Source organism: Kitasatospora sp. NBC_00240 (genome assembly GCF_026342405.1).
Lineage (GTDB): Bacteria > Actinomycetota > Actinomycetes > Streptomycetales > Streptomycetaceae > Kitasatospora.
Genome location: NZ_JAPEMU010000001.1, coordinates 5,330,068 through 5,387,738, shown reverse-complemented (window position 1 = coordinate 5,387,738; position 57,671 = coordinate 5,330,068). Strand labels below are relative to the sequence as shown.

The following is a 57,671-nucleotide window of genomic DNA, read 5'->3' as shown; positions in this document are numbered from 1 at the left end:
CGGCTCAGTAGGCCTGCCCCGAGCCGAAGGCCGTCGTCACCAGGGCCCACACGTGCGGGAACTCCTCGCCGCCCAGGCCGGTCGGGTTGAACGAGTACACGACGTGGCGGCTCAGGTCGCGGGTGGCGAACAGGCCGCTGGTGAAGCCGGGGCGGCTGCCGGTCTTGCCCCAGACGACCGTGCCGTTGGGCAGCGTGACGCTCATCAGGCCCATGCTGAAGCACGCCCGGCCGGCGGTCGGGCCGATCTCGCAGTTCTTGTTCCGCGCGTTGGGCACGTCGGGCACGGTGAACAGCTTGGCCTGCTGGGCGGGCGGCAGCAGCCGGCCGCGGAACAGCGCGGTCATGAACCGCTCCAGGTCCGGGGCGGAGGAGATCATGCCGCCCTCGGCCCACGGCCAGGGGCTCTGCTCGGTGACGTCCACCCGGACCCCCGGGCCGGCGGCGCCGTCGGGGCCGGCGGGGCCCGGCACGGTCAGGTAGCCGTGCGCCGAGGGGCCGGGCAGCGAGGTGTCGCCGGCGGCGGGTACGTAGGTGTCGCGCAGGCCCAGCGGGCGGGCGATCCGGGTCTGCACCTCCTGGGCGAAGCTGCGTCCGGTCACCTTCTCGACGACCATCCCGGCGACGAAGGTGTTGATCCCGTTGTACTGCTGGGCGGTGCCCGGCGCGAAGCTCATCGGGCCGGCGAGGGCGGCGGTGACCACCTCCGCCGGCGTCCAGGAGTCGGTGCGGTGGTCGGCGAACCAGCGGGCGCTGCCGTCGCCGGAGGTGAGACCGGAGCCGCCGGGCAGTCCACTGGTGTGGTCGAGCAACTGGCCGACGGTGACGACCGGACGGTCGGCGGGCAGCAGGCCGGGGAGGTAGCGCTGGACGGGCGCGTCCAGGTCCAGCCGGCGCTCGGCCGCGAGTTGCAGGACGACGGTGGCGGTGAAGACCTTCGAGATGCTGCCGATCCGGAACCGGCCGTCCGGGTCGACCCCGTCGCCCGCCGTGCCCGACCACTGCCCGCCGCGGCCGCCGGCCCGGGCCAGCGCACCGGTGATCCCCTCGTCGGGCAGGTCGGCGAGGGTCCGGGCGAGCGCGGCCCGGTCCAGCCGGTCGAGCGGCGCGGTGGCGGCGGAGGGCGCGCCCGCGGCGGCCGGTCCGGCGGCGAGTGCGGGCGTCCCGGCGCCGGCCGCGACGGCGGCGACCAGGCCGGCGGCGGCGGCCAGGGTGGTCCAACGGGTGCGGTGCGCGGACGTGTTCACGGGAGTCGCTCCAGGCGGTCTGCGGACGGGTGGTGCTTCCGTCGAGCAGCCTGCCGGAACTTCGCGGCCGGGCCATCCGGGACGGTCCCCGAGCCGCCCCTGATCCCGCTGGGGGATCCCCCCGAGACGCGGCTGAGCAGATGTCAGGGGCGGGAGCGCGGCCGGCGGACGGCCGGCGGCTCCCGCCCCCTGACCGGAGTCAGTGCGCGGAGTGCTTCTCCGCGCCGCGGTGGCGGTGGCCCTTCAGCTCGGCGTGCATGGCGGGGGCGGAGTGCATGGCCGTCGCCGTGCCCTCCCGGCCGCCGTGGCGGAACGTGCTGTCCCCGAAGTGCATGCCGGGCGCCCCGGTCGGCGGCGCGTTGGTGAGCGACGGCGGCCCGAGCGGCCGTGGCGTCGCCGCCATCCCTCGGCGTTCCAGCAGTTCCTGGGTGCCGCGCTGGAGCTTGCTCATCCCGGCCGACGATTGCTTGGTCATCGTTGATCTCCCTTCGGCGGCACTCGCGCCGCACCTGCGGGGCGAGGGAGCCGCACGGGGTGTTATGTCCTGATTTCATGCGATGTACACATTTTCCCCGGTCGGCTGGCCGGCCAGGGCCCGGCGGGCACGGGTGCGCGCCGACCGGCACCCGCCCGTGCGGCACCGAACGACCGACCGACCCGCCGGCCCACCCGCCGGGAGCCCGGCCGCGCACCGGGCACCACGGGGCGCGGCCGGGCGCTCAGCCCATCGCCTCGTGGACGTAGCACCAGCGCCACTCCTCGCCCGGCTCGTACGAGCGGATCACCGGGTGGGAGGTGTTGTGGAAGTGCGCGCTGGCATGCCGCTGCGGCGAGTTGTCGCAGCAGCCGATGTGCCCGCAGTCCAGGCAGAGCCGCAGGTGCACCCAGTCCCGGCTGCCCGCGGCGAGGCAGTCGGCGCATCCGTCGGTCGGGGGCGACGGCACGATGTCCGCAGGGGCCGCCGCAAGGTCTTCGCACGCGCTCATGTACGCAGGGTAGTGAGCCCGGGCTCAGGCGGCCGGGCACCGCGCCGGGCCGCCGTGAACCGTGCCGTACGACCCCGCCGCACCGGCCGGCCGGCCGGACCCGCACCGGGCGTCAGCCGAGCGGCGCAGCGCCCTCCCCCGCCGCCGCGCCCTGCCCGCGGGGTGCGGAGGCCGCCGGGCCGCCCGCCGTCCAGCTCGCCAGGACGGCCAGCTTCTGCGCCGTCGGCGAGCCCGCCGGGGTGGTGAAGGTGATCAGCAGCTGGTCGGCGGCGCCCGAGACGGCGAGCGTCTCGTACCCGAAGCTGAGCGTCCCCATCAGCGGATGCCGGATCAGCTTGCTGCCGTGGGTCTTCTCCTTGACCTGGTGGTCGGCCCAGAGTCGGCGGAACTCCTCGCTCCGGACGGAGAGTTCACCGACCAGCGCGCCGAGCCGGCGGTCCTCGGGGTATCGGCCGGCGTCCAGCCGCAGGTAGGCGACGGTCTCGGCGGCGACCGCCTCCCACTGCGGGTAGCAGTCCCGCGCGCCCGGGTCGAGGAAGACGTGCCGGGCCGCGTTGCACTCCTCCGGGGGCTGCCCGGAGAAGCCCAGCAGCGCGTCGGCGAGCCCGTTCCAGGCCAGCACGTCCATCCGGCGGCCGAGGACGAAGGCGGGCACCGCGTCCATCATCTCCAGCAGCAGCCGGACGCCCTCCCTGACCTGCTGCCGCCCCCGGACGGCCCTGCGCTCCGCCCGGGCCGGGCGCAGCAGGTCGCGCAGGTGCGCCTGCTCGACGTCGTCCAGGCGCAGCACCCGGCCCACCGCGTCCAGCACCGCGTCGGAGGCCGAGGCGCCACGGCCCTGCTCCAGCCGGATGTAGTAGTCGACGCTCACCCCGGCCAGCTGCGCGACCTCCTCGCGCCGCAGGCCCTGGACCCGCCGGCGCCCGTACGAGGGGAGACCGACCTCCTCGGGCTGGATCCGGCCACGCCGGGACCGCAGGAACTCCCCCACCGTGTTCTCCATCCGTCCAGGCTAGCCCCGGGGGCGCCGGCCCAGCCTGGTACTGGCTTTCCCAGGAACAGCGAGGCCTGGGCCGCCGGCCGGCGGGCGCGCAGAGTGGGATCCACCGGACCGGCCTGCCGCCGGACCGCACGGCCCCGGACCGCACGGCCCGGCCGGCCGCCCCGCACCCCTCGCACGACCCACCTGAGCACGACCCGCCTGAGCAGCACCGACCTGAGCACCACCGACCTGAGCCAGGAGAACCTCATGAGCTACCCCACCCTCGCCGGACGCACCGCCGTCGTCACCGGAGCCGCCAGCGGCATGGGCGAGGCCACCGCCCGCCTGCTCGCCGCGAACGGCGCCCGGGTCGCCCTGCTCGCCCGCCGGGCCGGGCGGCTGGACGAACTCGCCGCGAAGATCGGCGCGGACGGCGGCCAGGCCCTCGCGGTGGCCGTCGACATCACCGACCAGGCCTCGGTGGACGCCGCCGCCGACCGCGTACGGGCGGCGTACGGCCAGGTCGACCTGGTGGTCAACAACGCCGGCGTGATGCTGCCCAACCCGATCGGTGCGGGCCGGCTCGACGAGTGGAGCCGGATGATCGACACCAACCTGACCGGCGCCCTGCGGGTGATCCGGGCCTTCGTCCCCGACCTGACCGGCGCCGCCGGGGCCGGCCGCACCGCCGACCTGGTGAACGTCTCCTCGATCGCCTCGCACGTGATGTTCCCGGACTACGCCGTGTACGCGGCCACCAAGGCCGGCCTGACCCAGCTCTCCGCCGCCCTGCGCACCGAACTGGGCCCCCGCGACGTCCGGGTCACCACCGTCGAGCCCGGTCTGACCAGCACCGAGCTGGGCGGGCACATCGACAACCCGGAGCTCGCCGAGCAGCTGGGCGGGATGTTCGCGGCCATTCCCGCGCTCACCTCCGAGGACATCGCCGACCTGATCGGCTACACCGTCAGCCGCCGCCGGGAGGTCAACCTGAGCCGGCTGGTCGTGGTGCCCACCCGGCAGGCCTGACCGGCACCGACCGGTCCTGCCCCTCCCCCGCCGCCCCCGACCGGGGCCGCCACTCCCCCCGGGCGGCCAGGCGTGGGAGCATGCCGCGTGGCCACGGTGACAGATCGACAAAGCAGCGGCACGGACCCGGACCGTCCCGCCGGACCGCCCCCGACCGCGCCCGCCGGAGCACCCGTCCGCCGGCCGGTCGGCGGCCCCGACCGGGTACGGCAGCCCGCCGCGCTGATCCGGCTGCTGCTCGGGCTGGCCGCGATCTGCCTGACCCTGCTGCTCGCCGACTACGCCCAGGCCACCGCCGGCGGCATGGACGCCGACATCGCCCAGGGCATCGACCTGATCCCGCGCGCGGTCTCCCGGATCGCCGGGGCGCTGTCGACCGCAGCCCTGCTGCTCGTCCCCGCCGTCGCCGGCGCCCGGCTGCTGCTCGGCCACGACCGCCGGCGCGGACGCCAGCAGGTGGCGGACGGCCTGCTGGCCGCCACCATGGCGTACGGGCTCTGCGTCGCCCTCGACCTCTGGGTCGACGGCGCGGCCCCCGCCTCCCTGCTGGACGCCCTCACCCACCCGCTGCCCGACGGCCCCGGCCACACCGAGCCGGTCTACGGCTACCTGGCGCCGGTACTGGCCTTCCTGATCGCCGCCGGCGCCCGCGACCGCCACCGGCCCCGGGTCGCCTTCGCCCTCTCCGGCGTGGCCGGCCTGCTCAGCGGGTACGCCGGCCCGCTGGCGCTGTTGCTCGGACTGCTGATCGGCGCCACCGTGGCGCACGGCACGCTGTACGCCGTCGGGGTCCCCGACCCGCGGCCCCGCCCGGCCGCACTGGCGCTGAGCCTGCGCCAGGTCGGGCTGCGCCCGCGGACCATCACACCGTCCGGCCCGGACCGCTACCTGGTCGGGCAGGACGACGGCCGCCCCGACCTGGACGTGCTGCTGCTGGACCGGCAGGCCCTGGTCGCCGCGCTGTTCCAGCGGGTCTGGCGCCGGCTGCGGCTGCGTACCGCCCCGCACCCCCGGGTGCTGCGCTCGCTGCGCACCGGCCTGGAGCACGAGGCGCTGGTCTCGTACGCCGCCGTGGCCGCCGGGGTCCGCACCCGCCGGGTCGTCGCCAGCTCCGAACTCGGCCCGGACGCCGCCCTGGTCGCGTACGAGCACGTACCCGGCCGGACCCTCGACCTGCTCGCCGACGAGGAGCTCACCGACGCGCTGCTCGCCGACGCCTGGGCCCAGTTCCAGCTGCTGCAGACCCGGCGGATCTCGCACCGGGCGCTCGTCCCGGCGGCCGTCCTGGTCGCCGAGTGCGGGGCCGTCCACCTGGTCGACCTGGCGGACGGCGACATCGCGGCCAGCGAGCTCGTGCTGCGGGCCGACATCGCGCAGCTGCTGACCACCCTCGCCCTGCGGACCGGCGCGGAGCGGTCCGTGCGCTCCGCCGTCGCGGTGCTGGGCCCGGCCGCCGTCGGCGCGGCCCTGCCGCTGCTGCAGCCGATCGCGCTGGCCCGGCAGACCAGGGCCGCCCTCAAGCAGCAGCCCGAACTGCTGGAGGCGATCCGGGCCGAGGTGCTGCGCACCCGGCCGCAGGCGGCCGTCCGGGCCGTCCGGCTGGAGCGGCTGCGGCCGCGCACACTGCTGGCCGTGGTCGGCGGGGTGGTGGCGGGCTGCCTGCTGCTGCCGCAGTTCTTCACCTCCGACCACAACCCGATCGCCACCCTGGCCGGCGCCGACCCGGGCTGGATGACCCTGGCCGTGCTCGCCGCCACCGCCAGCCACGTCGCCGCCACCGTGGGCTTCGTCGGCTTCGTGCCCGAGCGGGTGAACCTCTGGCACGCCCTGCTGGCCCAGGTGGCCGGCTGCTTCGTCAAGATCGTCTCGCCCGGCGGGGTCGGCGGGATCGCCCTGAACACCCGCTTCCTGCAGCGCTCGGGCGTCCCGACCCCGCAGGCGCTGTCCAGCGTGGGCGTCGGCCAACTGCTCGGCCTGATCCTGCACCTGCTCCAGCTCGGCGCCTTCGTCTACCTGCTGGGCAACGACCCCGGCTCCGAACTGGACGCGCTGCCGACCCTGGTCGGCGGGCTGGCCGGCGCCGCCGTGCTGCTCAGCCTGGTCGCGGCCGTCCCGCCGGCCCGGCGCTGGCTCGCCGCCCGGCTCCGCCCGCTCACCTCCGAGGTGCTGCCCCGGCTGCTCGACCTGCTGCGCAGCCCCGCCCGGCTGAGTGCCGGGATCGCCGGTCAGCTGCTCGTCTCGCTGCTGCTCGTGGCCTGCCTGTACTGCTGCGCGCAGGCCGTCGACAGCCGCCCCAGTTTCGCCTCGGTCGCGGTGGTCCTGCTGGTCGGCAACGCCGTGGGCAGCGCCGCGCCGACCCCCGGCGGCGCCGGCTGGATCGAGCTGACCCTGCCCCGGATGCTGGTGGCGACCGCCGCCATGGACAGCGGCTCCGCGGTGGCCGCGGTGGTGCTGTACCGCCTGCTGACCTTCCTGCTGCCGGTCCTGCCCGGCTGGGCGGCCTTCGCCTGGCTGCAACGGCGCAAGGCGCTCTGAACGGCCGCGTGGCCCCGGACGGGTGTCCGGGGCCACGCGCGTTCGGCCGGGGCGGGCGGCCGCCCTACTCGTGCTTGAGGCCGTCCAGGAGGTCCTTGATCGAGATCACGTCGTTCGCCGGCGGGGGCGCGATCTTGAGGTCGGCGCCGTGCCCGCTGTACTCCTCGGTCACGCTGTACGCCCCCTGGGACCCGCTGCCGGACTCCCTGGTCCGCAGGACCAGCCCGTCCCGCCCGATCCACACGTCGATGTCGGCCTTGTCCAGCCCGTGCGCCCTGGCCTCCTTGACGAAGGTGTCGCGATCGAACCGCGTGATGACCGGGCCCTCGTACCCGGCCAGCGCGGAGAGCACCACGGTGCCCCGGTAGTGCTCGGCCGGGCGGCCGCCGACCTCCTCGGTCGCCACCCACGCCGCCTCGTCGGTCGCCGCGAGCGCCCCGACGAAGGCCGCCAGGTACCCCTCGGCCCGCGGGTCGCCGGTGCCGAGGTCCATGCTGAGCCAGTTCTTGCCCACGCTGAGCTCGTCGAGCGAGTAGCGGACACCGCCCGTGACGATCACGTGCTGGTGCCCGTCCTTGTCGATGGCGGTCTTCGGGTTGCCCCAGGTCTCGATGTCCGAGTCGGTGACCGAGAAGGCGGAGGCCGCGGTCTTCCCGGTCTTCCGGAACGCCAGCACCGCCCGCTCGCCGGAGCCCTCCGGCCCGGTCCGCTCGGTCCGGTACGAGGTCAGCTCCGGGATCGCGACCGCCGCGTCCTCCAGCGACCCGGCCGCGTCGTGCGTCGGGGCCTGCGGCCCGGGCGGGCCCGCCTTGGGGTCCCGCACGATGTCCCTCTTGGCGGGTGCCTCGATCTTGGGCGCGGCGCCCAACTCCGACCAGTGCAGGACGATCGGGACGTTCCCCTTGGCCAGCGCCGTCCGGCCGGCCTCGTTGAAGTACAGCTTGAGGCTGACGAGCTCCTGCTTGTCGTTGAGCGCGAACGCCGCCGTCAGCGTCCGGGCCTTCTCCGCCGGCTCCTCCGACAGGTCCTTCGGCCGCAGCGCGAAGGTGCGGTCCGGCTCGACACCGGCCGCGCCCAGGGCCGCCATCACCGTGCGCGCGTCCAGCACGCTGACGTAGTGCCGCGTCCCCTTGCCCTCGCCCGAACCGGCGCGGACCGTACTGAGCGTCCCGCTCGCGGTGGCCAGCCGCAGCTGCACGACCGGGTCGAGCAGGTGCGCCAGCACGGTGTTGCGGGTGTCCGTGCTGCCGGTCGCCTCGTCCGCGGAGGGCGGCCTGGACGCCGTCCAGTGCTTGCCGCCGGACAGTTTCACCATCGGCGCGGGCACCGCCACGAAGCTGGTGTCGCCCACCACCCGGACCCGGTAGCCGGACCCGGTGCCGGAGCCGCCGGACTTGCTGGTGACGTCCAGCGCCGACCCGTTCTTCCAGTCGGCCCAGCCCTTCACGTCCCCGGTGGGGAGATCGCCGGGCGAGTCCATCTCCACGGTGCCGTTCCCGGCCTTCAGCATCACCTCGGCCGAGGCGGCCAGCGCGGCCCGCGCCTCGGCCTCGTCCGAGGTCCCGGCCCCGGTCACGCCGTCACAGGCCGTCAGGGCGCCCACCAGCGCGGCACCCATGACAGCAGCGGAAAAAAGGCGCAGCGCGCGCATGACCCAACCCCCCACGTTCCGCGGGCCCCAGGCCCGGTCGGCCCGATCCTGCCAGAGCGTTTGAACGGGTTCAAACCGATTCGGCCCGGGCCGGTGGAGGAGAAGCGGGCAGGTCGGAGGGCAATCGGGACGAATCGGCGGCCGGCGGCCGCCCGGCGTCAGCGGTACTCGTCCTCGTCCAGCGTGACCACCCGCGCCTGCTCCGCCGCGTCGGCGACGTCGGTCGCCGGGTCCGCCCCCAGCGCGCGCCGCTCCACCAGCTCGTCGTACTCGTCGGCCTCCGGGTCCTCCTCGGCCGGCTCGTCGACCTCGGCGGCGACCTCGTCCACGTAGTCCTCGGGATTCTGCGGCATGGTGTCGTCCTCGCTGCTGGGAGCCTCACCCGGACCCTGCTGGGCCCTGCCTGACGGGGCCCTTGAAGTATCCGTCCGCAGCGCCCCGGACGCGACGCCTCGACCGGGCGTGGGCGTGTTGCGGGGCCTCCTTCCGGTGCCCGTGCCGGGGTGCCCGGAGGCGGCGGGAAAGTTTTTCGAACCCACCTGCAACCCCTCGGGGGGATGCACGTCTATCAGGGTGAGGGCCAGCGAGGCGGACCGGCGAGAAGCCGGGGAGCAGGGCCGGCCGCCTCGTCGAGTCAAAACTTCCGTGACCACGTCCCAGGGGGATCTGCATCATGAACGCGTCCGTTATCAACCGCTTTGCGAAGATCGTCACCGCCGGCTCCGCCAAGGGCCGCTCCCGCCGCCTGGCCCTCACCCTGCCGCTCGCCGCCGTCATCGCCACCGGCGCCGTCGGCTGCACCCCCGACACCACCAACAACGCCGCCCCCAGCACCGCACCCACCCTCAGCGCCCCCGCCGCCGCACCGAGCACCCCCGCACCCACCGCCACCACCCCGGCCCCCGCGCCGTCGGCGACCGCCACCCCCACCGCCACCCTCACCGAGACCCCCGCCCCCGCTCCGAGCACCGCCGCCCCCGCCGCCGCCAAGACCCCCGCCGCCGCCAAGACCCCGGCGAGCGTGGTCAAGCCCGGCGGCGGCATCGAGATCCGCTTCGACGGCCTGAACACCGGCCAGAAGATCGAGGCCGGCGGCGCCACCGTCTCCTTCACCGTCACCTGGACCAACACCGGCACCAGGCGCTACGACAGCGTCGTCCCGGTCGTCGCCGCCCAGCAGTACGAAGGCGCGGCGTGCAGCATCATCGCCCAGATGGCCAGCGGCACCATCGAGCGCAAGGACGGCAACACCTGGAAGGAGTTCCCGATCAGCCAGGGCACCGGCATGGACTACGTCATGGGCGGAAAGAGCGCCACCTTCCCGCTCGCCTCCGGCGCCAGCCGCACCATCCAGTACCGCATCCACCTCGGCGCCGACAACCGCCCCGGCACCCTGGCCGTCGAGGCCGCCGGCTACGACAGCGTCAACGCCATCCACGAGATCGCCAAGAAGAAGATCGTCGACACCAAGGTCGTCGACACCCACATGCCCAAGGTCACCGTCACCGGCGCCCCCGGCGCCCTCGTGGTCGGCAAGCAGGCCGCCCAGTACACCGTGAAGGTCACCAACCCCACCAAGGCCGCCTTCCGCCAGGTCGCCCCGACGATCTCCCTGCCCACCGTGGTCGACCCCGCCTCCGGCGACTACACGAAGCACTTCATCGAGCCCGCCGACCTCGTCGTCGAGGTCCAGGACCACGGCCAGTGGCGCCCGCTCGCCGTCGACTACGACTGCGACGGCAACCTCGCCATCGACGCCGCCTCCCTCAACCGCGCCCTGCCCGCCGGCGCCACCACCGAATACACCTTCCGCGTCGGCGTCGACAAGGGCTGGACCACCGGCAACAAGTTCAACCTCTCCTTCGGCGCCACCGCCGACCAGCACCGCGCCGCCACCGTCAAGATCACCCCCACCGTCACCGGCTGAACCCACCCCGGCACAACAACGCGGGCCGCCCCCCAACTTCGGGGAGCCGGCCCGCGCCGATGCGTGTATCCGGGTTCAGGGCGCGCCGAACTCGCCGTCGGTGACGGCGCGCACGAAGGCGGTCCAGGCGTCGCGCGAGAAGCGCAGCCGGGGACCTTCGGGGTCCTTGGAGTCACGGACGGCTCCAGGGTGCGCGTCGTCCACCTCGATGCAGGTGCCACCGTCGTTGTTGCTGTAACTGCTCTTCCGCCACTGCTCGTTCTCGTCGGATCGCATGGCGTCAGCACTCCTCCATCACGGTTCTGATCATCGCCGAGGAGTCCCGGGGCGAGAGAGCCTGAGCCCTGAGCAGATCGTAGGACTCCCGACGCGCGGCGACACCTTCCGAGTCATCGATGATCACCCCGGAGTGGCTCCCCTCCACCCAGGCGATCAGCGGATTCCCGGGCACCGTGTAGAGCGTGAGCGAGCCACCCATCTCCGCGTGCTCACCAGCCCCGAACGGCAACACCTGCACGGTGACATGCGACCGCCGATCATCCACCAGTGCCGCCAACTGCGCACGCATCACTGCCGACCCGCCCACCGGGCGACGCAGGACCGCCTCGTCGAGGATGAACCAGCAGCGCGGAGCAGGAGTCGAATTGAGCCGCTTCTGCCGGTCGAGCCGAGCACTGAGCATGCTGTCGATCTCCTGCGCGGACGCATGCGGATGACCGGTCTCAAGGGATCTCCGGGCCAGTCCGGGGGTCTGGAGAAGCCCTGGGATCGTGGCGCTGGTGTACTCCTCGATGATGCTGGCCCGACCCTCAAGATCCATGGCCCGCCGATACTTGCCGGGAAACTTCTCCTTCTTCGCCAGCTCGTACAGCCGCCCGAACGTGCCGTCCGTGCCGAATGCCGCGTCCAGGGCCTGGGACAGCCGGGCGCACGGCATGGACGCCGCACGCTCCACCCGGGCCAGATGGCTCTTCGAGAATCCGTCCAGCACATTGGTCAGCTGATCGAGCGACATGTCACCGGCGCGCTTGCGGTGTGCGCGCATCTCCCACCCGTACAGATCGCGATTCGAACGGGTGGGGTGCAACTCATTGGGCCGGAACACCATCGGCGCACTCCTTCGTGTGCCAGCTTCCAACGTGAGACATGACGTGCCTACCCAGCGTAGCGCCGGAGCGCGACGCTTGGACTACGGAAAGTAAGGGCTGCCGAGCCCAAGACCGCCATGGAGAAACGATCATGACGATCCCTCAGTCCGAAGATCAGCAGGCCTGGGCACCCGCCGTCGTCGGCGACCGGAGTCTGCCCGCCTGCTGCTGCCCCGCGAACTGCGGCGGACGGCCGGAGGCGGGGCTCAGGCTGGTGAGCCCGTACCCGGCCGGGCCGGCCGGGGGTGGCCGGGTCGATCCGCCGGCCTACCCGCACCGCCCTTCCAGGCCCGGGGAGTTGGTTCTGGACACGCTGAACCGGCGGACCGGCGTGTTCATGGACCGGGTCGGCACCGTGGTCTTCCTCCGGCCGGCCGGCGGCGGGGTGGAGTGGGACGTGGACGGCCGTTGGCTGGACCGGGTGCCGCGGTTCGCGACGCCGGCCGGCAGCGATGTGCGCGCCGCCGGCGATGACGGCCGTTGAACGGGCGCACGCCATCGCCGCCCGGCTGGCCACCAGCGTCGGCACCGACGTACGGCTCACCAGGACGCCGGCCGGCTACCTGCTGACCGCGCCGGTGCCCGACGATCCCGGGCGGCAGCTGGCGGCGCTGCCCGCGCTCGGACTGGCCGACAGGTTCGGGCACTCCAGCCGGGACGGCCTGGTCTGGTGTGCGGTGGACACCTGAGCCGCTGCGCCGCGGACAGCCGGTCGCCATGTGAATTGACCCATGAATCAGGCTGTGGAATGCACCATGAACGCGGTGCATTCCACTCCTAGAGTTGTCCACATGACGATCACCGAGAACACCGCGACCGCCACCGCCGCGACCACCGTCGCCCTCACCCCCGCCACCCGCGTCAACTACGCCAAGGCCGCCCCGAAGGCCTTCCGGGCGCTGCTCGCCCTGGACGCCGCCGCCCGGGAGGGCCTGGACCCGGCGCTGGTGGAGCTGGTGCAGATCCGCTCCTCGCTGCTCAACAACTGCGCGTACTGCCTGGACATGCACATCAAGGACGCCCGCAAGGCCGGCGAGCGCGAGGAGCGGCTCTACCTGCTGTCGGTCTGGCGGGAGGCGCCGGCCGGTGTGTACAGCGCGAAGGAGCGGGCGGCGCTGGCCCTCACCGAGGCGGTCACCCGGATCGGCGACGGCGTGCCGGACGAGGTGTACGGCCGGGCGGCCGAGCAGTTCGAGGAGGCGGAACTGGCCCAGCTGCTCTCGTTGATCTTCACCATCAACACCTGGAACCGGATCGCGATCACCACCCGGAAGGTGCCCGGCATCGGCTGATCGGCACCAGCTCACCGGCATGCGTCGGCCTGGGGCCCTGACCTGCACGGATCCGGGTGGCGGCGGGTAACGGGTTACGATCAGGGCCGAACAAGCAGGGCCGGCCCGCGCCCACCCGGTGGCCCCAGGCCCTCACGACCCGACGGGGAAATCATGTCCGGCTCGCACTACTTCACCAGTGCACCCGACGTTGTCAGCGAGCGACGTCCGATCACTGTGACCCTGCCTGACATCACCCTGGAGCTCACCACCGACACCGGGGTCTTCTCCCGGAGCCGGCTGGACCCGGGCACCCGGATCCTGCTGGAGCACGCGCCGCCGCCCCGGGTGAAGGGGCCGATCCTGGACATGGGCTGCGGGTACGGGCCGATCGCGCTGACCTGGGCCTCGCGCCGCAAGCGGTCCGCCGTCTGGGCCGTCGACATCAACACCCGGGCGCTCGACCTGGTCACCGACAACGCGAAGGCGCTGGGGCTGAACAACGTCCAGGCGGTGCTGCCGGACGACGTGCCGCAGGACCTGCGGTTCACGGCGATCTACTCCAACCCGCCGATCCGGATCGGCAAGGGCGCGCTGCACCGCCTGCTGCACCGATGGCTGCCGCGCCTGACGCCGGACGGCTCGGCCTTCCTCGTCGTGCAGCGCAACCTGGGTTCGGACTCGCTGCAGAAGTGGCTGAACACCGAGGGCTACCCGACCACGCGGGTCACCTCGGTCAACGGATTCCGGATTCTTGAAGCGCGGCCCCGCCCCGAGGCGGCCGGCACCGACACTGGACGAGGTACGACGTCGTGAAGCAGCTCCGCGGGACCGACCTGAAGCGCCTGCACCGCCAGTGGCGGCGCAGCAACGAGTTCAGGCTGGCGATCATCCTGGAGAACCTCCAGTCGCCCTTCAACGTGGGCTCGATCGTCCGTACGGCGTCCGCGATGGGCGCCGAGAAGCTGTACCTGACCGGCGACACCCCCTCGGTGCGCTCCGCCGGCGCGCAGAAGGCCGCGATGGGCACCGACCGGTACCTCAAGGCCGAGCACTTCGAGACGGTCGCCGAGGCGGTCGCCGCCGCGAAGGCCGACGGGTTCCTGGTGGTCGGCCTCGAACTGGCCGACGAGGCCGTGCCGTTGTTCGCGGCCAAGCTCACCCCGGCGACCGCGTTCGTGGTCGGCCACGAGGACCGCGGCGTCACCGCCGAGGCCCTGGCGCTCTGCGACACCGTCGTCTTCGTCCCGCAGCTGGGCCGGGTCGGCTCGCTCAACGTCTCCTCGGCGACCTCGGTCGCCTGCTACGAGGCCCGCCGGCAGGGCTACGCGATCAGCGGCACGCCGGACGGCAGCGACGCCGGCGAGTTCGACCTGGAGCTCGACGAGACCGAGTGAGGTCCGCCGGGCGGCCGGTCACGGCACCACGGTGACCGGCCAGCGTCCGGCCCTGACCAGCCGGACGGCCACCGAGCCGATGATCCGGTGCCCGGCCTGCTCGGAGGCGCCGACCACCACGGCGTCCGCCTTCAGCCGGTCGGCGGCCTTCACCAGCCCCTGGTAGGGGTCGCCCCGGAAGGTGTGGAACTGCCAGCGGACCTCGAAGACCCCGCGCAGCCGCTCCGCCGACGCCCGGATCTCCCGGACCAGTTCGCCGGCGACCTCCTCGGTGGTCTCGTTCACCGTGGCACCCAGCGCCGCCGCCCCGGCGTACACCGGCTGCACGTAGACGATGGCCAGCAGCGCGTTCTGGCGCCGGGCCAGCCCGGCCGCGTAGGCGGCGGCCCGGGCGGCGGCCTCCGAGCCGTCCATCCCGACCATGATCACCTTGGGTCCGTCGGTGCCCCGTTCGAAGCCCGCGCCCGCCTGCTCCGGCTGTTCGGTCCGGCTCTCGTCGCTCACCTTCCGAGGCTAACGCCGGCCGCCGGGCGAGCCCGGCCCGGGGCTCCGGACGCAGCCCCGGCCGGAGACTCCCGATCGGGCACCCCGGCGGTACGGGCGCTCGTCCGACGGCTCGCCCGGGCGGCGCTCAGTCGACCAGCCAGGACGCGGTCGGGCGGGCGGTCAGGGTGCCGGCTGCGCCGCTCAGGGCGGCGACCTGGCCCGGGTCCAGCGCCTGGTCCCACAGCACGATCCGGCCGATCGCGCCCGACCACGGGCCTCCCCAGCCGTCGTGCTGCCGGCTGCGGCCGAGCTGCAGCGGGCCCGGGGCGGGCCAGATCCCCGGAACGGGCGCCGAGGCGACGGGCCGACCGTCCAGGTAGAGCGCGACGGTGTGCGGGCCCACATCGTAGGTGGCGGTGAGCAGGGCCCAGACGCCGACCGTACCGGCCCCTTCGGCGACCACCTGGGCGGTGGCGCCCTCCTCGGCGGCCCCCGGGACGGGCTCGGCGGTGCGGACCCGGAAGGACCAGGCCGGGCGGCCGCCGACGTCGGTGCGGCCCAGCTCGAAGGAGTACGCCGGGCCGTCGCCCTGGCTGACCACCGCCCGGGAGCCGGTGGGGGCGTCGCTGTAGACCCAGGCCGAGACGGTGAAGCTCCGCCCGACGTCGACCGGCTGGTCCGCCGCCCGGGCGAAGGACTCGGGGCCGCCGACCAGCCTGAGCACATGCCCGCCCGGCACCTCCTGCACATGGGCGGCCGGGGCGAGCACGACCGTGCGCCGCCCCGAGTGGTCGGCGAGCAGGGCGGGCAGCTCGGTGGTGGGGCCGTGGGCCCCGGTACCGCCCGGACCGCCCGTGCCGTCCCCCGGGCCCGGGCCGCCCTGACGGGCTCCGAGCAGGCCGGCGCCGGCCGCGAGCAGGCAGAGCCCGGCGGCGATCCCGCCGGCCCGCAGCCGGCGGCGGCGGCGCAGGTCGGCGGCGTTGCGCTCGGCCAGCGCCGCCCAGTCCGGCTCGGCGGGCGGCGGGGACGGAAGCGGCGGGGACTCGACCGGCCTCGACCTGCCCGGCCCCGACGGGGCCGAAGGGGGGTCATGGGGCGGTGGCGGGGACCCGACGGGACGGCCGGCGGGCGACCGCGCCGCGCCGCCGGGCCACGCCTGCGCCGGCCGCTCCTGCTCGGGCCGCGCCTGCCCGGGGACCGTCGGCCGGATCGGGCCGGCGGCGGACGGCGCCGGGGTGGTGGCCGCGTCCGGGTGTTCCGTACCGTCGGTCATGCCCGGGATGCTAGCCATCACCGCTGCTCAGCGGCCTGCCCAAAGGGCGTGACGGCCCGGCCGGTCGGCGCACGGCGAAGAGGGTGCGCCCCCACCGGACAAGCCGCCACCGCACCCCGCGCCCGGCCCGGGACCACTCACCCGGCCGACGGCCCCCGCTCCCCCGCCGCCCGCCTGCCGCCCCGCGGCGGCGCCCCCCGGCCGGAGCGCAGCAGCTCCAGGTACCAGGCCCGCGGCATCGGGCTGCCGCCCAGGCTCCGCACGGCCGGACTGTCCCACTGGGCGTCCAGCAGCTGCCCGCCCACCTCGGCGAAGCGAGCCCCCAGATCGGCGATCGCGACCCGCCCCGCCCCCGGGCATCGGTGGAACATCGAGTCCAGGCTGAGCACCGGGCCGACCCGCACCCCGAACGCGCCGCCGATCAGCTCCCCGTCCTCCCACACCTCGACGCTGTGCGCGCTGCCGGCCCGGTGCAGCTCGCACAGGCCCTCCTTCAGCGGGACGGTCAGCCAGCGCGGCACCCGGTCGGCCCGGCACTCGTCGACCACCCGGGCGAAAGCCGTGTCCACGGTCGTCGACCACCGGAGCCGGTTGCGCAGGGTGCGGCTCAGTCGGCGCCCCACCCGGGCCGCGGCCGGCGCGATCACCGGGCGCGGGTCCGGCGACCACCAGGCGACCTCGTACGGCACCTCATCGCCGCCCGTCCCGACCACCGGGATGTCGCCGGAGGCCACCAGGTCCTCGAAACGGGCCTCGCTGAGGTAGCGGGCGTACTCGTCCTCGGCGGGCATCGGGTAGGCGCCGGCCCGGTAGCCCGCCAGCAGCCCCTCCGGGCTCAGGTCGGCGCAGAACGCCGCCGGGGCGTCCACGGGCACCGCGCTGAGGTCGACCGAACTCCACGACCCGTGCCGCGCGACCATCGGCCCGCCCCCGCTCTCAGGCCGCCGCCCGCGGCGGCTCCAGGAAGCCGGCGGTCAGCAGGTCGTCGAGGTAGAGGTCCAGCAGCCCGGCGTCCACCGGCGGGAACTCGATCCCGCCGGCCCGCAGCGCCCGTTCGGCCCTGGTCCGGGCGAACAGCGGCAGCGTCGGCCGGAAGTACATCTCGCTGATCGACAGGTCGGCGCCGCTGCAGCGGTCGACGAACAGCGGGACGAACGGCGTCATCGGGTGCGTCGGATGCCCGGCCGCGAACCGCACCAGCCGGTGCACCCACGCCGGGTAGGGGAGCAGCTCGACCGGGTAGCCACGGGCCCGCAGCCGGTCGGCGAGCTCCCCCAGCACCGCATGGCGCGGGTTGGTGAGGTGGTAGACCTCGCCCGCGGCCGGCAGGTGCGCGGCGATGTGGGCGACGGCCCGGCTGAACCGGTCGGCGGGGACGAAGTCCAGCCACAGCTCGACGTCCGGGCAGACCCCGCTCTCCGCGATGAACTTGATCATCGCGCAGACCTCCGTGCCGGTGTTCATCGCACCGGTCACCAGATCGCCGGTGACGTCGTCGGCCCGGTGGACCGCGACCGGCAGGCCGGCCGCCGCCGCGTTGTGCAGCAGCGCCTCGGCCACCCACTTGCTCTCCACGTACCCGACCGACAGCAGCTCGGGATGGCCGAGCGGGGTGTCCTCGGTGACCTCCGGGACGCCGGCCGGACCGAACCCCGCCAGCACCGCCATGCTGGACACGTAGTGCACCGGGATCGCCCGGGCGTGGCCCGCCAGCCGCAGCACCTCCCGGGTGCCGCCGACGTTGGCCGCCCGGAGGTCCTGGTACGGGTAGATGAAGTTGACCTGCCCGCCGCAGTGGTGGATCACGTCCACCCGCGCGGCCAGCTCCTCGAACCGCTCCTCGGACAGGCCCAGCCTCGGCCGGGCGAGGTCCCCGACCAGCGGGACGACCCGGTCGGTGACCATCTCCCGCCGCAGGAACCGGCGCTGCGCCACCCGGATCCGCTCCAGGCCCTGCTCCTCGTCCGATGCCCGGACCAGGCAGTGGATCCTGGCGTCGGTGGTCTCCAGCAGGGTGTCCAGCAGATGCGCGCCGCAGAACCCGGTGGCACCGGTCAGCAGGATCTCGGCCGGGTCCTGCCAGCGGGGCTCGGGCCCGAGCCCCCGGCGGACCGGCACGTCCAGGGCCGCCTCGGCGACGAAGTCCACCGGCTGGGAGGCCTCGCCGGGGGTGCCCGTCCGGGCCGACCTGGTCACCTCGGCGAAGGCCCGCAGCGTCGGGTGGTGCAGCAGCGACCTGGTCAGGAAGCGGATCTGGGTGACGCCGATCCCGAACAGGATCCGGGCCCGCGCCAGCATCTCCATCGCGATCAGCGAGTTGCCGCCGAGGGCGAAGAAGTCGTCGTCCGGGCCGACCCGCTCGACGCCCAGCAGCTCGCACCAGAGGTGCGCCAGGCCGGCCTCGACCGCCGTCCCGCTGCCGCCGTGGGTCGGCTCGGGACGCGACGGGCGCACCAGGTCCTTGCCATCCGCCTCGGTCGGGATCCGGTCGACGTGCACGAACGCGGCCGGGACCATGTGCTCCGGCAGCCGCGCGGACAGGTAGGCCCGCACCCCGCGGTGGAAGGTGTCGGCCCTGGCCGGGCTGTGCAGCGTGAAGTACGCGGTCAGCACCCGGCCGCCCTCGGGCCGGCCCACCGCGACCACCCGGGCCTGGCCGACCGCCGGGTGGGAGGCGAGCGCCGATTCCACCTCGCCCGGGTCGACCCGGAAGCCGAGCACCTTCACCTGCTGGTCGTTGCGCCCGAAGAGCTCCAGCCGCCCGTCGGGCCGCCAGGCCCCGGTGTCCCCCGTGCGGTACATCCGCGCGCCGGGTTCGTCCGTGAACGGGTCCGGCAGGAACAGCTCGGCGGTCAGCTCGGGCCGCCGCCAGTAGCCGCGCGCCAGCACCCGGCCGCCGATGAAGACCTCACCCCGCTCCCCCGGCGCCACCGGGCGCAGGGTCTCGTCCAGCACGTACACCTCGGTACCCGGCAGCGGCGTCCCGATCGGGACGGGCGCGGGCTCAGGGCCGAGCAGGTCCTCGGTGATCTCGCACAGCGTGGAGGTGATCACCGTCTCGGTCAGGCCGTACGCGTTGACCAGCCGGGTGCCGGGCAGCAGCCGCAGCGAGGCCCGGCAGTCGTCGGACCGCAGGCTGTCCCCGCCGACCACCAGCAGCCGCAGACCCCCCTCCCGCGGGCCGCCGTGCTCGGCCATCCGCAGGAACTGGTGCCAGTAAGCGGGCGTCAGGTCCGCCACCGTGACGCCGAGCTCGGGCAGCCGGGCGAGCAGCTCGGTGGGGGCCCAGGTGCGACGCCCGCCGAGCACCAGGGTGGCGCCGAAGAGCAGCGGCGTGAAGATCTGCTCCACCGAGGTGTCGAACCCCAGGGCCGCCAACTGCAGCACCCGGTCGTCCGGGGTCAGGCCGTACGCGGCCCCGACCCTGGTCAGCGACTGCGCCAGCACGCCGTGCCCGACCAGGACCCCCTTGGGCGCACCGGTCGTCCCGGAGGTGTACATCAGATAGGCCAGGTCACCTGGGGCGGCGACGTCGACGGGCCCAGGGCCCGGCAGCGGTGCCCGGTGCTCCTCGGCGAGCAGCGGGGTGAGGCTGTAGTTCCGGAACCGCCAGGCCTGGTCGGCGCTGGTCACCACGAAGCGGGCCCGGGCGTCCTCGACCAGCTGGCGCAGCCTGCGGTCCGGGTGCGCGGGGTCGAGCGACAGGAACGCGCCCCCGGCCTTCAGCGCGGCCAGCAGCGCGGACACCATGTCGATGCCGCGCTCCAGGCAGACCGGGACGACCGTCCCGGCCCGCACGCCCAGCTCGCGCAGCCGCAGGGCCAACCGGTCGCTGCGGGCGTCCAGCTCGCCGTACCGGATCTCGCCGTCCTCGGCGACCACCGCGACGGCGTCCGGGTAGCGCGCGACCGCCCGCCGGAACAGCTCGGGGACCCCGGCGGCCGCAGCCCCGACGAGCGGCCGCCGAGCGGCGGCCGCGGACCCGTCCGGGCCGCCGTCCCCGTTCAGCACCCGCGGCCCGGACGACCGGGCCCCGGATCCCCGGGACCCGGGCGGCAGCGCGTCCGCCCACCGGCCGCGCACCTCGGCGCGGCAGGCGGCGAGCGGCGCGGGCCCGTACACCCTGCGCCAACCGGCCGGGACCGTTAAGTGACCCGGCCAGATCGTGTACTGGCCTCCACCGCCGAGCAGTACGGCATTGAGCCCGGAATTGTGCGGCCGGGAAAGCTTGGACGTGTCCACTGGCTCAGACCTCGACATGTATACGAGGGAATACTGACAGTGCATGGCCCGCCGTCAGCGGCGACCCACTTCCTCGACTATATCCAGCAATGGGGAGTTGTGTATCATAAGTGGGCCCGACAACCGACCGACCTTCCATGCATCGATCTTCCCGCGGATCAGCTCCGCACAGGGGGGAGAATGCGTTGACAGCTCGCCGACAGCGCCTGATGGCCTGTTACTTCGCCTGGATGATACTTCTCACCGTCATCTATTACCTGTTCCCGGAAAAGCGCATCATCTGGTGGACAGGAATCGGACTCAGCGGAGTCGCCGCCATCATCTTCGGAGCCCGGATCAACCGCCCCGCACACGCGCTCCCTTGGTATTTCCTGGCCGCCGCGAATTTCAGCTTCACGGCGGGTGAGGTCGTCCAGGTCATCCAGACCGATTACCTCCACCAGACCAATTTTCCGTCCATCGCCGACGGCGCGTACCTCGCGGAGTTCCTGCTCTACGCGGCGGGCGTCCTCGGGTTCATCCGATGGCGGACGGCGCATCAGGACCGCGGCAGCGTCATCGACGCACTGACCCTGACGGTCGGTCTGGCGCTGCTCTCCTGGATCTACCTGATCCTCCCCTACGCCCGCGACCCCGGACTGACCTGGGTGCAGAAGGCCATCTCGATCGCCTACCCGCTCGGCGACGTACTGGTGCTGGCCCTGCTGCTGCGGCTGCTCGTCCCCAGAGGCGGCAAGAGCCGCTCGCTCCAACTGCTGACCGCCGGCACCATCGGCATCCTGGTCTCCGACGTCCTCTACGGGCTCATCCAGCTGCACGGCACCTGGAGCATCGGCACCCCGGTCGACCTGGGCTGGGCCGCCTTCTACGCCCTCTGGGGCGCCGCCGCCCTGCACCCTTCGATGGTCGAACTCACCGAGCCGATCCCGGTCCAGCCGACCCACATCACCCGCGGCCGGATCGCCCTGCTCGCCTTCGCCTCGCTGATCGCCCCCGCCGTCCTGCTGGTCGAGGTGGCCCAGGGGGACTCCAGCCACGCCGGGGTGATCGCGGCCTTCTCGGCCGTCCTCTTCCTGCTCGTCCTGGCCCGCCTGTCGGGCGTGGTGCTGGTCCACCGGCAGGCGCTCGACCGCGAACGCGTCCTGCGGGCCGCCGGCGCCGAACTCACCTCGGCGGTCACGGTGGACGAGGTCACCGAAGCCGTCCGCACCGCCGTCTCCACCCTGATGCCCGACACCCCCCACCACGTCGCCACCCTCGCCGTCGGCGAGGGCGGCAGCCTGGCCGACGAAGGGCTCCCCCAGCTGCCGGCGTCGGAGGGCGCCCGAGGATCCCGGCTGGTGCCGGCCGAGTCCTTCGGCGGCGACCTGGCCAAGCTGCTCGACGGCATGCCCCGCGCCCTGGTCTGCCCGCTCGCCCTGGAGGAACGCCCCTCCGGCGACGCCCTGGTCGGCGTGCTGATCGTCGGCGGGACGGACCAGCGGCTCGCCGCGTTACGCAGCTCGCTGGAGATCCTCGCCGCCCAGGCGGCGCTCGCCGTCGAACGGGTGATCCTCAGCCAGGAGATCAACGCCCGCAACAGCGAGGCCTACTTCCGCACCCTCGTGCAGAGCGCCTCCGACGTCATCCTGATCCTCAACGAGGACGACAGCGTCCGGTACGCCAGCTCCTCGGCCGAGCGGGTGCTCGGCCACCCCGGCCTCGGCGGCGCCCGGCTGAGCGAGCTCGTCCCGCCCGAGGACAGCCACGCCGTCGTCCTGGCCCTGGCCCGGATGCGCCGCGGCGACCGCGAGCGCTCCGAGCAGCGCGAACACTGGCGGCTGCTGCGCGGCGACCACCGGAGCATCGAGGTCGAGGTGCGCTGCAACGACCTCCGGCAGGACCCGACGGTCGGTGGCCTGGTCCTCACCCTGCGCGACGTCACCGACCAGCGGCAGATGGAGCGCGAACTCACCCACCGGGCCTTCCACGACTCGCTGACCGGGCTCGCCAACCGGGTGCTCTTCCAGGACCGGGTCAGCCACGCCCTCACCCGCAGCGAGCGCCGCGGCACCGTCACCGGCGTGCTCTTCCTCGACCTCGACGACTTCAAGGTGGTCAACGACACCCAGGGCCACAGCGTCGGGGACGAACTCCTGGTCGCCGTCTCGCTCCGGGTCTCCACCGCGCTGCGGACCTCCGACACGGCGGCCCGGCTGGGCGGCGACGAGTTCGCCGTCCTGGTCGAGGACGCCCGCTCGCCCGCCGACGTCGGCGGGATCGCCGACAGCGTGCTCGCCGCGTTCTCCGAGCCGTTCCGGCTCAGCGCCGGAGCCGTCCGGGTGTCCGCGAGCGTCGGCGTGGCCACCACCGAGGACAGCGTCGACTCGACCGAACTGCTCAGCCACGCCGACCTCGCGCTCTACTCGGCCAAGGCCTCCGGCAAGCGGCAGTGGTGCCAGTACCAACCGGCTCTGCAGGCCGGGCTGGCGGAGCGGCACGAACTCAACGAAAGCCTCGACTCGGCCATCTCCGAGTCCGCCTTCACCCTCTACTACCAGCCCATCGTCGACCTCGCGGGCGGTGGGCTGGTGGCCTTCGAGGCACTGGTCCGCTGGCCGCACGCCCGCCGGGGCATGGTGCCGCCCGAGGAGTTCATCGCCCTCGCCGAGGAGAGCGGCCAGATCGTGCCGCTCGGCGCCTGGGTGCTGGAGCACGCTGCCGCCGAGACCACCCGGTGGCAGCGGACCAGCCTCGCCCCGCGCGCCGTCCGGGGCCGCGCCCCGCTGCACGTCAGCGTGAACGTCTCGGCCCGGCAGTTCCGCGACGCCGGCTTCGTGGACACCGTCCGGCAGATCATCGACACCTCCGGCATCCAGCCGGACTCGCTGATCCTCGAACTCACCGAGAGCATCCTGATGCGCCGCGACGACCGGGTCCGCGCCGACATGGCCACCCTCAGCGACCTCGGCGTCCGGATCGCCATCGACGACTTCGGGACGGGCTACTCCTCGCTCAGCTACCTGCGGGAGTTCCCGATCTCGCTGCTCAAGATCGACAAGTCCTTCATCGACGGCCTCGGCGTCTCCCAGCAGCAGTACGCCCTGGTCGAGGGCATCACCCGGATCGCCGACACCCTCGGCGTCCAGGTCATCGCCGAGGGCATCGAGACCACCGCCCAGCGGGACCTGCTCGCCGCGATGGGCTGCCCGCTCGGCCAGGGGTACCTGTTCGCCCAGCCCCTGACGGTCGAACAGGCCGGCGCGCTGGTCCGCGAGGACGCCGCCCTGGTCGGCCTGCCCGAACGCGACCGCTCCTGAGCCCGGCACCGAACGGTCGGGGCGACACGGCTCAGGCCCCGGCAGCCTGCCCGGCCCGCCGCCGCGCCGCCGGGATCACCAGCGGCGTACCGGTCTCCGGATCGTCGATCACCCGGCAGGGCAGCCCGAACACCTCGTGCACCAGCTCGGCGGTCACCACCTCCCCCGGCGCCCCCGACGCCACCACCCGGCCCTCGCGCATCGCGATCAGGTGGGTGGCGTAGCGGGCCGCGTGGTTGAGGTCGTGCAGGACGGCGACCAGCGTCCGGCCCTGCTCCTCGTGCAGCCGCGCGCACAGGTCGAGGATCTCGATCTGGTGGGCGATGTCGAGGTACGTGGTCGGCTCGTCCAGCAGCAGCAGCGGGGTCTCCTGGGCGAGCGCCATCGCGATCCACACCCGCTGGCGCTGGCCGCCGGAGAGTTCGTCAACCATCCGCTCGGCGAGGTCCCCGACGCCGGTCGCCGCCATCGACTCCTCGACCACCGTCTCGTCCCGCACGGACCACTGCCGCAGCAGGCCCTGGTGCGGGTAGCGGCCGCGGGCGACCAGTTCGGCCACGCTGATGCCGTCCGGGGCCACCGAGGACTGCGGCAGCAGGCCGAGCGTCCTGGCCACCTTCTTGGCCGGCAGGCCGGTGATGTCCTGACCGTCCAGCAGGACGGCCCCGACGGCCGGCTTCAGGGTCCGCGACAGGGCGCGCAGCAGGGTGGACTTGCCGCAGGCGTTCGGCCCGACGATGACCGTGAAGGAGCGGTCGGGGATCGCCACCGTGAGGTTCTCGGCGATGGTCCGCCGCTCGTACGCGAGGGTGAGCGCGGTGCCGCTCAGCCGTGGGGCGGCCGGTTGCGTCGTCGCCATCGTGGGGTCTCCGTTCGTCCGGCGGCCGGGGCGGTGCCCCTCACCTGCAGTGGTCGGGTACGGGGCGTCCCCCGGCAGGTCCTCGGGCTTCGGCCCGCTCACAGTCGGCCCGCCCGGCGCTCGGTGGCGAGCAGCCACACCAGGTAGCCCCCGCCGAGCACGCCCGTCACCACGCCGACCGGCAGCTGGTGACCGGCGAACAGCCGCTGGGCCGCCCGGTCCGCGGTCACCAGCAGGGCCGCACCGGTGCACATCGACGGGAGCAGGTTCGGCCCGGGCGTCCGGGTGAGCCGCCTGGTCAGCTGGGGCGCGGTGAGCGCCACGAACGAGACCGGACCGGCGGCGGCCGCCGCCAGCGAGGCCAGCAGGACGGCCGAGGCCAGCAGCGTCAGGCGCACCGGCTCGACCCGGATCCCCAGGCCGCTCGCCGCGTCGTCACCCATCTCGATCATCCGCAGCGCGCGGCCGCAGCCCAGCAGCACCATCGGGACCAGCACCACCGTCGCGGCCAGCAGGGGCCAGGTGTCCTGCCAGCCGCGCCCGTCCAGGCTGCCGGTGAGCCAGAGCACCGCCCGGGCCGCGTCCATCAGCTGAGCGCGAGTCAGCAGATAGCCGTTGACGCCGGTGAGGATGGCGGCGGTGCCGATCCCGACCAGCACCAGCCGGTGCCCGTGCACGCCGCCGCGCCAGGCCAGGGCGTAGATCAGCACCCCGGTGAGCAGGCCGCCGGCCACCGCACCGCCGGCCAGCGCCAGACTGCTGCCGCCCGCCACCACGACCACCAGCGCGCCGGTCGCCGCGCCCTGGGTGAACCCCAGGACGTCCGGGCTGCCCAGCGGGTTGCGGACCAGCGACTGGAAGAGCGCACCGGACAGCGCCAGCGCCGCGCCGACCAGCAGGGCGGTGACCACCCGGGGCAGCCGCAGCTGGTTGACGATGAAGTCCTCGGCGGGTGAGCCGCCCCCGGCGAGGGTGCGCAGCACGTCGGCCGGGGCGATCGGGTAGTCACCGGTGCCCAGCGCGAGCACGCCGACGACCAGCGCCAGCAGCGCGCAGGCCGCCCCGACCGCGACGGCCCTGGGCCGCAGAAGCACCGAACGCCCGCCGGCCGAGCGCAGCACCCTCATGCGCGAGCCACCTTTCCGCGCCGGGCGAAGTGGAGGAAGAACGGGCCGCCCAGCACCGCCGTGACGATCCCCACCTGGAGTTCGCCCGGCCGGCCCAGCACCCGGCCGAGCACGTCGGCGCCGAGCAGCAGGACGGGCGCGAGCACCGCGCAGTACGGGAACAGCCAGCGCAGGTCCGGCCCGGTCAGGGCGCGGACGAGGTGGGGCCTCGACCGACGCACCGTCACCTTCGCAGGCTACTGGCGCCGCGGCGCCTCGGAGGAGGACCTGCGCACGGAGGCGCTCACGGGGGCGGACGGGGGGTGACAGGGCGGGTCCGGGGGCGCCACGGGCGATCTACGACGCCCCGGCCCACGCCAACTCCGTTCCTCGACAAGCCATTCCGAGCGATCAGCTCGGATCGCGGTCGACCGTGAAGGCCATCACGCTGCCGGGCTGCAAGGGGAAGGGGAGTTGGATCAGGCCCGCCAGATTGCTGAACGGCGCGGGGAAGGTGGGACGGACGCTTGCGCCGTGGGTGGCACCCAGCGGACTGACCTCGGAGGCGCTGACGCTCAGCCGGGTCGGCTTGAGCGCGGGATCGATGGTCAGCCGGTACTCGGCATCGGTGACATGGCGGAAGACCTGCGCCTGGATGCGTACCCGCCGGTCGTTGCCGATGTACTTCCGCGCGGAGATGCTCAACTCCACGAAATGGCTCGCGGTGACGCTGACTTCATGCGGTACCGAGAAGTGGTCGACTCTGGCCTTGCCCCCGACCACCGTCTCGTGGACCACCGTCTTGCGCTCCAAGTCCCTGTTGTCCACACGAACCGCGCCGATCGTGAAGATCTCCGGGTCGTCGGGATCAAGATTGTCGTCAATCATCCACCGCAGCAGAAACTCCGGACCGGTGTAGGCGGTCAGGGATGCGTCGTCGTTGGAAGCCACGCAGGCGATGCTGACCGTCTTGGGAAGCGTCTCGGTCCGGTAGGAGATCCGGAAACTCTGGTACAGGTAATCAGGGTGCGCATCGCCCGGCGGCGGGACGGTGAGCAGGCAGTCGTACCGATATGCGGAGAGCGCGCCGACAAAGAGCGGACTGCGGATCGGGCCGAGGACATCCTGCAGACCGCGAAGCACCGCACTGTCGACCTGTTCAGTCGTTTCCCGTACGGTGAGCGACCCGATGGCCAGCGTCACCACGGCAGCCGAGACGAAGGCGCCGCCGATCAAGCTCAACACCGTGGCGAGCACCTGCTGGTGCGTCAGCAGTGAAGCCGCGACGACGCTCACCAGCCCGATGATCAACGCGACCACATTGGCAAGCACAAGGATCTTGCGCAGTTGCCGCTCCTGCGAAACAGGCATGCGCCACCCCCATGGGGCGCGTCAGTGCGCAACCCCCGCTGCAACGGTCCGAACGATCCGCTCGGAGACCTCCCCAATCTCCTGAGCCGTACGCACATTATCTGCCTGACCATCCGTCAGGAAAATCATGGCGATGGGAACCGCGGGGTGGAGAACGACCCCAGCATCGTTGATCACGCCCCGCAGGCTGCCGGTCTTGTGCCACACCTGGACGTCGTCGTCCAGCCGTGACGGAATCCGGTCGTTACGGAGGTAGTTGACCAGATAGTGGCGCAGTGGCTCCAAGTGGGCGGTGCGGTCGACATGCTCGATCAGACGCAGCGCGTCCTCGGCGGTGGTGACGTTCGCCCGGCCCAAGGGTCCGAGTTCCGCCTCGGAGAATCCGGCCGGGAAGGAAGTCGAATCGAGCCGCAGGTCCTTGATGACGGCATCGATCCGCTCCTGGCCGAGGAGAGCACGCACGTACTCAGCAGCCGGATTGTCACTGGTGACCAGCGAGAAGCCACACAACTCCCTTACATTCAGGGTGGTTTCTGGATCCATCGCCTGCAGGACGCTCGGGTACATCGTGCGGCCCAGATCGCCGACCCGGACACGCGCATCCAGGTCGAGATCTCCTCGCCTGGCGGCCTCGAACAGCGCGACCCCGAGGATCAGCTTCGCCAGGCTGGCCGCCGGCAGGACCCTGTCCGACAGGTGTCCGACCGTGAATTCGGGGTGTCCGAGTGTCTTCACCAGGACACTACGCTCCCCCACTCCACCGCCCGCGTCCACGAACCCGGCCACCTGGGCGGCCACTGACGCTCGGATCTCAACGACATCACCCACGTGCGTCCAGCTCCTTAGAAGGCGGCCCTACCACGCTAACAGCCACCGACCCGGCAGTCGGCTGAAATGCCGCCAGCAGCCGTGGAATCCGTCCACCCGACACCGGCTCTCTCACAAGGGTCGCGCTCGGGCGAGAATGCTCTCAGGCCTGCCTCCATCAACTCTGCCGAGAAGGCAGCTCCCACATCTCCTGCCCGGTGTCGAAGATGTCAATGCCCGCAACGCCCTCCCAGCACTGGCTGCGTGCCTCGCCTCCAAGCCGCACAGCGATCACCCACATAACGCACCGCCGACACCTGGCAGGGCGCGACGGCGAGTCCGCTCCGTCAGCGCGCGAGGATGGCGAGGTCATATGCCCGGACGCCCGTGACGACCCCGTCCACGGGTCCGACACCCAGTACCGGTGCCCCTCGCCCACGTCAGCAACCAGACACGCCGCCCCCGCGCAAACGGGCGTCCGATGGACCCTTGGCCGGCCACGAAGAGCACAAGAGGCCGACGGCAGTGACCGGCACCAGGCCCCGCGAGCAGATGACCAGCAGCTCCAGGAGCAGTCGAGCACTTCCGGGAAACACAAAACCCCAGGTCACGGCGAGTGAGTCCTGGGGTTTCGCAGAGCCGCTTTCGGGATTCGAACCCGAGACCTACGCATTACGAGTGCGTTGCTCTGGCCAACTGAGCTAAAGCGGCGCCGCCGGGCTCTGCTGCCCGGGAGGGCAATCATTGCGTCGGCAACGCGGGCAAGTCTACACAGTTTCGAGGGGTGATCCGTACCGGCCCCCGGGTCCCTGTTCGAGCGGGCCCGGGTGGGGGCGGCGGGGGGCTACGTCGGGTGTGTCAGGCCGAGGAGACGGCGAGCTTGGCGGCGAAGCCGGCGAAGAGGACGGCGACGCCGCTGGTCAGACCGGCGGAGAGGCGCTTGCGGCGGCGGAAGGCGGCGGCCAGGCTGGTGCCGGCGAAGATCAGTGCCGAGAGGTAGAGCAGGCTGAAACTCTGCAGGATCCCGCCGAGGAGGGCGAAGGAAAGCACCGGCTGTCCGTACGAGGGGTCGACGAACTGGGTGAAGAAGGACAGCAGGAAGAGGATGGCCTTCGGGTTGAGCAGGCTGATCACCAGCGCCCGGCGGAAGGGGTTCTCCTCGGCGGCCGTGACGACCGCGGGCTCCTCGTCCGGCCCGCTCAGGGCCCCGCCCCGGTGTTCGCGCCAGAGCTGGCGGGCGGCGCGCAGCATGCCGACGCCGATCCAGAGCAGGTAGGCGGCGCCGCCGAACTTCACCGCCAGGAAGACCGCCGGGTTGGCCTTCAGCAGGGAGGCCGCGCCGAGCGAGGTCAGGCTGATCAGGGTGAAGTCGCCGACGAACACGCCGAGGGCGGCGCGGTAGCCGGTGCGGACGCCCTTGCGGGCGGCGACGGACAGGACGTACAGCGAGTTCGGGCCGGGCAGCAGCACGATGACCAGGGCGCCGAGGACGTACGTCGCCAGGTCGTTGACTCCGAGCACGGGGGCTCCCTACGGCAGGCGCGGATGAGCGGACGCCATGGCGGCGGACGCGGAAAAGGCGAGTCATCGTACCTGGTCGCAGGCGGACTGTTGAAGCGCGAATTACTTCGCGCAGCTCAACCCGTTGTCCGGCGCCTGGCCGGTCAGCAGGTAGCGGTTCACGGCCCCGTCCACACAGGTGTTGTGCCGCCCGTAGGCCGTGTGGCCGTCGCCGTCGTAGGTGATCAGGCGGCCGGACTCCAGCTGGCCCGCCAGCGACTGCGCCCAGGCGTACGGGGTCGCCGGGTCGCGGACGGTGCCGACGACCACGATCGGGGCGGCCCCGGCCGCGCGCACGGTGTGCGGGGCGCCGGTGGCCGCGACCGGCCAGTAGCCGCAGGCCAGTGCCATCCAGGCCATGTCCCGGCCGAAGTGCGGGGAGGCCTGCTCGAAGTCCGGCACCGACCGCTGGACGTCCGCCGGCGCGCCGAAGGGCGCCGGCAGGTCGAGGCAGTTGACCGCCATGTTGGCGAACATCAGGTTCGGGTAGGAGCCGTCCTCGTCGCGGTTGTAGTACGAGTCGGAGAGCTTCAGCAGTCCGCTGCCGTCGCCCGCCTCGGCGTCGGTGAGGGCACTGCGCAGCTCGGGCCAGAGGAACTCGGCGTACATCGCCTCGATCACGCCGGTGGTTGCCTGCGACTCGGTCAGGCGCCGCCCAGAGCCGGTGGCCAGCGGCTGGGCGTCGATCGACTTGAACAGCGCGTCGAGCCGCTCGCCCGCCTGCTGTTCGGTGCTGCCGACCGGGCAGCCGTCCCGCTTGACGCAGTCCTTGGCGAACGCGGCCCAGGCGGTCTCGAAACCGCCGGCCTGGGTGCGGTTGCCGGCCACCGAGTCGAGCGAGGGGTCCATGGCGCCGTCCAGCACCAGCCGGCCGACCCGGGCCGGGAAGAGACCGGCGTACGTCGCGCCGAGGTAGGTGCCGTACGACTTGCCGACGTAGTGCAGCTGGTCGTCACCGAGCAGGGCCCGCAGGACGTCCATGTCGCGGGCCGCCTCGACGGTGCTGACGTGGCCCAGCAACGCTCCGGAGGTCTGCCGGCAGGCGTCGGCGAACTCCTTGTCGGCCTTCACCAGGGCGTCCGTCTCGGCCTGGTCGTCCGGCGTGATGTCGACCTCGGTGTAGGCATCCATCCGCTCGCCGCTCAGGCAGCCGACCGGGCTGCTGCGGCCGACCCCGCGCGGGTCGAGGCCGACCAGGTCGTACGCGCCGCGCACCCCCGCGTCGTAGCCGCCCGCGGCGGCCTCCAGGTACTCGATCGCCGAACCGCCGGGCCCGCCCGGGTTGAGCAGCAGCGAGCCGATCCGCTTCGAGCTGCCGTCCGACAGGCGCCGGGCCGCGGTCAGGGAGATGTCGCCGCCCGCCGGCTTCGCGTAGTCCAGCGGCACCTTGAACGTGGTGCATTCGAAGCCCGTGTCGCAGGGCTGCCAGCTGAGCTTCTGCCCGTAGTAGCCGGCCAGGGCGGCCGGAATCTCGGCCGGCAGCGCCTCCAGCGGGGTGGCCGGGGCCGCGCCCGCGACGGGACGGGCGGACGAGGAAGGCGAGGACGCCGGCCCGGAGGAGGGCGGCGAGGCGGGGTCGGGGTCGGTGCCCGGGGCGGAGCAGCCGCCCAGCAGCAGTCCGGTGGCCGCGGCCGCCACGGCGGCCGCTCGCAGCCGGGCGGCCGACCGCGATCGGGCAGGTGCTGCGGTCACTGCTCCGGCCGGCTGGACTGCGCGCATCGGCGGGGTTCCCCTCGGGTGCTCGGTGCTGGACTGTTGGAAGGCGGGAAACGGGAGCGCTGGAAGGCGGGAGTTCGGAGCGGCACGGTGCTCCGAACGCTCGGGCCCACCGCGGCGGCCGGAGGGACCGAACGCACGGCACCCGAATACTCGCGTACCCGGGTGCCGTGGTCGTTCTGCTGTGCTGCTGTCGTGGCCGCTGCCGTGTCGCCGACGGCAGCGTGGTCGCCGCGCCCGCGGGACTGCCCGGGCGCTCGGTGCCGCTGCCCACCACCGACCGCCGGGTGCCGTGGATCAAGGGTAGTCCGCCGCCGGCCGGGAGTGCTCAGGACGGCTTGGCCAGCGTCTCCGCAAGGTACTGCACCGCGACCCGGACCAGCCGCAACCGCTCCAGCGCCGGGGTGTAGTCCTGCACGATCTCCGAGGTCCGGACGTCGGCCCGGGCCGCCTGGCCGGTGCCGGCCTTCAGCGCCGCCTGGAGCTTGCGCAGGCCGTCCAGTCCGGGCGCGTCGGCCTTGGCGGCGGCGAGCAGCAGGTGCGGGGCGTCGGCCGCGGCGGCCTCCGCGCCCGTCCTGGCGAGGGCGGCCGAGTCGTACCGGCCGGAGACGGCCGCGGCGGCGCCGTACAGGTCCGGCCGGGAGAGGCCGGCCGCCGCCGCGCAGGGCGCGCCGCCCTCGACGCCGAGCACGCCCCAGCCCGCCGGGCCGGCCGGGACCGTCCGGAAGGCCGCGGTCACGGCCGTCCGCAGCGCGGCATCGTCGGAGACGGCCTGCGGCGCGGCGGCGACCAGGTCGCAGGGGCGCTCGGTGCCCGAGGGAGCCTCGGGCGCGACCACCACGAAGGGGCGGGAGCGGCCGGTCTGGACAGCCGAGGCGATGCCGTCGAAGACGTCCGGCACCTCGGCGTCCGCCGTCTTCCGGGGAGTGGCCGCGTGCAGGACGATCACCGGGAACCGGGCGTTCTGGTCCTTGGCGTACTCCGCCGGGACCCAGACCCGTACCTTGCGCGGATGTCCGTCGCGACCGGCCACCGCCGACTCCAGGAGCTCCCCGCCGGCCGGGTGCCCGATGCTCTCGAAGCTGCTGACCACGGGCGCGGGGGCGGGCGCCGCCGCTGCCGGGGCCGCCGGATCGGCGGCCTCACCGGGCGGCGGAGCCGCCTGTTTGGGCGCGGCCGCGGCCCGGGCGTCGTCCAGCGGGAGCCCGCCGCCGTGCCCGCCGAACACCCCGGCGGCCGCCGGCCCGGCCAGCGCCGTGACGCAGACCGCGCAGAGCACCGCCCCGGCGGCCCTGAACAGGACCGGCCGCCGGTCGCCGGCCAGCTCGTAGGTCTGCGCCGAGCGCAGGTCCCGCCAGCGCAGCAGGGCACCGCGGGCCAGCCAGACCCCGCAGACCGCGGCGGCGAGCAGGGGGACGACCAGGAGCGGACGGAGCATGGGACGCACCACCTCGGGAGGACCGGTAGCGAACGACCGCGGCGGCCCCGGCGACCAGCTCCGCCGGACGGCCACGGTGTACTCGGTCCACAGGGTGCAAGACGATCGGCCCGGCGCACGCGAGCGTTCCGGGCGAGTGCGGACGTTCACTCGAAGGGAGGACGCGGCACTACGGCGCCCGGACGCGAACGGCCTCGTCCCGCCCGCGGGCGACGGCGCGGGACCGGTCCCGGGGCGGGCCACGGACCAGCCCGGGCCGGGATCAGCACCGGCCCGGCAGCAGGCTCACGGCCGCCGCCCGCCCCCCGAAGGACACGGTCGGCCTGAGGGCGCGGCCACCCGACGGACGCGGCCCGCCGAAGGAAGCGCTCAGCCCGCCCGCAGGGCGACGGTCATCGCCTCGACCGCCAGCAGGGGGTCGACGTTGCGGTCCAGCGCAAGGCGGCAGGCCAGCACCGCCTCGATCCGCCGCAGCGTCCCCTCCGGCGGCCCGCCCGAGGCCACCTTGGCCAGCGCCGTCCGCTGGTCCTCGTTGGCCAGCGCGCCCGTGGCACCGAGCTGGATCGCCAGCACGTCCCGGTAGAAACCCAGCAGGTCGAGCAGCGCGACGCCCAGGGTTTCGCGCCGCGTTCTGGTCGCCCGGCTCTTCTGACGCTTCTCCAGCTCCTTCACCGCGCCGGCCATGCCGCGCGGGGCCTTCGTCCCCTCGGCGGCCCCGTACGCGGCCTTCAGGTCACCGGTCTCCCGGGCGTCCTGCGTCTCGGCCAGCGCGTCGGCGTCGGCCTTGGCGGTGTCCACCAGCCGCTGGGCGGCGCTCAGGCAGCCGCCGATGTCGGCGACCTCCAGCGGGATCCGCAGCACGTCGGCCCGCCGGGTGCGGGCCTGCTCGTCCACCGCCAGCCGGTGGGACCGCTCCACGTCACCCTGGCCGGCCAGCGCGGCCAGCCTGGCCGTCTCCGGCTCGACGCCGTCCCGGCGGACCAGCATGTCGGCGACCGCCTCGGCGGCCGGGGTCCGCAGCACCAGCAGGCGGGCGCGCGAGCGGATGGTCGGCAGCACATCCTGGACGGACGGCGCGCAGAGCAGCCAGACCGTCCGCGGGGACGGCTCCTCGACGGCCTTCAGCAGGGCGTTGGCCGCCGCCTCGGTGAGCCGGTGGGCGGCGTCGATCATGATCACCGACCAGCGGCCGCCGGTCGGGTAGCTGGAGGCGCGCAGCACCAGGTCGCGCATGTCCTTGACGCTGATCGAGAGCCCGTCGGTCCGGACGAACTTCACGTCGGCGTGGCTGCCGGCCATCACGGTGTGGCAGCCGTCGCAGAAACCGCAGCCGGGCGTGCCGCCGAGTTCGAGGTCGGGGCTGGTGCACTGGAGGGCGGCCGCGAAGGCGCGGGCCGCGGTGGTCTGGCCGGCTCCGGGCGGACCGGTGAACAGCCAGGCGTGCGTCATCAGGGAGGCGTTGGTGCCCTCCGCCCGCCCGCCGCCGCGGCCGGCGAGGACGGTCGCCCTGGCCGCCCCGGCTGCGGCGGTCAGCTGCTCGACCACCCGCTCCTGGCCCACCAGGTCGTCCCAGACGGCCACCGGCGCTCCTCAACCCTCTTGTCCGTGCGGCTTCGCCCTGCCGGGCTCCGCTCGCGGTCGAGCATACGTGGCCGCAACGACAGTGGGTGGTGCCCGGCCGGGCACCACCCACCTCATCGTCGGAATCGTCGGAGCCGCCTGCCGCGGACGCTCAGCGGCGCCGCTTGCGGCCCTTGCCGCGGCCGTCCGCGTCGCCGTCCTCGTCCGGAGCCGGCTGCTGCCACTGCGCCCACTCCTCGCGGGAGCCCAGCAGGGTGTCGGTCAGGCTCGGCAGGTCGTCCATCGGCGTCTCCTCGGCCCACGAGGGGCGCGGGCGCGCCGCGGCCGCCGGCTCCTCGGCCGGGTCGGCCTCCACCGTCGAAGCTCCCTGGGATGCCGGAACCCGCAGCTCACGGGTCTGGTCCGCGCCGGACTCGACCTTGGGCAGCACCGAGGTGCGGTCGGTGGCACCCGCTATGGCACCCTCCGCGCCCTCACCGGCGCCGGCCCCGCGGGCCCCACCGGTGTCGCCGTCCGAGGACGGCACCTTCGGCAGCACCGCCGTCCGGTCCAGCGGGGCGGACACCCGGGGCAGCAGCTCCGTCTCGTCCGCCGGGGACACCGGGGGAACCGGAGATGCCGGGGTGGCCGAGGAAAGCGGCGACGATCCGCCCGTCCTGGCGGCCTTCGCGGCGCGCTCGGCCTCGGCGGCCGCCCGGACCGCCGCCTGGCGGTCCCGCTCGGAGATCTCCTGGGTGATGTCCGCCGCCCCGACCTGCGGCAGCTCCGCCGTCACGTCCACCGGCGCCGCTGCCGCGGAGGCAGCGGCAGCCTCCGCCAGCCGCGCCTCCTCGGCGCGCTGCAGGGCCTCCTCGGCCCGGCGGCGCTGCTCGGCACGCTGCAGCTCGCGCTGGCGCTGGAGCTCCGCCTGCGCGGCCGCCTCGGCCTCCTGCCGCTCGCGCTCGACGGCCTCGGCCGCCAGCCTGGCCTCCTCCGCGACCCGCCGGCGCTCCTGCTCCTCGGCCCGCTCGCGGGCCTCCTGCTCGGCCTTGAGCCGGGCATCCTCGGCGGCCTTGCGGGCGGCCTCGGCGGCGATCCGGTCGGCCTCCTCCTTGGCGAGGCGGTCCTTCTCGGCCTGCTCGGCGCGCAGCTGCTCCAGCAGTTCCAGGCGCTTGCGCTCGGCGGCGTCGGCCTCGGCCTTCAGCCGGGCCTCCTCCGCCGCGCGGCGGGCGGCCTCCTCGCGGGCCAGTCGCTCCTGCTCGACCCGAGCGGCGCGCTCCTGGTGGGAGAGCGGCAGCTCGCGGTCGAGCCGGTGGCGGACGGCGGTGGTGACGACGCCGGGCTGCTGGCTGCCGTCGACGACCAGGTAGCGCGAGGGGTCGGCTGCGGCCAGGGCGAGGAAGCCGGAGCGGACCCGCTGGTGGAACTCGGTCGGCTCGGACTCCAGCCGGTCGAGCGCCTCGGTGAACCGCTCGCGGGCCGCGCTCGGGTCGACGTCCAGGACGACCGTCAGATCGGGGACGAGCCCGCCGGTCGCCCAGCGGGAGATCCGGGCGACCTCGGTGGCCGCCAGGTCGCGGCCGGCGCCCTGGTAGGCGATCGAGGAGTCCATGTAGCGGTCGGTGATGACCACCGCGCCGCGCTCCAGCGCGGGGCGGATCACGTTCTCGACATGCTCGGCGCGGTCGGCGGCGTAGATCAGCGCCTCCGCCCGGTGCGAGAGGCCGGTGTTGCCGACGTCCAGCACCAGGCCGCGCAACCGCTGGCCGACCGGGCTGCCACCGGGCTCGCGGGTCAGCACGACCTCGTGGCCCTTGCTGCGGATCCACTCGGCGAGGGCGTTGGCCTGGGTGGACTTGCCGGCGCCGTCGCCGCCCTCCAGGGCGATGAAGAAACCGGTGCCCGAGGTGCGGTGCGGCGCCGGGCCGCTGGTGCCGCGGACCGCGTCGAGGAGGTCCCGCACGAAGGGTGCGGTGCCGCGCCGGTCGTCCGTCTTCAGCAGCACCACGGCGGCCAGCACGAGGGTCAGCAGCCCGATCGTCCCGACCGCGAGGGCCGCGCCGCCGTGGATGAAGGTGAACCCGCCGGGCTTCACGTCCCCGACGATCACGTTGCCGTAGGCGGCGGCGATCAGCGGCACGGCGATCAGCGCCAGCGACACCACCACCCGGAGCACCGCGTACAGGTGGTCGGTGACCTTGGGCAGCCGGGCCTCCTCCACCTCCTGCGCGAGCAGCGAGCGGCCGGCCGAGACGACGATCCCGGCGGCCAGCCCGGCCAGCGTGGTCAGCAGCAGGACCAGCACGAAGTCCAGCACCAGGCCGGCCAGGATCAGCGCGACGCCCTCGACCAGCAGCGCCAGCGCGAGCAGCCGGCGGCGGGAGAAGGAGGGCAGGGTGGCCCGGGTGAGGCGGACGCCCAGCGCGGGGGCGCCGGCGGCGGCGAGCACGATCAGGCCGTAGCCGATCGGGCCGGCCCGGTGCTCGACCGCGGTCAGCAGGGCGAGCGAGGCCACACCCGCCAGCGAGGAGTAGGCGGCGGCCACCGCGAAGGTGAAGTAGGGGGCCGATCCGGTCCGGCCCTTGCGCAGCGCGGGGCCGGACGTGGCGTCGGTCGGGGCGCGCAGACCCTGCAGCGGCGAGCGCGGGGCGACGGCGACCGGCCCGGCGGGCAGGTCCTGCAGGTAGGTCAGCGCGGCGGAGGTGACGAACAGCGCGGCGGCGCCGAGGGCGGCGCAGGTGGCCTGGTGGCTCCGCAGCCAGTCCGAGCCGAGCGCCGCGAAGACGTTGTTGAGCAGGGTGAAGACGACCAGTGCGGCGGCGGCGAGCGGCAGGGTGGCCCAGCCGGTGCGCAGGTCCAGGGTGCGGACGGTGTCGAGGTTCGCGGCGGACGGACGCTGCTCGGCGAACGGGGCGTGCGGGTTCACCGGGGGCAGCAGCGCGGGCGCGGCGGCATCCTTGCCGACGGTCCAGATCCGCTCGGCGGCGCCGGTGACGAAGACGGTGGCGAGCAGCGCGTAGGTCGCGGCGCCGGTGCTGGGCTTCGCCGTCGTGGCGGGGAACCAGATCACCCACCAGGGCGCCAGGCCGACCAGCACGGCGCGCAGCACGTCGGTGGCCAGCAGCGTCCAGCGGCGGTCCAGCTTCGTACCCACCAGCTGGTGCAGCGGGCCGAGCAGGGCGGCGCCGAACAGCAGGGTGGCGGCCAGCCGGGCCACGAACACGGCGGACACCGCGAACGCCAGGCTGCGCGGCAGGTCGCCGAACTGCTGCCCGAGCGCGGCGGCGATCACGGTCAGCGCCAGCAGGACGAGCAGGCCGAGCCGGTCGGCGGTGCCGCCGATCAGCTGGGTCGTCCAGAGGCGTCGGTAGGGGCGCAGGCGAAGCAGTGCGCGGGCCCGTTCACCCGCACTCCCGGCCGGTGCGACCTCGGGGAGGTCGGGGGTGGCGGCTCCCGCGGCCACGGCGGCGCTGGGGGTGGGCTGCTCCTCGCTCGTCATACGGTCAGCGTAGCGGTCTGCGGTGCCCGCAAAAGGAAGGAGTGGGCCTCCGGATGCCGCTCATTGCACGGTTGTGACGCTTCGCGGACAGACTGCGGGCCCGCACCCCCTGGTGGGAGGGGCGGGCCCGCGGTGACTGTCGGCAGGTCAGCTCTCGTCGGAGCCGGTGCTCTTCTTCGTCGCGACCTTCTTGGCGGCCGTCTTGGTGGCGGTGACGGTCTTCTTGGCGACCGTCTTCTTCGCCGCCGTCTTCTTCGCGGTGGTGGTCTTCTTGGCCGCCGTCTTGGTGGCGGTGGCCTTCTTGGCCGGTGCCTTCTTGGCGACCTTCTTCACCGGCCCGCGGGCCCGCTTCTCGGCCAGCAGCTCGTAGCCGCGCTCCGGCGTGATCGTCTCGACCTCGTCGTCCTTGCGCAGGGTCGCGTTGGTCTCGCCGTCGGTCACGTACGGGCCGAAGCGACCGTCCTTGACCACCACCGGACGCTCGCTGACCGGGTCCGTGCCCAGTTCCTTGAGCGGCGGGGCGGCGGCGGCCCGGCCGCGCAGCTTGGGCTGCGCGTAGATCGCCAGCGCCTCGTCGAGGGTGATCGTGAGGATCTGCTCCTCGTCGGTCAGCGAGCGCGAGTCGGTACCCCGCTTGAGGTACGGACCGAACTTGCCGTTGTACGCGGAGATCTCCTGGCCCTCGGGGTCGGTGCCGACCACCCGCGGGATGGAGAGCAGCTTGAGCGCCTCCTCCAGGGTGATGGCGTCCAGCGACATCGTCTTGAAGAGCGAGGCGGTCCGCGGCTTCACGGCGTTCTTGCCGGTCTTCGGCGTGCCCTCGGGCAGGATCTCGGTCACGTACGGGCCGTACCGGCCGGACTTGGCCACCACGGGGTTGCCGCTGACCGGGTCGGTGCCCAGCTCGAAGTCGCCGCTGGGCTTGGCCAGCAGCTCCTCGGCCAGCTCGACGGTCAACTCGTCCGGCGGCAGCTCGTCCGGGATGTCGGCGCGCTGGCCCGGCTCGCCCTCGACCTGCGAGGCCTTCTCCACGTACGGGCCGTAGCGGCCGACCCGCAGGGTGATGTCGTCGCTGATCTTGAACGAGCTGATCTCGCGGGCGTCGATCGCCCCGAGGTCGGTGACCAGCTCCTTCAGACCGCCGAGGTGGTCGCCGTCGCCGTTGCCGGCCTCGGCGGCGCCGCCGACGGCGTGCCCCTCGCCCTCGCCGAAGTAGAAGCGCTTGAGCCACGGCACGGACTTCGCCTCACCGGCGGCGATCCGGTCGAGGTCGTCCTCCATCCGCGCGGTGAAGTCGTAGTCGACCAGCCGGCCGAAGTGCTTCTCCAGCAGGTTGACCACCGCGAAGGAGAGGAACGACGGCACCAGCGCCGTCCCCTTCTTGAAGACGTACTTGCGGTTGATGATCGTGTCGATGATCGACGCGTACGTCGACGGCCGGCCGATCTCGCGGTCCTCCAGCTCCTTGACCAGCGAGGCCTCGGTGTAGCGGGCCGGCGGCTTGGTCGAGTGGCCCTCGGAGTTCAGCTGCTCGGCCGAGAGCGGGTCGCCCTGGGCGACCTGCGGCAGCCGGCGCTCGCGGTCGTCGAGCTCGGCGTTCGGGTCGTCCGCGCCCTCGACGTAGGCCTTGAGGAAGCCGTGGAAGGTGATGATCTTGCCGGAGGCCGAGAACTCGACGTCCCGGCCGTCCGCCGAGGCGCCGCCGACCTTCACGGTCACCGACTGCCCGACCGCGTCCTTCATCTGGGAGGCGACGGTACGCATCCAGATCAGCTCGTAGAGCCGGAACTCGTCGCTGCTCAGACCGGTCTCCGCCGGGGTGCGGAAGCGGTCCCCGGAGGGGCGGATCGCCTCGTGCGCCTCCTGCGCGTTCTTGACCTTGCTGGCGTACGTGCGGGGCGCGTCCGGCAGGTAGTCCGCGCCGTAGAGCTGCGTCACCTGGGCCCGGGCGGCGGAGATCGCCGTGTCCGAGAGCGTGGTGGAGTCGGTACGCATGTAGGTGATGAAGCCGTTCTCGTACAGCTTCTGGGCCACCTGCATGGTGCGCTTCGCGCCGAAGCCCAGCTTGCGGCTGGCCTCCTGCTGGAGCGTGGTGGTGCGGAACGGCGCGTACGGCGAGCGGCGGTAGGGCTTGGACTCGACGCTGCGCACGCTGAACGCGGTCTGCTCCAGGGCGGCGGCCAGCGCGCGGGCGGCCTGCTCGTCGAGGTGCAGGGTGTTGGCGCTCTTGATCTGCCCGTCCGAGCCGAAGTCACGGCCGCTGGCGATCCGGCGGCCGTCCACGGTGGCGAGCCGGGCACCGAAGTTCTCCGGGTTCGCGGCGTCCGCGGCGGTCCGGCCGGTGGCGAAGGTCGCCGTGAGGTCCCAGTACGAGGCGGTGCGGAAGGCGATCCGCTCACGCTCGCGCTCGACCACCAGGCGGGTCGCGACGGACTGGACGCGGCCGGCCGAGAGCTTCGGCATGACCTTCTTCCACAGGACCGGCGAGACCTCGTAGCCGTAGAGGCGGTCGAGGATCCGGCGGGTCTCCTGGGCGTCGACCAGGCGCTGGTTCAGCTCGCGCGGGTTGTTCACGGCCTCCTGGATGGCGGCCTTGGTGATCTCGTGGAAGACCATCCGGTGCACCGGCACCTTGGGCTTCAGCACCTGCTGGAGGTGCCACGCGATGGCCTCGCCCTCGCGGTCCTCATCGGTGGCGAGGAAGAGTTCGTCGGACTCGGCGAGCAGCGACTTCAACTTGGTGACCTGGGACTTCTTGTCCGCGTTCACCACATAGATCGGCGCGAAGTCGTGGTCGACGTCGACACCGAGGCGACGCACCTCACCGGTGTACTTGTCCGGGACCTCGGCGGCCGTGCCGGGCAGGTCGCGGATGTGCCCGACGCTCGCCTCGACGATGTAGCCGGGGCCGAGATAGCCCTTGATCGTCTTCGCCTTGGCCGGCGACTCGACAATCACGAGTCGCTGGCCGTTGCGCGCGGTCTCGCTGCTCGGGGACACCTTCGCTCTTCTCTCCCGGTCGTTACGTGGGCTGGTCGGCGCAGGCAGTACGGATGCCGCTCCGCCCGACCCCACCAGCGTCCGGGGCTGCCGCTGCGCGACGACCCCACCAGCGGAGTGTGACCGTACCCCGGCCACCCTTGTCAAACGGACGGATCCCGCTTTTTCACCGGCAAAGCCGACCTACGCCACTCGAACGGTAACCCGATGATGGAGGATCGTGCCGCGCAGAGGGGGTGCTTCGGCGGGTTTAAGAAGGATGGAATAACAGATTTCAGAATCTGTCATCATGATTTCGCCGACCGTCGCGCGCCCACGAGCCTCCGCCGCGAGCCCGCTGCCGGGCGGCCCGTAAGATCCCCGCCGCGCAACGCTCCGACCGGGAACGGCCAAGGTCAGCCCTGGTGTCCACCGATGTACCCGGCCCCGTCGCGCATCTCCGGACAGACCTCGGCCAGGCCCCCCGACGACTCTCAGCGGCCCGCCAGGAAGGCCAGCAGGGCAAGGCCGCCCGCCAGACTCCCCGCGCCGAGCAGCGTCCAGAACACGTCACTGGCCAGCGTCGACCCGGCCTCACCGGCCGCCAGCACCACCAGGCCCGGGCGCCTGGGGTCGTACGCCACCCGGACGTCCGACCCGATCGCCAGCCCGGACGGGCGCCACAGCGGAGTGTGGCCGCGCGGTCTGGCGAGCACCACCTCACCCCGGCCCGTCGAGCCCACCGCCCCGCCCGAGGCGCCGGAAACCCCCGGGGCCCCGACCGACGGCAGGGTCGCGAAGGACAGCAGCGGAGCGCTGTCCAGCGCGCCGTACAGATCCTCGTCGGCGACGACCCGCGCCGAGACCGGCACCCCGTGGCGGCGCACCCGGTGGCGAAGACGCATTTCGACAGCGCACCAGAACAGGAGTGCGCCTCCGAAGAGGACGAGCACGACCCCCGCCGCAGAACCCGTGGGTGTCTCCATCGCGCCCCTCCCCCGTCCTGTCCGCCGCGAATCTCCGTCCACAGCCTGTGGACAGAGATTCGCAGCGCAGGGACAACGCCCGACCGACGGCCGCCGTACGACAGCCGAACCGGCGGGAACGGGAACGTGAACGGCGGGGAGGGTCGGCGGGCCGGCGGAGCGCGCGGACGAGGATCGGCGGGCCGGCGCAGTGGCGGGCCGGGCCGGGCGGCCCGGGGCAGGGCAGCGCAAACCGCGGGCGGTGCCGTCCGCCCCGGGTACGCCGCTCAGCCGTCAGTCCTCAGGCCACAGGCCCGCCGGCTCGATGAAGCCCTGCTCGGTCAGCAAGCGGAGCGACTGCGGAACCTGGTCCCGCAGGACCACCCGGTCCTCGTCCAGCAGGTGCGCGATGGCGTCCACGATCTCGCCCGCGGACAGCGTGCCGTCGCAGGCCCCGACGAAGCCGGCCCCCACCGTGTCGACCTTGGTGGCTCGGCGCATGCCGCGGTTGTGGCGCAGGATCACATGCTCGGGGTCCTCGGCGCCGGGCGACCCGACCTGCTCCTGGACGACCTCGTCCGAGAGCAGGTAGCGGGTGGCCAGCAACCCCGCGTCGTCGTGCGAGGCCAGGAAGTCCTGCCGGGCGAACCAGCTCTCGATGTGCGGGCCGAGCGGCTGCTCGATCGAGTGCGGCCACTCCTCCACCCGCACGGTCGGGCGGTCCGCACCGCTCGCCCGCAGGGTGATCCAGCCGAAGCCGATACCCTCGACCTTCGCCTCCTCGAAGGCGTCCAGCCACTCGCCGTAGCGGGCCTGGTAGTCGCCGCCCGGGCCGCGGTGGTCGCCGCCGTCGCGCAGCCACAACTCCGCGTACTGGGCCACGTCCTGCACCTCCCGCTGGACGACCCACGCGTCCAGTCCGGTGCCGGCCACCCAGCCCGCCAGCCGGTCGTGCCAGTCCTCGCCCTTGACGTGCTGCCAGTTCGCCAGCAACTGGCAGTAGCCGCCGGGCTCCAGGTGCGCGGCGGCGCCCCGCACCACGCTCCGGCAGAGCTCGTCGCCCGCCATCCCGCCGTCGCGGTAGGTGAAGCGGCTCCCCGGCGAGATGACGAACGGCGGATTGGAGACGATCAGGTCGAACTTCCGCTCCCCGACCGGCTGGAAGAGGCTGCCCTCGGCCGTGTCCGTGTTGTCGAAACCGGACAGCGCCAGGGTCAGCTCGGTGAAACGCAGCGCACGCGCGTTGACGTCCGTCGCCGTCACCCGCTGGGCGTGGCGCGCCGCGTGCAGGGCCTGCACGCCGGAGCCCGCACCCAGGTCGAGCGCCGACCGCACCGGCCGCCGCACGGCGATGTTCGCCAGCGTGGTGGACGCGCCGCCGACGCCCAGCACCAACTCCTTGCGCGCCACCCCGTGCGCGGTCTCGCCCGAGCCGATACCGCCCGCGCCACCGACCGCGCAGCCCAGGTCGGACACCACCCAGGAGTCCGAACTCGGCAGGCCGGCAACCTCGTTGGCGTACGGCCGGACATCCACCGTGGCACGCACCTGGTCGCCGTCAGGCCTCAGCCAGCCGTCCGCGAGGCAGTCCTCCACCGGCAGCGCGGCCGCGGCCGCCGCGTACGGAACGGGCTGCTGCAGCAGGAAGAGCCGCACCAGCGTCTCCAGCGGACTGCCCCCGCGGGTGGCGCGCAGCGCCGGCACCGCCTCGCTACGGGCCAGAGCCGCGTAGCCGGTGGGCCCGAGCAGATCGAGGCAGCCGTCAGCGGTGTACGAGGCGGCGAGCAGCGCCTCGCGGAGCTTGGCGAGGCGGGTGGGGTCGAGAACGGGGCTACTGGTCACCCAGCCATTGTCTCGCGACGCCGGGGCACGGCCCGCCGTGGCACGGCGGAACGCCCGCCCGCGGGCCGCCGGCCCCCGGGCCCCCTGAACACCGGGGCGGCGGGACGGCGGGACGGCGGTGCCGCGGGCACGGGGGCACGCATGGGTGACGACCGGGCCCGAGGATCGAGGCCCGGCCGTGCGCACAAGCGCAGTGGGGCGGGCTCAGCTCGGCGAGGCCGCCGGGGAGGTGGCCGCCGCCGAGGCGGAGGGTGCGGCGGAGCCGGTGGCGTCGGCCGCCGGCGCGGAGGGGGAGGCGGCGGGATCGCCGGACGCGGCGGGCGCCCCGGACGCACCCGGGGTCGCGGGGGCGCTCGCGCCCGCGGGGGCGCCGGACGGAGCGGCAGCCGAAGGAGCGGCGGCCGGCGCACCGGGCTTGCAGCCGGGCTGCCTGGCCATCGCCGCGCCCAGGTCACCGCTCTGCAACTTGTTCTGCGCCTGGGTGGACAGCGTCGCCAGCTGCTGGACCTGGTCGCCGACACTGCGCAGCCCGTCCGCGAACTTCGCCTGGTCCGCGTTGGGCAGCCCGTCCAGCTTCTTCTGGACCTCCAGGTAGCCCTGGGCCGCCTTGTTCAGCTCGTCGACCGCGTCCTTCTGCAGGCCCCCGCCGTTGTCGACCTTCGGGGCGCCGGCCTTGTCGATGGCCTCGGCGATCTGCTGGTTGGTCCTGGCCAGCCGCGCGACGTCGTCCGAGAGCCGCTTCTGCAGATCGGCCGGGACTTCGCCCTCCTTGACCTGCGCGGTATCCGCAAGCGCCGCCTGCGCCTGCGCGATCGGGTCCTTCGCCGAGTCGCAGACAGTCGTCGCCCACGCGTTCAGCTGCGCGCTGTCGTCACCGCCGCACCCGACAGCGCCGAACGCGAGCAACGCGCCCAGCGCGGGTACGGCCAGCAGTCGCTTGTTCACCGGAGGAGCCCTTTCGGATGCGGTTGTCGAACAGCGAACCTACTACGCCCGCCCGGCCCGGCCGTCCCGACGGCGGACCCGGTGGGGCCCGCAGGCCCGGGTTCGGGGCGTCCCCGTCGCCGGTCGTAGCCAGGTGGCGGCCAGGTCGTGGCTAGGCCCGCTCGACCCGGATCGAGTCGCCTGGACGCACCGTACGCAGCACGTTCGCGTCGCCGTCCAAGGCGCCCAGCACGTTGCAGGGGCCCGCCAGCCGGCACTCGCCGCCGCGTGAGATCGGGGTCGGCCCGAAGGGCAACGCCAGGCTGTCACCGTCCGTCCAGAACGCCACGGTGCCGGGCTCGACCACCTGCCGGGCGTCGTCCTCCAGGGGCACGGTGACCGGAGTCCCGAAGTAGACCTCGTCGCCCCAGGTGTTCGCGGAGGAGCTGAGGGGCAGTGCCTCCCAGATCGCCCTGGCGGTGGGCGTCGGCTGCAAAGTGGCCGTCGTCTGACCCGCAGGCCACAGGATTCGCATCCGCATTGGGGTGTTCCCTCATCTCCGACAGATCCGATCCGGTCGCGCCAGAATGCAGAGAACCGCTCAGTTCAACAATCTGTCAACCCCTGGAGGGAGTCCGGCGGCTCCGGCGAAACCCGCGCAACGCTCCGCCGGGGACGCGGGCCAGGAGCGTGCCGGGTGCCTGCGAGGCTCCAGGTCCTCGGCGGTCGCGACCTTCGGGCTGTTCGCCCGGACGTCCAGGGCCGGCCGCGCAGAGCCGCTCGAATGAGCGCACCTGGAAGAAGCCCGGGCGCGGCGGGAGCAGCGGCGGGGTGCGGCACAGGCACCACGGGCCGGAAAAGCCCGAAGTCATCGGCTGGCGTCGGCCGCTCGGGCGCCGCGCAGGGACCGACCTGGCGGCCGGCGATGTTCGGGAGGCGGGCACGTCGAAGCGGGACCCGCCAGGAGGGACCAGCCGGCGTGGCTCAGTGCGCCAGGGCGTCGACCGACACCGGCCAGCTCATCCGGATCAGGCCACCACGAGCGCCGTGGGAGACCTCAAGGTCCTCGACCAGGCCGGTGATGACCGCGAGGCCCAGGGTGTCCTCGTCGGCGTCCTCGTCGGCGCCCGGCTCCGGGACCGACGCGGGGCCGGCCTCGTCCTCGACCTCGATGAGGAAACGCTTCTCCTGATCGGTGAGGGCCACCCGGACGGCGCCGCCCGTCACCCCGCCACGCTGGTGCAGGCCCACCGCACGGGAGCACGCCTCGCCGACCGCGAGGCGTACCTCGTCGAGCACCGACTCGTCGACCCCCGCGCGTCTGGCCACCGCCGCGGCCACCAGCCGGGCTGTGCGCACATGCTCGGGAAGCGCACTGAATCGAAGTTCGACCGTTGCCATGTCTCCCCCTCCGGGGTGCTCCGACCACGGGCTGGACAGCCAGCCCCGAGGGCCGGACGAAACCGGCCCTTTGCCGGGGCGGGCAGGCCCTTCGGACCCGACCCGCCCCAAAAAGGTGAGATCAGTCGGTCGCGGCGACCGCGTCGTCCACCGAAGTGTGGATCGGGAACACCTTGGTGAGACCGGTGATCCGGAAGATCTTCAGAATGCGCTCCTGGTTGCAGACCAGGCGCAGCGAACCCTCGTGGGCACGCACTCGCTTGAGACCGCCCACCAGGACGCCGAGACCGGTCGAGTCGAGGAAGTCCACGCCCTCCATGTCGACGACCAAGTGGTAATTGCCGTCGTTGACGAGCTCGACCAACTGCTCGCGCAGCTTCGGGGCGGTGTACACATCGATCTCGCCGCCAACCTCGACGACCGTGCGATCGCCGACTGTACGGGTCGACAGGGACAGGTCCACGGAACCTCCAGCACCTTGCCTTGCTACGTCATTGCGATCCTCGGCCTGGCGGCCGCCACCGCGTGGTCGCGAGCCTGGGCGCGCCCAACGTGCACGCGGCGAGCCTCGGCGTTGCGACCCTCGGCCATGTGGCCGTCACGGCCTCATTCAACCACCTGTGACCATGACCGCACGATGCCTTACGACGATTCTCCGTCACGCCGGTGACACACTGGGTCCCCATGCTGCCCCGTCACCGCCCGCCCGAGGCGCTGCTCGCCTCCCTCTCCGCCGTCCGGGGACGTGCGGACCGGCTCACCCATACGGAGCATCTGCCCGCCCGCGAGGCCCGGCACGCACCCTGGCCGGACACCGTCCGACCGGAGATCGTGGCCGCCGCGCTGGCCCTGGGGGTGGAGCAGCCGTGGGCCCACCAGGCGGAGGCCATGAAACTGGCCAAATCCGGCCAAACTGTGGTCCTGGCCACAGGTACGGCCTCGGGCAAGTCGCTCGGCTACCTGGCGCCGGTCCTCAGCGACCTGCTGGACGGCACTGAGGCCCGGAACGGGCGGGGAGCGACCGCCCTCTACCTCGCCCCCACCAAGGCCCTGGCGGCCGACCAGCGCCGCCGCGCCGCCGAACTGGCCCCCGCCAGGGTGCGGGCCGCCCTCTACGACGGCGACACGCCGCCCGAGGAGCGGGAGTGGGTCCGCCAGTACGCCTCTTACGTGCTGACCAACCCGGACATGCTGCACCGGGGCATCCTGCCGGCCCACCCGCGCTGGGCGTCGTTCCTGAAGACGCTGAAGTACGTCGTCGTCGACGAGTGCCACACCTACCGGGGCGTGTTCGGATCGCATGTCGCCCAGGTCCTGCGGCGGCTGCGCCGGCTCTGCGCCCGCTACGGCTCCTCGCCCACCTTCCTGCTCGCCTCCGCCACCACCGCCGACCCGGCCGCCACGGCCCGGCGGCTGACCGGGCTGCCCTCGGTCGCCGTCACCGAGGACTGCTCCCCGCGCGGGCCGCTGGTCTTCGGCCTCTGGGAGCCGCCGCTCACCGAGAACGTCGGCGAGCACGGCGCCCCCGTACGGCGGACCGCCACCGCCGAGGCCGCGTACCTGCTCACCGACCTGGTCGAGTCCGAGACCCGGACGGTGGTCTTCGTCCGCTCGCGGCGAGCCGCGGAGCTGGTCGCGCTGCAGGCCCAGGACCAGCTCGGCCGGCCGCTCTCCGACCGGGTCGCCGCCTACCGCGGCGGCTATCTCGCGGAGGAACGGCGGGCGCTGGAGCGCGACCTGCACTCCGGGCGGCTGCTCGGCCTGGCCTCGACCTCCGCCCTCGAACTCGGCGTCGACGTCTCGGGCCTCGACGCCGTCCTGATGGCCGGCTACCCCGGCACCCGGGCCTCCCTGTGGCAGCAGGCCGGCCGGGCCGGCCGGGAGGCCCAGGGCGCCCTGGCCGTGCTGATCGCCCGCGACGACCCGCTGGACACCTACCTGGTGCACCATCCGGAGGCACTGTTCGACACCCCTGTCGAGGCCACCGTGCTCGACCCCGACAACCCGCACGTGCTGGCGCCGCACCTGTGCGCGGCCGCCGCCGAACTCCCGCTCACCGACGGCGACCTGGAGCTGTTCGGGCCGTCCACCGCGGCGCTGCTGCCGATACTGGAGAAGCGCGGGCTGCTCCGCCGCCGGGGCGACGGCACCTGGTACTGGACCCGGCGCGAGCGGGCCGCCGACGCCGTGGACCTGCGCGGGAGCGGGGGCAGCCCGGTACAGATCGTCGAGGCCGAGACCGGCCGGCTGCTCGGCACTGTGGATGCCTCCGCCGCGCACACCAGCGTCCACACCGGTGCCGTCCACCTGCACCAGGGGCGGACCTACCTGGTGCGGGACTTCGACCTGGACAGCTCGGTCGCCCTCGTCGAGCGGGCCGACCCGCCCTACACGACCGCCGCCCGCGACGTCACCTCCATCTCGGTGCTCTCGACCGACACCACGGTGGACTGGGGTGAGGCCCGGCTCAGCTTCGGGTCGGTCGAGGTGGTCAACCAGGTGGTCGGCTATCTCCGGAAGCGGATCTCCACCGGCGAGATCCTCGGCGAGAGCAAGCTCGACCTGCCGCCCAGGACGCTGCGCACCCGGGCGGTCTGGTGGTCCGTCACCGAGGACCAGCTCCTCGACGCGACCATCCCGTTCGACCAGCTCCCAGGGGCCGCGCACGCCGCCGAGCACGCCTCGATCGGGCTCCTGCCGCTGTTCGCCACCTGCGACCGGTGGGACATCGGCGGGGTGTCGGTGCCGCTGCACCCCGACACCGGCCTGCCCACCGTCTTCGTCTACGACGGCCACTCCGGCGGGGCGGGGTTCGCCGAGCGCGGCTTCCGGCGGGCCGCCCAGTGGCTGACGGCGACCCGGGACGCGATCGCTGCCTGCGAATGCGAGCGGGGCTGCCCTTCCTGCGTGCAGTCCCCGAAGTGCGGCAACGGCAACGACCCGCTGGACAAGGCGGCGGCGGTCCGGCTGCTGGACGTCCTGCTGGCGGGCGCACCCACCGGCGAGGACGAACCTGCCGACGGGGGCGCACCGGTGGACGAAGGCACGTCGGTGGACGAGGGCATACCGGGTGCGGGCCGCGGGGCGCTCTGACGGTTCGCCGGCAGCGGCACCCGCGGTGGCTTTGGAGGCGGCGGAGGTGACGAACGAGACGGGGGTGTCGGCCCGGGCGGGGGCATCGGCCGACGCGGGGGTGGTGCCGGAAGCGTCCGTGGTGTCGGCCGGTGCCCGCAGCGGGCCGGCACGCGCCCTGGCCCTCGCCGGGCCGAGTGGCACCGGCAGCCCGCTCACAGGCACTTCGACGACCACCTCGACCTCGTCCGCAGACAGGTCGACCGCGCAGGAGACCAGAGTGGCGTGATGCGCGCCGGCGATACCCCTCGCCCGGCCGCAGCCGCCGTCCGGATCGAGCAACAAGCGGTCCGCCGCCGCGAGGGCCGCCAGGTCGGCGGCGGACTCGGCCCGGTGGCGGCCGACGACGACCGACCCCAGAGCCAGCATCCCGGCGAACACCGCGCACCCGAGCATCGCGAGCGCGAGCAGCCAGACGGTCGCCGAGCCCCCGTCGCCCGTCCGGCCGCCGGCGCCCCGGACGTACCGGACCCGGGGCTCCCCCGCCGAACGATGCCGACCGCGGGGCCGCGCGGTCAGGACGGCCATGACGAGGCACCTCCGGCCACGCCCGTGAGCGCGTCCTCCCGGGCCGAGACCGCCGTCGCGCCCAGTCGCACCGAGAGCACGGCCGCGAGACGGCCCGGCCCCGGGCAGGGAGCCTGCACGGTCACGCGTACGGACTCCCCCTCCGTCGCGAGCCGCACCTCCGCACCCGGCGGGGCGGCGGAGCGGGCCAGGGCGACGGCGTCCGTGTCGCCTCGGGCGGCGGCCCGGGCCCCCGCCCGCGCCGCGTCCACGCAGCGGATCTGCGCGGTGGCCGCCACCACTCCCCAGAGCAGCATCGCTGCCAGCAGGACGAGAGCCGGGAGCGCCACCGCCGTCTCCGCCGTGGCGAAGCCCGCGTCCGGGGCCCGGTGGCGCCTCCGCGCCCGGTCACGCCGCACTGAGGGCCCGGTTGAGGATGTCGGTCAGGGCGCCGCTCACCGCGCCGCTGGTGACGACCTTGTAGAGGACGGCGGCGAAGGCGCAGGCCGCCAGGGTGCCGACCGCGTACTCGGCCGTGCTCATCCCGCTGTCCCGGCGGCCGTTCGGCATCCTGCGGACGCGGATCGCCACCCAGCGGCCGCGCCGTCGGCAGAGGGCCCGCAGCGTGCGGTGCGGGAGGCCCACGGCGGCCTGGGAAACGATGATTTCTGCCATGACACACGCTCCTTCGATGGTGGGGACGCGATGAAAAATCGGGATTGACGGGAAAGCGCGGTCGGGCGAAATGCGTGGTGACGACCGCTCACATACGCCCGGCGAACATCGAAGTCAGTCCGATGACCACCGGAACGACGCTGATCAGGACGAAAGCCGGCAGGAAGCAGACGCCCAGTGGCGCCGTGGCCAGCACGCCGGCGCGGCGGACCCGGGCGTGCGCCGCCCGTGCCGCGACGGCCCGTTCGGCCCGCGCAAGGCTCAGCAGCGGACCGGCGGGTGGAGCTCCGCCGACACTCGCCCGGACCAGGCACCGGCCCAGCGGTGCCAGCACCGGGCACTCCTCGCCGAGCCGCCCCCAGCCCAGCTCCGGCCGGGCTCCGAGGGCGAGTTCGGCGGAGACCGTCGCGAGGCGCCGGCCCATCGGCGCCCCGACGCTGTGCGCCACGGCAGCAACGGCCTGGGACGGCGAGGCGCAGGACCCCAGGCAGGCCGCCAGCAGCTCGGCCGTCAACGGGAGCTGCCGGGACAGCGCCTGCTGCTCGGCGGCCGCGTAACGCCGGGCCGGTGATCGCGGTCGCGGGAGACGGCGGTGCAGGACGACCCCGACCAGCAGGCCCACCGCAAGCCCTCCGGCGCCCCCGAGCAGCCAGGCCACGGCCGCTCCCGTCGCCGCCGCGGCGGCGGTGCGGCAGGCCGCCGCCCGCCGATCCGGCACCTCTGCGGGCGCTGCGCCCATCGGCTCCGCCTCAGCGGGTCGGCCCGCGCCGAGCCGGGATCCAGCACCTCGGCGACCTGCCGTGGGCCACCCTCGCCGACCCTGCTGTCCGCTCCTGGTCCTGCAACTGCCTCTGCCCCTGCCCCTGCCGCGGGAGGGGCGACGCTCCGGCAGTCGCCGCTTCGACCCTGGCCGCCGCCCCGACGGCCGGGGGAATGCTCGACGCCGGACCCTGCGGCGCCGGACATGACCCAGCAGGGCGGCGGCCCCGACCACACCCCAGGCGGGCAGCAGCACCGCGACCAGACCAGCCGCCCCGCTCACCGGAGCACCACCTGCCCCTGCCCTGCGCCAGCGGTCCCCGCTGCCGGGCGCAGCCGTGAAACCCCGCAGCGCGCCTCGCCGTCCCCGCGGTCGCCATCCCCTCCCCGCAACGGCCCGGAGCCTTCCTTTCCCCGCACCGGCCCGGGGCCGGCGGCACCTCCTCTCGCCGTCCGCACGATCCGCGCCGTCCAGGCCAGTCCGGCCACCTCCAGGGCTGCTCCGCCCGCCAAGCAGGCCAGCCCGGCCGGGGTGTGCAGCAGGATGTCGAGAGGACGGGCACCGAGCGTGGCGCCGAGCAGCAGCCCGAGCACCGGCAGCACAGCGAGAACGGCGATCGTGGTCCGCGGCGCGGCCAGCTCGCCCTCGATCTCCTCGGCCAGGGCCTGCTCGGCCCTCAGTGACTCGGCCACCTGCTCCAGCCCATCAGCGAACCCTGATCCGCTGCCTGCGGTGACCTGCCAGCAGGCCGCGACCGCGGCCGCCCCACGACCACCCGGCAGCTCCGCCAGCAGCTCGAACGCGGCGGGGACGTCCCCGCCGTACCGGCCCGCCGCCAATCTCGCCACCGGCTCCCGCCCGAGCCGGCGCAGCGACACCTGGTCCGCGGCGATCCGTGCGGTGACCGTGTACAGAGCCTGCTCAGGTGTGGCTCCGCTGCGCAGCTCGGCCGACAGCGCGACGCAGAGTTCGATCACCGCCGCGGCCCGCTGCCGGGCCTCGGCCTCCAGGTGACGGCGTCGGCGCCACCTGTGGAGCGGCAGTACGGCCGCCGCGGCGGCAACCGGTGGCAGCGGCGATTGGAGCGCCTGCCAAGCGACCGATCCGACAGGCAGGAGCAGCAGTTCGGGGACCAGCCATGGCGGCCGGGCGGGCGGCGCCGCACCGAGCCGTCGGCGGAGTGCCCTCCGGGCCCGAAGCCACATGCCCGCCCGCGGCGGCGGCCATGCACCGGCCGCGGCCGCGCCGCCAACCGCGCCCACGGGCAGCAGCCGGGCGTACCGGCCGGTGGCGACCCTCCGCCGAAGTGCCTGCCGGGCGGCCACCGCCGCTCCGCAGAGCGCCGCCGCCGAGTACATGTCCACCTGGCTCACAGTCATTCTCGTCTCCTCCTGAGGGACTTCTTCGGACTCCCGGACCCAGCAGCACCCCGGCGGCCAGCAACAGGCCGCAGAGCCCGAGGGCGAACAACGCCGGCGCCTCGCCCGCGGTCATCCCGGCCTGCCCTGGAACAGCACTCCGCGGGCCGCGCACAGCTGGGCCAGCCGCTCCCAACCGGGGCCCGGCAGCAGCGCCCCCGCGGCCGTGAACCTCACGGCCGGGGTGGTGATCGCGAGCCCGTGCCCATCACCGGTCAGCGTGTGGATCTCGGCGATCCGACGCAGACCGCTGCCCGGATCCCGGACGAGGTGCACCACGACGTCCAGGGCGGCCCGCAACTGGCTGTGCAGTGACAGCCGGTCGAGACCCGCCAGCGAGCCGAGGGCCTCCAGGCGTACCGGCACGTCGGCCGCGGTGTTGGCGTGCACCGTCCCGCAGCCGCCCTCGTGGCCGGTGTTCAGAGCCGCCAGCAGGTCGGACACCTCGGCTCCGCGCACCTCGCCGATCACCAGGCGGTCCGGGCGCATCCGCAGCGCCTGGCGGACGAGGTCCCGCAGGGTGAGTTCGCCCAGACCTTCCTGGTTCGGCGGGCGGCTCTGGAGCCGGACCACGTGCGGGTGCGCCGGCCGCAGTTCGGCGGAGTCCTCGGCGATGACGATCCGCTCGCCGTGGCCGACCAGGCCGAGGACCGCAGCGAGGAGGGTGGTCTTTCCCGTGCCGGTCCCGCCGCTGATCATCAGCGACAGCCGGGCCCTCAGGACGGCGGCGAGCAGATCGGCCCCGGCCGGGGGCAGCGATCCGGCGAGGATCAGTTCGTCGAGTGTGAACGGGCGGGGCCGGCAGACCCGCAGCGAGATGTGGGTGCACCCGGCGGCGATCGGCGGGAGCACCGCGTGCAGCCTGGTGCCGTCCGGGAGCCTCGCGTCGACCCAGGGCCGGGCGTCGTCGAGCCGGCGGCCGGCCGCGGTGGCGAGACGGTGTGCCAGGTGCCGCACCGCCTCGGCGTCGGGGAATCCGACACCGACCGCCCGCTGAAGCCCGCCGCCCCGGTCGACCCACACCTCGTCCGGTCCGTTGACCAGGACGTCGGTGACGTCGGGTGCCGCGATCAGTTGGTCGAGCGGGCCGGCCCCGATCAGTTCGGCGCGCAGGCTCCGTACGGCGTCGAGCACGTCGTCGCCGCCCAGCGGGGGGCGGGAGGCCCGGAGCGCCGCGGCCATCGAGCCTGCGGTGGGCGCCTCACCCGACTCGGCCAGCCGCAACCGCACGGCGTCCACCAGGGCGGCCGCCCGGTCCGGTCCGGCGGCCCCGTCGAGGGCCGGGGCCGTCCCCGGTCCGAGCACCCGTCGGCCGCCCGGACCGGGCAATGTCGGCCGGCCCGGTGCGAGCCCCTGCCCGCCCGCCTGCTCACCGTTGTTCCCCGGGCCGGCAGCCGGGCCGGGGCCGCCGCGATCGCGGGATCTGCGCAGACGGTTCATCAGCACACGCCCCCGCCGACGGCCGGCACGGGCGGCATGACCTCGTCCAGGAAGCTGCCGCAGAAGCGCGCCAGCGGGCCCCGCTCCCTGATGCCCGGCGGGATGCCCCGCTCCACGTCCACCGTCAGGCCGGGCTCCTGGGGCAGTTCGCCCGCCAGCCGCATCCGCAGTCCTCGGGCGATCTCGGCGCCGGCCAGGCCCGCCGGCCCGGGGGCCCGGACCACGGCCCGGACGTCGGTGAGGCGCATCCGGGCGGCGGCTGCGACCCGGCCAGCGGCGGCCGTCGCGCGTACCTCGGCCGGCACGACCAGCAGGGCCACGTCGGACTGCTCCAGCGCCTGCCCCGCCGCCTGGTCCAGGTGGCGCGGCAGGTCGACGACGACCAGGCCTCCTTGGCGGCGGGCCGCGGCCAGCACGCTGCGCATGGCTTCGGGAGGTACCGCCGGCGTGTCGCCCCGGTCCCAGGAGAGGGTGGTGAGCCGGTGGAGCACCGGCAACGCCTTGGTCAGTTCGGCGCCGCTCACCCGGCCCCGCGAGGCCGCCAGATCGGGCCAGCGCAGGCCGGAGGCGCTCTCGCCGCCGAGCAGGATGTCGAGCCCGCCGCCCAGCGGGTCGGCATCGACCAGCATGGTCCGATGGCCGGCGCGGGCGGCTGTGACGGCCAGCGCGCAGGCCAGGGTCGAGGCACCGGCCCCGCCCCGTCCGCCGAGCACGGCGACGGTCAGCGCCGGTGGCCCTGCCCCTTCGGCCGCGTCGGCGATCCGGTCCAACAGCCAGCTCTCGGCATCGGGGAGGAACAGCACGTGCTCGGCGCCGAGTTGCACGGCCCGGACCCAGATCTCGGAGTCGTCGAGGTCCAGCCCGAGCAGGAGTACGCCGGGGCGGCGGGCGAACCCCGCACAGCGCTCCGCGAGGTCGTCCCCGACGAGCACCAGCGGTGCGTTCTCCCACACTCGGCCCGGCGGCGGCGTCCCGCAGACCAGCAGGGGTTCGGTGCCGGCCGCGGCGCAGAGCCGCAGCAGGTGTTCGGCGAGCGCCTCGTCCTCGGTGACGATCAGCGGGCCGGCGGGCACCCGCTCCGCAGGCTGGTCGTGGTCGGTGATCGGTGTCGACATGACGGTCTCCCCCGGGAAGGCGCCGCTCCGGCGTACCGGTACGGGCGCGTGGTCCAAGCCCTGCCGTTCGGACGGCCGAGATCGTTCTCCGGGTGGGGGAGCGAATTCCGGCTGCCGATGACCACGGTGGGGGGTGATCGCCAATCCGTCATCAGTGATCCGAATGCCTGTGGACAACTCGGGGATGTGGATAACCGATGTCACCCACATGGATTACTAAAGGGAGGGAATTGACGAAAGTTAACCAGTGGAACAACTGCGCGCGAGGGGAACGCGCGATCCCGAAGGGCCTGGATGACGTATTGTCCGCAAGCGCATCACTCGGAGTAACTGGCTACGGAGAGTGACGAATCATTGCCGTCGAACATCTCGGCCGATCGGATGCGCATCATGGGGGCGCCCCCTGCACACGTCTCCCGAGAGAGCCTTCAGCGGCTCGAAAACGGGTCCGGACGTGCGACGACCCCCGCCGGGGGGGAGAGCGGGGGTCGTCTATCCACGGTCCGACTCGGGGGGGAGGAGCCGGACCGGGTTAGCACGGTCGCGAACGATCCGTGACTTCCATGGTGTACCCGAGCGGCCAGAAACACAAACCCGCGTGCCCCGGAGTACACCGAATGGCGGGCCGTTTAGCCACGCCCTCTATCCTCGGTTCCCGTGGACACCACCGAGAACGCCGACGAGTACGCGGACGACACCACCGGCACCGGCGCGAACTCCGGGACCGCCCCGGAGCAAGCCCCGCAGGCCGCCCCCGGACGGAACTCCCAGGAGGGGTCCGGCCTCGGCCCGGCGGTCCCGACGGAGGCCGGCCAGACCCCTCGCGACACCGTTCACGCCCACCCCGGCCCAGCCGCCGCCTCCCCCTCGACCGACGCCGACGTCGCGGAGCCGACCGACGGCGGCGCGGGCATCGGAGCCCCGGACGGCACCGGATCGGAGGCCCCCACCCCGGAGGGCACCGGCGTCGCGGCACGCCCGGCGATCCTCCGCCCGCACGACGCGGGCCCCCGGACGGCGGCCTTCTTCGACCTCGACAAGACCATCATCGCCAAGTCGAGCGCCCTCGCCTTCAGTCGTCCCTTCTACCAGGGCGGTCTGATCAACCGTCGGGCGGTGCTGAAAAGCGCCTACGCGCAATTCGTCTTCCTGGTCGGCGGCGCGGACCACGACCAGATGGAGAAGATGCGCGAGTACCTCTCCGCACTGACCCGCGGCTGGAACGTCCAGCAGGTCCGGGAGATCGTGGCCGAGACCCTGCACAACCTCATCGACCCGATCATCTACGACGAGGCCGCGTCCCTGATCGAGCAGCATCACGCGGCCGGCCGCGACGTGGTGATCGTGAGCAGCTCCGGCTCCGAGGTGGTCGAGCCGATCGGGGCGCTGCTCGGCGCGGACCACGTGATCGCCACCCGACTGAAGATCGAGGACGGGCGCTACACCGGCGAGATCGAGTACTACGCGTACGCCGAGAACAAGGCGGCCGCGATCAGGGAGTTGGCCGAGACCGAGGGCTACGACCTGGCCGACTGCTACGCCTACAGCGACTCCTCGACCGACCTCCCGCTGCTCGAGGCCGTCGGCCACCCCTCGGCGGTCAACCCCGACCGTGCCCTGCGCAAGGAGGCGGTGGCGCGCGAGTGGCCGGTGCTCGTATTCGACCGGCCGGTGGAACTGCGGCGGCGGCTGCCGGAGTTCTCCGCCCCGAGCCGTTCGGTCCTCACCGCCGTGGCGATCGGTACGGCGGTGCTGACCGCCGGGGTGATCTGGTACGCGGCCAAGCGCCGCCGCCCGGCGGCCTGAGGCGACATCCATTCGCTTGTCCCAAAGCGGGCAAAAGCGAAAGACTTCGCGATTCGGGTTCCCCTTTGACCTGAAACGCGATACAAAGGAAGCAACGGCCCGCGAGACCCGGTCAGGACCCGAAGAGGTCAAACCGACAACGCAGTTCAGGCCCCACGGACCGCGTACAGATAACCGAGCACCCACATGCAGCCGACCCGCTGTCGGGCCGCCGCACCAGACGAACGGGCAGGATCCCCGTCTGATGGGCACTTCCGGTGCATGCTTGGTAACCCGGTACCTGTACCAGCGGCGGCACCCGGCAGGATCAGGTGCCGCCGCATCTTTGTGTCCGCCGCCCGGATGCCGTTCGCCGCCCTCAGGTCCGGCCCGCTCGCCCGCCCGTGACGACTGCAGCACGACGACGCGCGCACGCCCCCCGTGCTTGCCGCACGCCCCCCTGCCGGGCCGGGGCGCCGTCTCGGCCGCCCGGCCCCTCGCACGGTCAGACCATGCCGCGCTGCATCGCCTCGCAGACGGCCGTGCTCTCGCGCGTCCCGAGCCGCAGCGCCTGCCCGCAGTGGTCGATCCACCCGGCCATGCCGCCCGGAGTACCCGCCAAGTAGCCGCCCAGGGCCCGCCGGTAGGCGTCGGTGCCGAGTTCCGCGAAGCCGACCTCGGACGGGCAGATCGCCTTCGGGTCCAACCCTTCCGCGATCAGGACGATGCGCTGGGCGGCCCGGGCGATGACGCCGTTGTGCGAGCCGAACGGCCGCAGGGCCAGCAGTTCGCCGTGCACCACCGCGGCCACCACCAGCGCCGGGGCCTTGGCGCCCGCGCCCTCGGCGCGGGCGACCAGCAGTGTGGAGAGCTGGTCAAGGCGGGCGGCCACCTCTTCCGCCCCCGGCGCCGGCGGCAGGTCGGCAATCGGGACCGACTGGGCCTCCGCGCCGTCCGCCGGGGCGACCGCGGCCTTCAGCTCCAGCGGGAAGAGCGCCTCCGCGCCCTCCCCGGCCCGGCGGGGGCGGCCGGCCGCCTCGTCGGCGTCCCCGGCGGCAAGAAGGTGCAGCCGCGCCAGCACCTGCAGCGGCGAGTGCCGCCAGGTGCTGAGCAACTGCCCGGCCTCCGCGGACACCCGCAGCGCGGCGCCGACCGTACGGGCCTCCACGTCGGCCCCGAAGTCGGTACGCCGGCGGACCTCCTCCAGCGGCCAGTCCGCGCCGTCGAGTGCGGCCGAGGCCCGCGCGCCGCGCAGGGCGGCCTCGGAGGTGACCTCGGAGGCGCGCCGGCGCATCACGCGGTGGCCGTAGAGGCGGTCCACGGACTTGCGGACCTCGGCG

46 protein-coding genes, 1 tRNA gene and 3 pseudogenes (1 of these 50 running past the window's edge) are annotated in these 57,671 nt (G+C 73.8%); 11 read left to right on the top strand and 39 right to left on the bottom strand.

Features of this window, described 5'->3' with window-relative positions; translation table 11 throughout:
* Positions 1-4 precede the first annotated feature (4 nt).
* The 4 genes from OG689_RS22865 to OG689_RS22850 all read right to left on the bottom strand — a co-directional run bounded on the left by OG689_RS22865 (position 5) and on the right by OG689_RS22850 (position 3,235).
* A complete protein-coding gene (locus OG689_RS22865) occupies positions 5-1,246 on the bottom strand; it encodes a serine hydrolase domain-containing protein (protein WP_266322770.1) in 1,242 nt (413 codons plus the stop codon).
* A 199-nt stretch (positions 1,247-1,445) separates the two neighbouring features.
* Complete coding sequence (locus tag OG689_RS22860; protein ID WP_266322769.1) at positions 1,446-1,721, bottom strand: hypothetical protein; 276 nt, start codon at positions 1,719-1,721, stop codon at positions 1,446-1,448.
* 244 nt (positions 1,722-1,965) lie between these two features.
* Positions 1,966-2,232 carry a UBP-type zinc finger domain-containing protein gene (locus tag OG689_RS22855; protein WP_266322768.1) on the bottom strand — a complete coding sequence of 89 codons (267 nt, stop codon included), beginning with the start codon at positions 2,230-2,232 and terminating at the stop codon, positions 1,966-1,968.
* Between the two features lie 112 nt (positions 2,233-2,344).
* Entirely contained in the window at positions 2,345-3,235 is an 891-nt protein-coding gene (locus OG689_RS22850; RefSeq protein WP_266322767.1) for a helix-turn-helix transcriptional regulator, read from the bottom strand.
* A gap of 246 nt (positions 3,236-3,481) precedes the next feature.
* Here OG689_RS22850 and OG689_RS22845 point away from each other — a divergent pair, with 246 nt between their 5' ends.
* Positions 3,482-4,243 (top strand): SDR family oxidoreductase, encoded by a 762-nt coding sequence (locus OG689_RS22845; protein WP_266322766.1) that lies wholly within the window; start codon positions 3,482-3,484, stop codon positions 4,241-4,243.
* A gap of 96 nt (positions 4,244-4,339) precedes the next feature.
* A complete protein-coding gene (locus OG689_RS22840; protein ID WP_266322765.1) occupies positions 4,340-6,778 on the top strand; it encodes a lysylphosphatidylglycerol synthase transmembrane domain-containing protein in 2,439 nt (812 codons plus the stop codon).
* 64 nt (positions 6,779-6,842) lie between these two features.
* On the opposite strand, the gene OG689_RS22835 is transcribed toward OG689_RS22840, so the two are convergent.
* Positions 6,843-8,396 carry a hypothetical protein gene (locus OG689_RS22835; protein WP_266322764.1) on the bottom strand — a complete coding sequence of 518 codons (1,554 nt, stop codon included), beginning with the start codon at positions 8,394-8,396 and terminating at the stop codon, positions 6,843-6,845.
* A 191-nt stretch (positions 8,397-8,587) separates the two neighbouring features.
* On the bottom strand, positions 8,588-8,782 hold the full coding sequence (locus OG689_RS22830; RefSeq protein ID WP_073924606.1) for a hypothetical protein: 195 nt from the start codon (positions 8,780-8,782) through the stop codon (positions 8,588-8,590).
* Positions 8,783-9,102: 320 nt separating this feature from the next.
* Between OG689_RS22830 and OG689_RS22825 the strand changes: the two genes are divergently transcribed.
* Entirely contained in the window at positions 9,103-10,356 is a 1,254-nt protein-coding gene (locus tag OG689_RS22825; RefSeq protein ID WP_266322763.1) for a hypothetical protein, read from the top strand.
* A 75-nt stretch (positions 10,357-10,431) separates the two neighbouring features.
* Here the strand turns inward: OG689_RS22825 and OG689_RS22820 are convergent, their stop codons facing one another.
* Together OG689_RS22820 and OG689_RS22815 are read right to left on the bottom strand one after the other, a co-directional pair.
* Positions 10,432-10,632, bottom strand: a complete 201-nt coding sequence (locus OG689_RS22820; protein WP_266322762.1) for a DUF397 domain-containing protein — start codon at positions 10,630-10,632, stop codon at positions 10,432-10,434.
* A gap of 4 nt (positions 10,633-10,636) precedes the next feature.
* Entirely contained in the window at positions 10,637-11,464 is an 828-nt protein-coding gene (locus OG689_RS22815; protein ID WP_266322761.1) for a DUF5753 domain-containing protein, read from the bottom strand.
* Between the two features lie 131 nt (positions 11,465-11,595).
* On the opposite strand from OG689_RS22815, the gene OG689_RS22810 reads away from it, so the two are divergent.
* The 5 genes from OG689_RS22810 (at position 11,596) to OG689_RS22790 (ending at position 14,172) form a co-directional block, all read left to right on the top strand.
* Entirely contained in the window at positions 11,596-11,988 is a 393-nt protein-coding gene (locus OG689_RS22810) for a hypothetical protein (protein ID WP_266322760.1), read from the top strand.
* The gene (locus OG689_RS22805; protein WP_266322759.1) at positions 11,975-12,193 is read left to right on the top strand and encodes a hypothetical protein; all 219 of its coding nucleotides are present in this window, start codon (positions 11,975-11,977) and stop codon (positions 12,191-12,193) included. Before OG689_RS22810 ends, OG689_RS22805 begins: the two co-directional genes overlap by 14 nt.
* 102 nt (positions 12,194-12,295) lie before the next feature.
* A complete protein-coding gene (locus tag OG689_RS22800) occupies positions 12,296-12,796 on the top strand; it encodes a carboxymuconolactone decarboxylase family protein (RefSeq protein ID WP_266322758.1) in 501 nt (166 codons plus the stop codon).
* Between the two features lie 153 nt (positions 12,797-12,949).
* Positions 12,950-13,591: a class I SAM-dependent methyltransferase gene (locus tag OG689_RS22795; protein ID WP_073924613.1), complete on the top strand. Its 642-nt coding sequence runs from the start codon at positions 12,950-12,952 to the stop codon at positions 13,589-13,591.
* Entirely contained in the window at positions 13,588-14,172 is a 585-nt protein-coding gene (locus tag OG689_RS22790) for a TrmH family RNA methyltransferase (protein WP_266322757.1), read from the top strand. Before OG689_RS22795 ends, OG689_RS22790 begins: the two co-directional genes overlap by 4 nt.
* 18 nt (positions 14,173-14,190) lie before the next feature.
* On the opposite strand, the gene OG689_RS22785 is transcribed toward OG689_RS22790, so the two are convergent.
* The 5 genes and pseudogenes from OG689_RS22785 to OG689_RS45055 form a co-directional block, all read right to left on the bottom strand.
* A complete protein-coding gene (locus tag OG689_RS22785; RefSeq protein WP_266327357.1) occupies positions 14,191-14,595 on the bottom strand; it encodes a universal stress protein in 405 nt (134 codons plus the stop codon).
* A gap of 208 nt (positions 14,596-14,803) precedes the next feature.
* Positions 14,804-15,931: a LamG domain-containing protein gene (locus OG689_RS22780; RefSeq protein ID WP_266322756.1), complete on the bottom strand. Its 1,128-nt coding sequence runs from the start codon at positions 15,929-15,931 to the stop codon at positions 14,804-14,806.
* A gap of 137 nt (positions 15,932-16,068) precedes the next feature.
* A complete protein-coding gene (locus tag OG689_RS22775) occupies positions 16,069-16,851 on the bottom strand; it encodes a leucyl/phenylalanyl-tRNA--protein transferase (RefSeq protein WP_266322755.1) in 783 nt (260 codons plus the stop codon).
* 16 nt (positions 16,852-16,867) lie between these two features.
* A complete protein-coding gene (locus OG689_RS22770; RefSeq protein WP_266322754.1) occupies positions 16,868-19,942 on the bottom strand; it encodes a non-ribosomal peptide synthetase in 3,075 nt (1,024 codons plus the stop codon).
* Positions 19,943-20,026: 84 nt separating this feature from the next.
* Positions 20,027-20,191 (bottom strand): annotated as a pseudogene (locus tag OG689_RS45055) (MbtH family NRPS accessory protein); the annotation flags it as partial.
* Positions 20,192-20,403: 212 nt separating this feature from the next.
* On the opposite strand from OG689_RS45055, the gene OG689_RS22765 reads away from it, so the two are divergent.
* A complete protein-coding gene (locus tag OG689_RS22765) occupies positions 20,404-23,472 on the top strand; it encodes an EAL domain-containing protein (protein ID WP_266322753.1) in 3,069 nt (1,022 codons plus the stop codon).
* A gap of 31 nt (positions 23,473-23,503) precedes the next feature.
* Here the strand turns inward: OG689_RS22765 and OG689_RS22760 are convergent, their stop codons facing one another.
* From OG689_RS22760 to bldG, 18 genes and pseudogenes are all read right to left on the bottom strand, one after another.
* Positions 23,504-24,331 (bottom strand): ABC transporter ATP-binding protein, encoded by an 828-nt coding sequence (locus OG689_RS22760; RefSeq protein WP_266322752.1) that lies wholly within the window; start codon positions 24,329-24,331, stop codon positions 23,504-23,506.
* A 98-nt stretch (positions 24,332-24,429) separates the two neighbouring features.
* Positions 24,430-25,458 (bottom strand): iron chelate uptake ABC transporter family permease subunit, encoded by a 1,029-nt coding sequence (locus tag OG689_RS22755; RefSeq protein ID WP_266322751.1) that lies wholly within the window; start codon positions 25,456-25,458, stop codon positions 24,430-24,432.
* Positions 25,455-25,664 (bottom strand): annotated as a pseudogene (locus tag OG689_RS22750) (iron chelate uptake ABC transporter family permease subunit); the annotation flags it as partial. The pseudogene OG689_RS22750 and the gene OG689_RS22755, both read right to left, overlap by 4 nt.
* 184 nt (positions 25,665-25,848) lie before the next feature.
* Positions 25,849-26,808, bottom strand: a complete 960-nt coding sequence (locus OG689_RS22745; protein WP_266322750.1) for a hypothetical protein — start codon at positions 26,806-26,808, stop codon at positions 25,849-25,851.
* Positions 26,809-26,829: 21 nt separating this feature from the next.
* Complete coding sequence (locus OG689_RS22740; protein ID WP_266322749.1) at positions 26,830-27,636, bottom strand: serine hydrolase; 807 nt, start codon at positions 27,634-27,636, stop codon at positions 26,830-26,832.
* A 616-nt stretch (positions 27,637-28,252) separates the two neighbouring features.
* Positions 28,253-28,326 (bottom strand) — tRNA-Thr (locus tag OG689_RS22735).
* Between the two features lie 147 nt (positions 28,327-28,473).
* Positions 28,474-29,136, bottom strand: coding sequence for a leucine efflux protein LeuE (gene leuE, locus OG689_RS22730; protein WP_266322748.1), 663 nt, complete (start codon positions 29,134-29,136; stop codon positions 28,474-28,476).
* A 102-nt stretch (positions 29,137-29,238) separates the two neighbouring features.
* Positions 29,239-30,894 (bottom strand): alpha/beta hydrolase, encoded by a 1,656-nt coding sequence (locus tag OG689_RS22725; RefSeq protein WP_266322747.1) that lies wholly within the window; start codon positions 30,892-30,894, stop codon positions 29,239-29,241.
* A gap of 325 nt (positions 30,895-31,219) precedes the next feature.
* Positions 31,220-32,329 carry a hypothetical protein gene (locus OG689_RS22720; RefSeq protein WP_266322746.1) on the bottom strand — a complete coding sequence of 370 codons (1,110 nt, stop codon included), beginning with the start codon at positions 32,327-32,329 and terminating at the stop codon, positions 31,220-31,222.
* 369 nt (positions 32,330-32,698) lie between these two features.
* A complete protein-coding gene (locus OG689_RS22715) occupies positions 32,699-33,910 on the bottom strand; it encodes a DNA polymerase III subunit delta' (RefSeq protein WP_266322745.1) in 1,212 nt (403 codons plus the stop codon).
* Positions 33,911-34,061: 151 nt separating this feature from the next.
* Complete coding sequence (gene tmk, locus OG689_RS22710) at positions 34,062-37,388, bottom strand: dTMP kinase (protein WP_266322744.1); 3,327 nt, start codon at positions 37,386-37,388, stop codon at positions 34,062-34,064.
* A gap of 147 nt (positions 37,389-37,535) precedes the next feature.
* Positions 37,536-40,388, bottom strand: coding sequence for a type I DNA topoisomerase (gene topA / locus OG689_RS22705; protein ID WP_266322743.1), 2,853 nt, complete (start codon positions 40,386-40,388; stop codon positions 37,536-37,538).
* Between the two features lie 473 nt (positions 40,389-40,861).
* Positions 40,862-41,353 carry a DUF3592 domain-containing protein gene (locus tag OG689_RS22700; RefSeq protein WP_323189321.1) on the bottom strand — a complete coding sequence of 164 codons (492 nt, stop codon included), beginning with the start codon at positions 41,351-41,353 and terminating at the stop codon, positions 40,862-40,864.
* Between the two features lie 273 nt (positions 41,354-41,626).
* Positions 41,627-43,174: a methyltransferase gene (locus tag OG689_RS22695; RefSeq protein WP_266322741.1), complete on the bottom strand. Its 1,548-nt coding sequence runs from the start codon at positions 43,172-43,174 to the stop codon at positions 41,627-41,629.
* Positions 43,175-43,378: 204 nt separating this feature from the next.
* On the bottom strand, positions 43,379-44,119 hold the full coding sequence (locus OG689_RS22690) for a small secreted protein (RefSeq protein ID WP_266322740.1): 741 nt from the start codon (positions 44,117-44,119) through the stop codon (positions 43,379-43,381).
* 151 nt (positions 44,120-44,270) lie between these two features.
* Positions 44,271-44,639, bottom strand: coding sequence for a cyclophilin-like fold protein (locus OG689_RS22685; RefSeq protein WP_266322739.1), 369 nt, complete (start codon positions 44,637-44,639; stop codon positions 44,271-44,273).
* A gap of 443 nt (positions 44,640-45,082) precedes the next feature.
* Positions 45,083-45,499, bottom strand: coding sequence for an ATP-binding protein (locus tag OG689_RS22680; protein ID WP_266322738.1), 417 nt, complete (start codon positions 45,497-45,499; stop codon positions 45,083-45,085).
* A gap of 121 nt (positions 45,500-45,620) precedes the next feature.
* Entirely contained in the window at positions 45,621-45,962 is a 342-nt protein-coding gene (gene bldG / locus OG689_RS22675) for an anti-sigma factor antagonist BldG (RefSeq protein ID WP_014178436.1), read from the bottom strand.
* A 221-nt stretch (positions 45,963-46,183) separates the two neighbouring features.
* Here bldG and OG689_RS22670 point away from each other — a divergent pair, with 221 nt between their 5' ends.
* A complete protein-coding gene (locus OG689_RS22670) occupies positions 46,184-48,592 on the top strand; it encodes a DEAD/DEAH box helicase (RefSeq protein WP_266322737.1) in 2,409 nt (802 codons plus the stop codon).
* A 153-nt stretch (positions 48,593-48,745) separates the two neighbouring features.
* On the opposite strand, the pseudogene OG689_RS22665 reads toward OG689_RS22670, so the two are convergent.
* The 7 genes and pseudogenes from OG689_RS22665 to ssd all read right to left on the bottom strand — a co-directional run.
* Positions 48,746-49,159 (bottom strand): annotated as a pseudogene (locus OG689_RS22665) (Rv3654c family TadE-like protein); the annotation flags it as partial.
* Positions 49,147-49,488, bottom strand: coding sequence for a TadE family type IV pilus minor pilin (locus OG689_RS22660; protein WP_323189320.1), 342 nt, complete (start codon positions 49,486-49,488; stop codon positions 49,147-49,149). The gene OG689_RS22660 and the pseudogene OG689_RS22665, both read right to left, overlap by 13 nt.
* Positions 49,489-49,546: 58 nt before the next feature.
* Positions 49,547-49,708 (bottom strand): DUF4244 domain-containing protein, encoded by a 162-nt coding sequence (locus tag OG689_RS22655; protein WP_266327355.1) that lies wholly within the window; start codon positions 49,706-49,708, stop codon positions 49,547-49,549.
* Positions 49,709-49,901: 193 nt separating this feature from the next.
* Positions 49,902-50,552: a type II secretion system F family protein gene (locus OG689_RS22650; RefSeq protein WP_266322735.1), complete on the bottom strand. Its 651-nt coding sequence runs from the start codon at positions 50,550-50,552 to the stop codon at positions 49,902-49,904.
* 299 nt (positions 50,553-50,851) lie between these two features.
* The gene (locus OG689_RS22645; RefSeq protein WP_266322733.1) at positions 50,852-51,952 is read right to left on the bottom strand and encodes a type II secretion system F family protein; all 1,101 of its coding nucleotides are present in this window, start codon (positions 51,950-51,952) and stop codon (positions 50,852-50,854) included.
* Positions 51,953-52,063: 111 nt separating this feature from the next.
* Positions 52,064-53,296 carry a TadA family conjugal transfer-associated ATPase gene (locus OG689_RS22640; protein ID WP_266322732.1) on the bottom strand — a complete coding sequence of 411 codons (1,233 nt, stop codon included), beginning with the start codon at positions 53,294-53,296 and terminating at the stop codon, positions 52,064-52,066.
* A gap of 134 nt (positions 53,297-53,430) precedes the next feature.
* Positions 53,431-54,546, bottom strand: coding sequence for a septum site-determining protein Ssd (gene ssd / locus OG689_RS22635; RefSeq protein WP_266322731.1), 1,116 nt, complete (start codon positions 54,544-54,546; stop codon positions 53,431-53,433).
* A 984-nt stretch (positions 54,547-55,530) separates the two neighbouring features.
* Between ssd and OG689_RS22630 the strand changes: the two genes are divergently transcribed.
* A complete protein-coding gene (locus OG689_RS22630; protein ID WP_266327353.1) occupies positions 55,531-56,352 on the top strand; it encodes an HAD-IB family hydrolase in 822 nt (273 codons plus the stop codon).
* Positions 56,353-56,836: 484 nt separating this feature from the next.
* On the opposite strand, the gene OG689_RS22625 is transcribed toward OG689_RS22630, so the two are convergent.
* Positions 56,837-57,671, bottom strand: the 3' portion of a protein-coding gene (locus tag OG689_RS22625) for an oxidoreductase (protein ID WP_266327351.1). It continues 113 nt past the right edge of the window; 835 of the gene's 948 nt are visible here — the last part of the coding sequence; its start codon lies off the right edge, out of view — the gene reads right to left on this strand; it ends in the stop codon at positions 56,837-56,839.

Excerpts from the sequence above, each read along its gene's own strand:
- OG689_RS22655 (WP_266327355.1), bottom strand. The coding sequence starts at position 49,708 with ATGCCGAACGGCCGCCGGGACAGCGGGATGAGCACGGCCGAGTACGCG.
- OG689_RS22680 (WP_266322738.1), bottom strand. The coding sequence starts at position 45,499 with ATGGCAACGGTCGAACTTCGATTCAGTGCGCTTCCCGAGCATGTGCGC.
- OG689_RS22685 (WP_266322739.1), bottom strand. The coding sequence starts at position 44,639 with ATGCGGATGCGAATCCTGTGGCCTGCGGGTCAGACGACGGCCACTTTG.
- OG689_RS22645 (WP_266322733.1), bottom strand. The coding sequence starts at position 51,952 with ATGACTGTGAGCCAGGTGGACATGTACTCGGCGGCGGCGCTCTGCGGA.
- OG689_RS22855 (WP_266322768.1), bottom strand. The coding sequence starts at position 2,232 with ATGAGCGCGTGCGAAGACCTTGCGGCGGCCCCTGCGGACATCGTGCCG.
- OG689_RS22850 (WP_266322767.1), bottom strand. The coding sequence starts at position 3,235 with ATGGAGAACACGGTGGGGGAGTTCCTGCGGTCCCGGCGTGGCCGGATC.
- OG689_RS22765 (WP_266322753.1), top strand. The coding sequence starts at position 20,404 with ATGATACTTCTCACCGTCATCTATTACCTGTTCCCGGAAAAGCGCATC.
- OG689_RS22650 (WP_266322735.1), bottom strand. The coding sequence starts at position 50,552 with ATGGGCGCAGCGCCCGCAGAGGTGCCGGATCGGCGGGCGGCGGCCTGC.
- OG689_RS22800 (WP_266322758.1), top strand. The coding sequence starts at position 12,296 with ATGACGATCACCGAGAACACCGCGACCGCCACCGCCGCGACCACCGTC.
- ssd (WP_266322731.1), bottom strand. The coding sequence starts at position 54,546 with ATGTCGACACCGATCACCGACCACGACCAGCCTGCGGAGCGGGTGCCC.
- OG689_RS22815 (WP_266322761.1), bottom strand. The coding sequence starts at position 11,464 with ATGGTGTTCCGGCCCAATGAGTTGCACCCCACCCGTTCGAATCGCGAT.
- tmk (WP_266322744.1), bottom strand. The coding sequence starts at position 37,388 with ATGACGAGCGAGGAGCAGCCCACCCCCAGCGCCGCCGTGGCCGCGGGA.
- OG689_RS22795 (WP_073924613.1), top strand. The coding sequence starts at position 12,950 with ATGTCCGGCTCGCACTACTTCACCAGTGCACCCGACGTTGTCAGCGAG.
- OG689_RS22745 (WP_266322750.1), bottom strand. The coding sequence starts at position 26,808 with ATGCCTGTTTCGCAGGAGCGGCAACTGCGCAAGATCCTTGTGCTTGCC.
- OG689_RS22825 (WP_266322763.1), top strand. The coding sequence starts at position 9,103 with ATGAACGCGTCCGTTATCAACCGCTTTGCGAAGATCGTCACCGCCGGC.
- OG689_RS22805 (WP_266322759.1), top strand. The coding sequence starts at position 11,975 with ATGACGGCCGTTGAACGGGCGCACGCCATCGCCGCCCGGCTGGCCACC.
- OG689_RS22760 (WP_266322752.1), bottom strand. The coding sequence starts at position 24,331 with ATGGCGACGACGCAACCGGCCGCCCCACGGCTGAGCGGCACCGCGCTC.
- OG689_RS22785 (WP_266327357.1), bottom strand. The coding sequence starts at position 14,595 with ATGGTCGGGATGGACGGCTCGGAGGCCGCCGCCCGGGCCGCCGCCTAC.
- OG689_RS22700 (WP_323189321.1), bottom strand. The coding sequence starts at position 41,353 with ATGGAGACACCCACGGGTTCTGCGGCGGGGGTCGTGCTCGTCCTCTTC.
- OG689_RS22860 (WP_266322769.1), bottom strand. The coding sequence starts at position 1,721 with ATGACCAAGCAATCGTCGGCCGGGATGAGCAAGCTCCAGCGCGGCACC.
- OG689_RS22830 (WP_073924606.1), bottom strand. The coding sequence starts at position 8,782 with ATGCCGCAGAATCCCGAGGACTACGTGGACGAGGTCGCCGCCGAGGTC.
- OG689_RS22835 (WP_266322764.1), bottom strand. The coding sequence starts at position 8,396 with ATGGGTGCCGCGCTGGTGGGCGCCCTGACGGCCTGTGACGGCGTGACC.
- OG689_RS22845 (WP_266322766.1), top strand. The coding sequence starts at position 3,482 with ATGAGCTACCCCACCCTCGCCGGACGCACCGCCGTCGTCACCGGAGCC.
- OG689_RS22725 (WP_266322747.1), bottom strand. The coding sequence starts at position 30,894 with ATGCGCGCAGTCCAGCCGGCCGGAGCAGTGACCGCAGCACCTGCCCGA.
- OG689_RS22810 (WP_266322760.1), top strand. The coding sequence starts at position 11,596 with ATGACGATCCCTCAGTCCGAAGATCAGCAGGCCTGGGCACCCGCCGTC.
- OG689_RS22755 (WP_266322751.1), bottom strand. The coding sequence starts at position 25,458 with ATGAGGGTGCTGCGCTCGGCCGGCGGGCGTTCGGTGCTTCTGCGGCCC.
- OG689_RS22775 (WP_266322755.1), bottom strand. The coding sequence starts at position 16,851 with ATGGTCGCGCGGCACGGGTCGTGGAGTTCGGTCGACCTCAGCGCGGTG.
- OG689_RS22670 (WP_266322737.1), top strand. The coding sequence starts at position 46,184 with ATGCTGCCCCGTCACCGCCCGCCCGAGGCGCTGCTCGCCTCCCTCTCC.
- OG689_RS22780 (WP_266322756.1), bottom strand. The coding sequence starts at position 15,931 with ATGACCGACGGTACGGAACACCCGGACGCGGCCACCACCCCGGCGCCG.
- OG689_RS22820 (WP_266322762.1), bottom strand. The coding sequence starts at position 10,632 with ATGCGATCCGACGAGAACGAGCAGTGGCGGAAGAGCAGTTACAGCAAC.
- OG689_RS22720 (WP_266322746.1), bottom strand. The coding sequence starts at position 32,329 with ATGCTCCGTCCGCTCCTGGTCGTCCCCCTGCTCGCCGCCGCGGTCTGC.